Source organism: Iodobacter fluviatilis (assembly GCF_004194535.1).
Lineage (GTDB): Bacteria > Pseudomonadota > Gammaproteobacteria > Burkholderiales > Chitinibacteraceae > Iodobacter > Iodobacter fluviatilis_A.
In genome coordinates this window covers 346,029-403,699 of record NZ_CP025781.1, presented here as the reverse complement: position 1 = coordinate 403,699, position 57,671 = coordinate 346,029, and the positions used below count along the sequence as shown (strand labels likewise).

The 57,671-nt window shown below is 47.6% G+C and carries 31 protein-coding genes, 2 pseudogenes and 2 riboswitches (2 of these 35 cut by a window edge); of the genes and pseudogenes, 21 read left to right on the top strand and 12 right to left on the bottom strand.

Annotated features, from left to right (window positions below; genetic code table 11):
- A protein-coding gene (locus C1H71_RS01705) for a hypothetical protein (RefSeq protein ID WP_130105029.1) crosses the window boundary here: on the top strand, positions 1–546 show its 3' portion. Its footprint begins 258 nt before the window's first position; 546 of the gene's 804 nt are visible here — the last part of the coding sequence; its start codon lies off the left edge, out of view; its stop codon occupies positions 544–546.
- A 110-nt stretch (positions 547–656) separates the two neighbouring features.
- On the opposite strand, the pseudogene C1H71_RS21205 reads toward C1H71_RS01705, so the two are convergent.
- From C1H71_RS21205 to C1H71_RS01645, 12 genes and pseudogenes are all read right to left on the bottom strand, one after another.
- Positions 657–877: pseudogene (locus C1H71_RS21205) on the bottom strand (IS3 family transposase); the annotation flags it as partial.
- Between the two features lie 198 nt (positions 878–1,075).
- The gene (gcvP, locus tag C1H71_RS01695) at positions 1,076–3,946 is read right to left on the bottom strand and encodes an aminomethyl-transferring glycine dehydrogenase (protein WP_130105028.1); all 2,871 of its coding nucleotides are present in this window, start codon (positions 3,944–3,946) and stop codon (positions 1,076–1,078) included.
- Between the two features lie 224 nt (positions 3,947–4,170).
- Positions 4,171–4,548, bottom strand: coding sequence for a glycine cleavage system protein GcvH (gene gcvH, locus C1H71_RS01690; RefSeq protein WP_130105027.1), 378 nt, complete (start codon positions 4,546–4,548; stop codon positions 4,171–4,173).
- A gap of 192 nt (positions 4,549–4,740) precedes the next feature.
- On the bottom strand, positions 4,741–5,832 hold the full coding sequence (gene gcvT, locus C1H71_RS01685; protein ID WP_130105026.1) for a glycine cleavage system aminomethyltransferase GcvT: 1,092 nt from the start codon (positions 5,830–5,832) through the stop codon (positions 4,741–4,743).
- A 53-nt stretch (positions 5,833–5,885) separates the two neighbouring features.
- Positions 5,886–5,983: riboswitch (glycine riboswitch) on the bottom strand.
- A gap of 1 nt (position 5,984) precedes the next feature.
- A riboswitch (glycine riboswitch) is annotated at positions 5,985–6,080 on the bottom strand.
- A gap of 95 nt (positions 6,081–6,175) precedes the next feature.
- Positions 6,176–8,188 carry a BCCT family transporter gene (locus tag C1H71_RS01680; protein WP_262488369.1) on the bottom strand — a complete coding sequence of 671 codons (2,013 nt, stop codon included), beginning with the start codon at positions 8,186–8,188 and terminating at the stop codon, positions 6,176–6,178.
- Positions 8,189–8,362: 174 nt separating this feature from the next.
- Positions 8,363–10,033 (bottom strand): SulP family inorganic anion transporter, encoded by a 1,671-nt coding sequence (locus tag C1H71_RS01675; protein WP_130105025.1) that lies wholly within the window; start codon positions 10,031–10,033, stop codon positions 8,363–8,365.
- A 290-nt stretch (positions 10,034–10,323) separates the two neighbouring features.
- Entirely contained in the window at positions 10,324–11,835 is a 1,512-nt protein-coding gene (locus tag C1H71_RS01670) for a GGDEF domain-containing protein (protein WP_130105024.1), read from the bottom strand.
- Positions 11,836–12,038: 203 nt separating this feature from the next.
- A complete protein-coding gene (clpB, locus tag C1H71_RS01665) occupies positions 12,039–14,621 on the bottom strand; it encodes an ATP-dependent chaperone ClpB (protein WP_130105023.1) in 2,583 nt (860 codons plus the stop codon).
- 238 nt (positions 14,622–14,859) lie between these two features.
- Positions 14,860–15,222, bottom strand: coding sequence for an arsenate reductase/protein-tyrosine-phosphatase family protein (locus C1H71_RS01660; protein ID WP_262488479.1), 363 nt, complete (start codon positions 15,220–15,222; stop codon positions 14,860–14,862).
- A 47-nt stretch (positions 15,223–15,269) separates the two neighbouring features.
- Positions 15,270–28,115, bottom strand: coding sequence for a VCBS domain-containing protein (locus C1H71_RS01655; RefSeq protein ID WP_130105021.1), 12,846 nt, complete (start codon positions 28,113–28,115; stop codon positions 15,270–15,272).
- A 282-nt stretch (positions 28,116–28,397) separates the two neighbouring features.
- Positions 28,398–28,532: pseudogene (locus tag C1H71_RS21855) on the bottom strand (YhcH/YjgK/YiaL family protein); the annotation flags it as partial.
- Between the two features lie 89 nt (positions 28,533–28,621).
- Positions 28,622–29,005, bottom strand: a complete 384-nt coding sequence (locus tag C1H71_RS01645; RefSeq protein WP_130105019.1) for a YhcH/YjgK/YiaL family protein — start codon at positions 29,003–29,005, stop codon at positions 28,622–28,624.
- 586 nt (positions 29,006–29,591) lie between these two features.
- Between C1H71_RS01645 and C1H71_RS01640 the strand changes: the two genes are divergently transcribed.
- The 20 genes from C1H71_RS01640 to C1H71_RS01550 form a co-directional block, all read left to right on the top strand.
- Positions 29,592–30,440 (top strand): PA4780 family RIO1-like protein kinase, encoded by an 849-nt coding sequence (locus tag C1H71_RS01640; protein ID WP_130105018.1) that lies wholly within the window; start codon positions 29,592–29,594, stop codon positions 30,438–30,440.
- 2 nt (positions 30,441–30,442) lie between these two features.
- Positions 30,443–30,919 (top strand): GNAT family N-acetyltransferase, encoded by a 477-nt coding sequence (locus C1H71_RS01635; RefSeq protein WP_262488368.1) that lies wholly within the window; start codon positions 30,443–30,445, stop codon positions 30,917–30,919.
- Positions 30,920–31,004: 85 nt separating this feature from the next.
- Positions 31,005–32,003, top strand: a complete 999-nt coding sequence (locus C1H71_RS01630) for a hypothetical protein (protein WP_130105017.1) — start codon at positions 31,005–31,007, stop codon at positions 32,001–32,003.
- 163 nt (positions 32,004–32,166) lie between these two features.
- A complete protein-coding gene (gene recJ / locus C1H71_RS01625) occupies positions 32,167–33,855 on the top strand; it encodes a single-stranded-DNA-specific exonuclease RecJ (RefSeq protein WP_130105016.1) in 1,689 nt (562 codons plus the stop codon).
- A gap of 166 nt (positions 33,856–34,021) precedes the next feature.
- Positions 34,022–36,049 carry a lamin tail domain-containing protein gene (locus tag C1H71_RS01620; protein ID WP_130105015.1) on the top strand — a complete coding sequence of 676 codons (2,028 nt, stop codon included), beginning with the start codon at positions 34,022–34,024 and terminating at the stop codon, positions 36,047–36,049.
- 240 nt (positions 36,050–36,289) lie between these two features.
- Entirely contained in the window at positions 36,290–36,835 is a 546-nt protein-coding gene (locus tag C1H71_RS01615) for a biotin/lipoyl-binding protein (RefSeq protein ID WP_130105014.1), read from the top strand.
- A complete protein-coding gene (locus C1H71_RS01610) occupies positions 36,832–37,296 on the top strand; it encodes a hypothetical protein (RefSeq protein WP_130105013.1) in 465 nt (154 codons plus the stop codon). Before C1H71_RS01615 ends, C1H71_RS01610 begins: the two co-directional genes overlap by 4 nt.
- Positions 37,297–37,476: 180 nt before the next feature.
- Positions 37,477–37,995: a hypothetical protein gene (locus C1H71_RS01605; protein WP_130105012.1), complete on the top strand. Its 519-nt coding sequence runs from the start codon at positions 37,477–37,479 to the stop codon at positions 37,993–37,995.
- Between the two features lie 288 nt (positions 37,996–38,283).
- Complete coding sequence (locus C1H71_RS01600; protein WP_130105011.1) at positions 38,284–38,703, top strand: hypothetical protein; 420 nt, start codon at positions 38,284–38,286, stop codon at positions 38,701–38,703.
- 109 nt (positions 38,704–38,812) lie between these two features.
- On the top strand, positions 38,813–39,160 hold the full coding sequence (locus C1H71_RS01595) for a hypothetical protein (RefSeq protein WP_130105010.1): 348 nt from the start codon (positions 38,813–38,815) through the stop codon (positions 39,158–39,160).
- A 61-nt stretch (positions 39,161–39,221) separates the two neighbouring features.
- Complete coding sequence (locus C1H71_RS01590) at positions 39,222–39,677, top strand: hypothetical protein (RefSeq protein WP_130105009.1); 456 nt, start codon at positions 39,222–39,224, stop codon at positions 39,675–39,677.
- Positions 39,678–40,194: 517 nt separating this feature from the next.
- The gene (gene ltrA / locus C1H71_RS01585) at positions 40,195–41,523 is read left to right on the top strand and encodes a group II intron reverse transcriptase/maturase (protein ID WP_130104759.1); all 1,329 of its coding nucleotides are present in this window, start codon (positions 40,195–40,197) and stop codon (positions 41,521–41,523) included.
- A gap of 187 nt (positions 41,524–41,710) precedes the next feature.
- Positions 41,711–42,229, top strand: coding sequence for a hypothetical protein (locus C1H71_RS01580; RefSeq protein WP_130105008.1), 519 nt, complete (start codon positions 41,711–41,713; stop codon positions 42,227–42,229).
- A gap of 23 nt (positions 42,230–42,252) precedes the next feature.
- Complete coding sequence (locus C1H71_RS20535) at positions 42,253–42,399, top strand: hypothetical protein (protein ID WP_188053494.1); 147 nt, start codon at positions 42,253–42,255, stop codon at positions 42,397–42,399.
- Between the two features lie 240 nt (positions 42,400–42,639).
- Positions 42,640–44,055: an HlyD family type I secretion periplasmic adaptor subunit gene (locus tag C1H71_RS01575; protein ID WP_130105007.1), complete on the top strand. Its 1,416-nt coding sequence runs from the start codon at positions 42,640–42,642 to the stop codon at positions 44,053–44,055.
- 267 nt (positions 44,056–44,322) lie between these two features.
- Positions 44,323–44,955, top strand: coding sequence for a hypothetical protein (locus C1H71_RS01570; RefSeq protein WP_130105006.1), 633 nt, complete (start codon positions 44,323–44,325; stop codon positions 44,953–44,955).
- Positions 44,956–44,958: 3 nt separating this feature from the next.
- Entirely contained in the window at positions 44,959–52,578 is a 7,620-nt protein-coding gene (locus tag C1H71_RS01565; protein ID WP_130105005.1) for a calcium-binding protein, read from the top strand.
- Positions 52,579–52,837: 259 nt separating this feature from the next.
- Positions 52,838–54,991, top strand: coding sequence for a type I secretion system permease/ATPase (locus tag C1H71_RS01560; protein WP_130105004.1), 2,154 nt, complete (start codon positions 52,838–52,840; stop codon positions 54,989–54,991).
- A gap of 241 nt (positions 54,992–55,232) precedes the next feature.
- A complete protein-coding gene (locus tag C1H71_RS01555; protein WP_188053492.1) occupies positions 55,233–56,960 on the top strand; it encodes a lamin tail domain-containing protein in 1,728 nt (575 codons plus the stop codon).
- Between the two features lie 335 nt (positions 56,961–57,295).
- Positions 57,296–57,671 carry the beginning of a lamin tail domain-containing protein gene (locus C1H71_RS01550; protein WP_130105002.1) on the top strand. The gene runs 1,544 nt beyond the window's last position, so only the first 376 of its 1,920 coding nucleotides appear in the window; it begins with the start codon at positions 57,296–57,298; its stop codon lies off the right edge, out of view.

Below are 57,671 nucleotides of genomic sequence, written 5' to 3'. Positions count from 1 at the left end.
CCCCATTTAAATAGCATCTTAAATACACCAGATAAAGAAATAATTAGCCCTGAAGAAGCTGCACGCCGTAAAAAAATGGAAACTTTGGGTTATATGGTACCCGCGGATTATTTGACTAAAGACTTGCAAAGCTTAAAGAAACTGGCTAAGTCGGGCGATGCCTATGCCATGGTACATTTGGGCGAGAAGTACTATTTCGAATTAAATAAAAACCCAGATAATCCTGATTATGACCCGCAAACAGACTATGCCAATCAGGCTAAATCTACCTTTAAAGATGCTTTAGTGGCGGGCAATATCCGCTCAGCGGGCATTATTGCTGAGCTTTATTTACAAGAAAATAATAGGGTTGATGCCTACGCATGGCATCTTATTTCTGACCGTCTGGGGGACAGCATCAGCGCTGATTGGTTTCGTACAACCAAGGTGTATACCGAAGCTAGTGATCAGTTAAAGCAGGCGGCTAAAGCCAAATTGCCAGTGTTGATTGCGGAGTTGGATAGCCGTAGTAAAGCTGCGAATCGTACGCCTATATTTAAGTCTTGATTAGAGATAAGGTGGCTATTTATTTCAGTAAAGATAACAGAATAGTATTTTATGCAGGAGTAGTTTTAGCTGCAAATGAACCAACCCCAATGAGTTGGGCGGTATAAAAGCTAGGCGTTCAAGGGCTGGGTTCTGTATTGCACAGGACTCAGCCCTTTTATTTTCAACTTGATTCGGTCATGGTTAAGTAATGGGTGTAATCCACGATGCCTTGCCTCAGTTACTCAATGCTGCTGAATTTTTCCGGAGAGAAGCATTCTGACTTCTATGTGCCAAAGAGGCTTTCCATCGCAGCATTATCGTGGCGATTCCATTTTTTGGACAAGCTTTGCCATTTGATACTGCTAATCCTGATCCGAATCATACATCCTAGGATTTTCTTTAGCATTTGACTGACCAGCGCCAATGCTGGGCGGCGCGCCATTTCAATGCGTTGTGTGCTTGGACATAAAAACACCCCAAAAAAATGAACGGGAGTCCAATTTTTGGGGTGCAGTTTAGCGGATGGTCTTTTGCTTGATTTTTTAGCTTATTCGTAATCAGACATCGGTAAGCAAGCGCAGAATAAGTTGCGATCACCGTAAACGTTGTCAGCACGGCCAACTGGTGGCCAGTATTTATTACGTTTTACGCTTTCTAGCGGGAATGCAGCTGTGGCGCGTGTATAGCCGTGTTCCCACGTTTCTGCTGTGAGTACTTCTACGGTATGCGGCGCGTTCACCAGCGGATTATCTGCCAGTGTCCATTCGCCGCTCACTACGCGATCGATTTCGCTGCGGATGGCGATCATGGCGTCGATAAAGCGATCAAGTTCTACTTTTGACTCGCTTTCGGTAGGCTCTACCATTAGCGTTCCCGGTACCGGGAAGCTCATGGTTGGCGCGTGGAAGCCGTAATCCATCAGGCGTTTTGCTACATCTTCATTGCTGATGCCGCTGGCGTCTTTGAGTGGGCGCAGGTCCAGAATACATTCGTGCGCAACCAAACCATCGTGGCCGCTGTAGAGCACTGGGTAAAAAGGAGCTAGGCATTTGGCGATGTAGTTGGCGTTCAGAATCGCCATTTCAGTCGCGCTTTTCAGGCCTTCTGCGCCCATCATGGCGATATACATCCATGAGATAGGCAAAATCGCTGCCGAGCCGTAAGGCGCAGCGCTCACTGCGCCAATACCTTGCTCGCCTCGCACATAGCCGCTGCTTTGCTGATTAGGCAAAAACGGTACTAAGTGTGCTGCTACCGCTACCGGGCCAACACCTGGGCCGCCGCCGCCGTGGGGAATGCAGAATGTTTTGTGCAGGTTTAAGTGGCTGACATCGCCGCCAAACTGGCCAGGTGCGCACAGGCCCACCATAGCATTCATATTTGCACCGTCGATATACACTTGGCCGCCGTGGCCGTGCACGATTTCGCACACTTCTGTAACCGATTCTTCAAACACGCCGTGCGTGCTTGGGTAGGTGATCATAATCGCCGCAATATTCTGGCTGTGCTTATCGGCCTTGGCGCGTAAATCGGCTAGATCGATATTACCTGCTTCATCACAAGCCACCACCACCACGGAGAGGCCTGCCATCTGTGCAGAAGCGGGGTTAGTGCCGTGTGCAGAAGCGGGGATTAACACGATATTGCGCTCCGCATCGTTACGAGAAGCGTGGTAAGCCTTGATAATCAACAGGCCTGCGTATTCGCCTTGGCTGCCTGCGTTTGGCTGCAAGCTCACACCTGCATAACCGGTTGCCGCGCAAAGCATGTCTTCCAGCTGGGCGATCATTTCGCGGTAGCCCGCTGTTTGTGCATTTGGCGCAAACGGGTGAACATTGGCGAATTCTGGCCAAGTGACCGGCATCATTTCGCTGGCCGCGTTCAGCTTCATGGTGCAAGAACCCAGCGGAATCATAGTGCGATCAAGGGCTAAATCTTTATCTGCCAAGCCACGCAGATAGCGCATCATCTCGGTTTCGGAGTGATAGCGGTTAAATGTTGGGTGAGTCAGGAAATCCGTCTGGCGTAATAGTTCGCTCGGTAATGCGCCTGCGATTTCTGCATCTAATGCATCAACCGTTGGCAGGGTTTTACCGCCTGAAAATACATGCCACAACGCAGCGATGTCTTCGCGAGTGCTGGTTTCATCCAGAGAAATGCCGACCGTGCTGGCATCGATATGGCGCAGATTTAGGCCTTGCTCATACGCCAGTGCGTGTACTTGAGTAGCGTCTTTAACGCTAATTGTGAGCGTATCAAACCAGCTGCCGTTGACGACTTTTACATCTAGCTGCTTTAAGCCCGCTGCAAGGATGCTAGTTAAGCGGTGTACGCGATGCGCGATGCGTTTTAAGCCGGCTGGGCCGTGGTAAACGGCGTACATGCTGGCCATCACGGCGAGCAATACTTGTGCGGTACAGATATTGGAAGTGGCTTTTTCGCGGCGGATATGTTGCTCGCGGGTTTGCAGAGCAAGGCGGTAAGCGCTCTTGCCTTGCGCATCAATGGTAATGCCGACCAAGCGGCCTGGCATCGAGCGTTTGAATTCATCGCGAGTGGCTAAAAAGCCAGCGTGCGGGCCACCAAAGCCAAGCGGTACACCAAAGCGTTGGCTATTACCCACCACCACATCTGCACCCCATTCGCCTGGTGCAGCCAGCAGGGTGAGCGCCAGCAAGTCAGCAGCAACAACCACTAAAGTACCCTTGGCGTGTAAATCAGCCACCAGATTGCGGTAATCAGGCACATCGCCGTTTACGCCAGGGTATTGCAATAGCACGCCAAAGCCGTCCCCAGCTTCGCCAAGACCGGTGCGCACTTCAATGCCCAGTGGCGCAGCACGGGTGGTGATCACTTCGCGGGTTTGTGGCAGCACATCGGCGGCGACATAGAAAATGGTCGATTTGCTTTTGCTCATGCGCATTAACAGCGTCATAGCTTCGGCAGCCGCCGTGCCTTCATCTAGCATCGATGCATTGGCAATGGCCATGCCGGTCATATCGCAAATCATTTGCTGGAAGTTAATAATGGCTTCCAAGCGGCCTTGGCTGATTTCTGGCTGGTATGGCGTGTAAGCCGTGTACCAAGCTGGGTTTTCCAAGATGTTGCGCAGAATCACGCTTGGCGTGTGGGTGCCGTAATAGCCCTGACCAATGAAATTCTTCTTTAGGATGTTTTTGCCTGCAATCGCTTTCAGCGTGGCTAAAGCTTCCGCTTCGCTTTTTGCGGTGGTGAATTCACCAAGCGGCAGCGCGTCTGCGCGGGCAATCGCTGTAGGAACGATGTTTTTAATCAGATCGGAGCGTGTTGCATAGCCCAGCGTGGCCAACATTGCGGCTTCTTCCGCAGCGTTAGGGCCGATATGGCGGGCCACAAAAGCGGCGTGATCTTCAAGATGGCTAAGAGATGCAGTGGTCATGGCGGCAACCGTAAGTGTACGTGGGGCAGGTCAAAAGGTAAGTCAAAAAGATCTGTAAACACTGAGAACATAGAGAAGAGCAAAAGCGAGCACAAGGAGGAAGACCTAGCTATAACAGCGCTGTAAGCGATACATTGCTGTTAATTATCTTTTACCTTAAAGGTTTTTTCCGTGTGCTTTGTGTTCTTCCCGATCTCTGTGTCTACAGACGTTTTTATGTTTTATTAGCCGATGGCTTTTTCGTAATCGGCAGCGCTCAGCATAGTGTCGAGGTCGGCTGCGTTGTCTGGGGTGATTTTGAATAACCAGGCATCGTAAGCGTCGGTGTTGACTTGCTCTGGAGCGTTGGTCAAGTCGTCATTGCTTTCAACAATCACACCTGCCAATGGCGCGTAGATATCGCTGGCAGCTTTAACTGACTCAACCACACCACAAGCGTCGTTTTTAGCGTAGCGAGTGCCGGCTGCTGGCAATTCCAAAAACACGATATCGCCCAACGCTTCTTGAGCATGGTTGGTGATGCCGATGGTGATGCTGCCATCCGCTTCAAGACGAAGCCATTCGTGAGTGTCAGTGAATTTCAAATTTGCAGGGATAGACATAATAAAAACTCCGGTATGGGGGTAATTAAATTCAAAAACTTCTGTAGACGCAGAGAAAATATGAGAACTCAGAGAGCACAGAGAAAATCTTTTAAGTAAAAAACTAATGATTCTCTCTATTGTTTTTCTCGGTGTTCTCGTCTTGGTTTTCTCCGTGTTCTCTGTGCCCACAGAATTTAGGTTCTAAGGTTTTTAAAGCTGTGATTTACCGTTGCGCACAAAAGGCATTTTTACGACGCGGGCGGCTAGTTTTTTATCACGAATGGCTACGTGTACGGTGTCGCCAATGGCAACGCCTAGCGGTAAACGCGCCATGGCAATGGATTGTTGCAGGCTAGGCGAGAACGTGCCGCTGGTGATTTCGCCATCTCCCTGTTCGGTATGCACTACCTGGTGGCCACGCAATACACCGCCTTTATCCAGTAGCAACAAGCCCAGGAATTGTTGAGTTTGGCCTTGAGCCAGTAGGGCTTCTTTACCTACGAAATCACGCTCGGAAACGAGGTCAATCGTCCAAGCCAGTGCTGCATTGAGCGGATTCACTGTTTCGTCCATATCTTGGCCGTATAAATTCATACCCGCTTCTAAACGCAGCGTGTCGCGTGCACCAAGGCCACAAGGGCGAACGCCTGCGGCGATCAGTTGATTCCAGAAGTTTTCAATTTGAGTAGCAGGCAGTACCACTTCAAAGCCGTCTTCGCCGGTGTAACCGGTGCGGGCGATCATCACATCGCCAATTTGCGCGGCATTAAAAGGCTTGAGGTCTGAACTGGCAGCTTGGGTTTCTGGCAAAACTTGCCAAACCTTAGCGCGGGCATTCGGGCCTTGTACGGCCAGAATGGCTAAATCATTACGGGAAGTAATGGTGAGGCCGGTATTCCAATCGGTATTAAGCTGCTGCATCCATGCGATGTCTTTGTCTGCGGTGCCTGCATTCACCACAAGGCGGAAGTAATCTTCGGCAAAGTAATAAACGATTAAATCGTCGATCACGGTGGCTTGTGGGTTGAGCAAGCAAGAATAGAGTGCTTTGCCAGAAACTTTAAGCTTAGCCACATTATTGGCAAGGGCGCGGGTCAGAAAGGCACGAACTTGCTCGCCCTTGATATCCACCACACGCATATGGCTGACATCAAACATGCCGGCATCGGTGCGAACAGCGTGGTGTTCTTCGATTTGCGAGCCATAGTTTACTGGCATGTCCCAGCCGCCAAAATCGACCATACGGGCGTTGGCAATACGATGGGCAGCATTGAGTGGGGTAGTGTGGAGTTGGGCGGACATGGCACTCTCGGGCATAGCGCTGCAAGCCGATTAGGCTTTTCAGATGCAGCGGCCCCTCTGTCCTTGGTACCTGAGAGATTCCAAAACGGCTCATGACGATCCGTTTTGTTAGCCCCTTCGGTGGGCGTTTGGCACGCCACTCTCCAGAGTGTTGATGCCAAAGAGTCCTTTTGCCTGAGCGTTCGCGGGCGTTGCGCCTTCGGCGGTAGCTGGGGTTTTCCCTAGCTACTCTCTCCTCTTTGGTCTTCAGAATTTAACCACTTAGTCTGATTTTGTCAATTTTACCTAGCAATAAAAAACGCCCACTTGAAACGGTGGGCGTTTGGCTTTTAGTGTTTAGGCCTTAAGTATGCCCAGGTGCAGAGTTCAGTAGATGGGTGTCTTTATTGTGTACCAAGCTTAGGTAGCGTTCGTATTGTTTTAATACGTCGGCAATGAGCTCTTGCTGAATCATATATTGCACATCGTAGCCTTGGCGGCCGTCTTCAAAGAAGGTGATGGGTACGTAATGATGGGGACGGCTAGACATGGGTAGTGATGCATCACGCAGGGCAAAAGCAGGTACGGGTTGTTTTAATGGCCGCACACCGTATACAAAATTGCGTAGATTGGTTTGTGGCACAATCAAAGAAACAGCTTTATCTTCGCCTATTAGTACAGAGGCTTCTAAGCCTTTCTTTTGCAGCTCGGCGGCTACTTCTTTGAGAGCCGGCTCTACGCTTTTTGCGATAAATTTTTCAACATCGCTTAAGCGAGACTCTTGCAGAATTTGCGCTAGGCGTATGCGCCAGTGTTGGCCAGTCCAAAAGGTTGTGCCAGGTGAAAACTTCTGTGAGAAGTGTTCACGATCAGCAGCTAAGCCTTTACATAGGCTGAAGCAAAGCAGCAGCATAATGGCAGTGAAAGGCAGGGCTGCAATTAAGGTAACGGCCTGCAATGCTTTTAAACCACCTGTTGTGAGTAGGATCGCTGCAGTCACGCCAAGTAAAACGGCCCAAAATAGGCACTGCCAAGCTGGTGATTTCTCTGCACCACGGGTTGCTATGGTATTGAGCACAAAGGCTCCTGAATCGGCCGAAGTGACAAAAAACACTGCAATCAGCAAGATGGCTATTGAAGAAGTCACCTTAGCCAGTGGCAGATATTCAAAGAATTTAAATAGCAAAGCATCTACATGACCCGCAGTTTGCGTTAAAGCGCCCGCAGCAGTATGCATATCCAGCCAGATGGCGGTGTTACCAAAAATAGTCATCCAAACCAGATTAAATAGTGCGGGAATCAGCATCACGCCGATGATAAATTCACGCAAGGTACGGCCACGGGAAATACGCGCAATAAACATCCCCACAAATGGCGACCATGAAATCCACCAAGCCCAATAGAGTAGCGTCCAGCCACTAAACCAGCCTTCTTTTTGCGTTGGTTCATAGGTGTAAGAGCGGAAAGTGAGCTCAACAATGCTGGAAAAATAATGGCCAAGATTGTCACCAAAAGCGCCAAGCAGAAAGAGCGTTGGTCCAGCAAATAATACAAATAGCATCAGGATAATGGCGAGGCTAAGGTTTAGTTCGCTTAAGCGGCGCACGCCTTTATCTAAGCCTGATGCGGCCGAACAGCCAGCTAAACCAATCACGACGGCAATTAAGCCGTACTTAAAGTCAAGCCCAGAGGTGTCCCAGCCGGTAAGGGCGTTAATCCCCGCGCTTATTTGTAAAATGCCAAAGCCTAGGGTGGTGGCGATACCAAAAATGGTGCCACAAAGGGCAAATACATCGACGGCGTGCCCAATTGGGCCGTTGATTCTGTCTCGCAAAATGGGGTAGAGGCCGGAGCGGATCGTCAATGGCAGATTGTAGCGAAAGCCAAAATAAGCCAGTACTAGGCCTACCAAGCAGTAAATCGCCCAAGCATGAAAGCCCCAGTGAAAGAATGTCATATTCATCGCTTCACGGGCGGCAGCCATGGTGCTGCCTTCGGCCAGTGGTGGCGATAAGTAATGCTGCATGGGCTCGCCCACGCCAAAATACATCAGGCCAATTCCCATGCCTGCGGCGAACAGCATGGCGACCCAAGAGGTGAAATTATACTCAGGCTTAGCATCGTCTGGGCCAAGGCGGATATTCCCGTATGGGCTGCAGGCGATAGCGATAAGGGTGATGATGAAAATGGCAACGGATATAATGTAGAACCAGCTGAAATTTTCCGAAATCCAAGCTTGGCCATGCGAGAATATTTGTTCTGCTGCGGTGGGGTTGAGGGTACAAATGGCGAGTAAAACGCCGATTAAAATCATGCTGGGTAGAAATACCGGCATGCTGAGGGTGTGATGAAAACGGGATGGAGTGATGGTACTCATGCGTCTCCTATAATGGCCAAAATCCGTGGCCTTTTATGGTTGAGAAAGCGAATGTACGCAATATGCCCTTGTATTTAATGGGCTATTGTCTTAAAACGTCGACTTTACTCTAGCAATAATTGCGATCTTTGTAATGTTGAATAAGCACAAATACGTGACTAAATCACATATGTCCTAAGTGGGTGTTTCTTTTGAAGCTAGGGGAGTACAAGTGAGGAGTTGCTCCGCTAGAGTCCAAGCACTATTTCTATCGGCAAGAAGAAATTCTTCGCCTAATTGTTGATCAAAACCAGAGCGGTGAATAAGGGAGGTGGGCTGAATTCCCGCTGCGCAAATAATCAATACACCTTGTTGCCGTTTAAGTAAATGTTGCAGGGTTTCTAGCGCTTCAAGCCCTGTGGTGTCCATATTTAGCAGTGGTGATAAATCTAAAACTAAGATTTTTGGCTGAGTTTTATGCGGATTGAGTAGTGCTTCTATTTTAGCAATCGAGCCAAAAAATAAAGAACCTTGAATACTCCACGCTTCAATACTTTGATGGCTTAAAGCCGTGGGTAATTCCAGTTTATTTAAGTGGGTAAGGCTGGACACGCGGGTAATAAAAAACACACAGGCTAACAGTAAGCCTACTTCCATTGCCACGGTTAAATCTACCACAACGGTAAGGGTAAAAGTAGCTAGTAAAATGGTTCGGTAATTCGCCGTAAAATGCTGTAAACGGCGAAACTCTTCCCATTCGCCCATATTCCATGCCACATATAATAAAATGGCCGCCAAAGTACTGAGAGGCACTAATTTAGCAAAAGGCGCGGCAATTGCCATAATGAGAAAAATTGATAAAGCGTGAACCATCCCCGCAATAGGGCTATTGGCACCACTATTAATATTGGTAACGGTGCGTGCAATCGTTCCGGTTGCACAAAATCCCCCAAATAAAGGGGCGACAAAATTGGCAATGCCTTGGGCCATTAATTCTTGATTTGGATTATGCCTATCGTTAATCATGCTATCGGCAATGCGGGCACAAAGCAACGATTCAATCGCACCCAAAACGGCAATGGTTAATGCGGGCTGAATGATGGCTGCAAGCGAATGCCAGGTAAAATTAGGAAAGGTGGGGCTGGGTAGATACGAAGGAATATCACCAAAACGGCTACCTATAGTGGCGATATGCAGCTCTGGCCATTGGGAAAGCAAGGTACCTATGACTAGGGCCAATATACTACCAGGGATGCGCTGAAACCCTGAGGGTAGATATTTATTAAGTATGGGCCATACAATTAAAATGGCTAAAGAAAAAATGCCAATGGAAAGGGTGGCTAAATGGATTGTAGGGAGCGCGTGGGCAATCACATTTGTTTTCGAAAAAAACTCGGCAGGTAAGTCTGTAATAGCTAAGCCTAAAAAATCTTTTAGTTGTGATATGGCAATAAGTACGGCAATACCATTGGTAAAGCCAATCACAATAGAAACGGGGATATGCCTAACCAAGGCGCCAAGGCCAAGTAGCCCTAATAGAAACATAAAAACGCCTGCTAGCATGGTGGCGAGTAATAAATTACCCACGCCATATTGCTGCACGATGGCGTAAACCACCACAATAAATGCACCTGCAGGGCCACCAATTTGTACTTTTGATCCTCCTAATAAAGAAATTAAAAAGCCTGCAATAATTGCAGTACTTAAGCCTGCAGATGGGGGAAGCCCGCTGGCAATCGCAAATGCCATTGCTAAAGGAAGCGCTACAATCCCTACACAAATCCCAGCCGTAATATCGGCTTGTAATCTTTGCCTATCGTAATTTTTAAAGATCTCAAGGGAGCGCGGCTTGAAGTTTATTAGCATGATGATATGGATGCCGAGCTAAAAATTTATTATGGCTGTGATTTAGACAAGGGGCATTAAATTAAAAAATATAAAAATATAGGGGCATTGCAAGCCGTGTGAGCCCTAGCAGCCTGTCGGGCTTAGCATCAGTCAGCTGCAAAATCACCTGATCGGCCTATATTTCACCAGCTTTTTGACCAATAACTCGTTATTGGCGCTGCAAATCCGGCAAAATCTGGTCTCGACCATGCGATTTTCCGCTTCGACCGTCTAAGTCCGACAGGCTGCTAGGATGGGCCGCTCTTTTATTATTGATTAAATGTACTAGAGCTAATTGCACACTGTACTTGATTGCGGCCAGCAGCTTTTGCGGCGTACATCGCTTGATCGGCCCGATTTAATAGATGGTCTAAGCTGCTGTCGTTGTCTTCTAGCATGGCCACACCCACGCTGATGGTAATACGAATTTTATGTCCATGGTATTCCACTAGGGCTTGATTCTCTACCGCGATGCGTAATTTATTGCCCGCTAAAATAGCCTCTGCCTGCGTGGTGCCAGGGAGTAACAGCACAAACTCCTCACCACCCCAGCGGGCAAAACTATCGGATGCACGTAGCTCAGCAGTGCAAACGCGGCATAGCTCTTTTAGGGTTAAATCACCTGTTAAATGCCCATGTTGATCATTAACGTTTTTGAAGTGATCGATATCAATGAGCAAAATAGACAGCGGTTGCTGATAGCGGCGAGCATAAATAATGGCTTCATCACAGCGGCGCTGCCATTCACGCCGATTGGCAACGCCGGTTAGCTCGTCTGTGGTGACTAATTCTTCTAGGCGCTGATTAGCGGCGGCCAAGGCTTCGGTTCTGAGGGTGACTTCTGTTTCTAATTGTAGGTGGCTATGGCTGAGTAGCTCTTGTAATAGCGCTAAGTAATGCAAAGTTAGCCCAATTGAAAATAGGAATAATTGTAAATTAAGAAAAGAAAGTGGGGGGTTGTTGGGGCTAAAAAAAGGCCCGAGGTGATGAGTGGTGCCTGTCATTAAAAAGGTAAAAACAATCAGCAATGCCACTGAGGTTCCTGCCAATCGAAATCGAATTGCAATCAAAAGCAAGATAGGCAGAATAAGCATCAGTAAATAGCTATAGAGCAAAAACCCTAGGGTAACGATCAAGATTAAAGCAAAAAAATAAGGGATGGCGGGGCGGATTCTATATTTGAAGACGTTAGATTTCCAGCTAGCGTAAATCGGAGCGATGATAAATAGCCCCGCGGTGTCCCCCATGATGAGCATCAACATTTGCTGAATATTTTCGAGCCAATCCTGCGTGCTAATAATACTGGCTAGGCTGAGCAAAATATGGGTGAGCGTCATGCTAAATAGGGCAGGGATAAAGCAAATTTTCCCCCAGAAATAGGGGAGGTCGGTGGGGTTTTGTAATGGGGGACGATCATGTTTTGTAACAAAATATTGCCAAGCTTTGGTGGCTATATGCGCCTGCCATACATCGATAAGTGCCGTGCCGATACCCACACTTAGCGATGTGATCAATGGGTAAGCATTGTTTGGGGTGTTGATATAGTAATAGGTTGGGGCGTTGAGGGTGAAGCTTGCAAAAAAAATAAGGATAAATGCGGCAGGGCCAATTTCTAGCGCCATTAATAAGCCTATACCTGCGGGCAGCCAAATAACAGCAAGATGGCCTAGGGATAAATGCGCTTGCTGAATATGAATAAACCCAATGCCCACATAGCTGATAAACAGTATAAAGGCGATAAAATATCGCTCTGGGTTAAGCAATGTAAGTGCCTGCTTCATTACATTTTTTTCAAGGTTTGATCGTTTAGCTTATCGCATAATGAAGATATTTGTGAATAATTTACAAAAATATGAGCGTTGAATAAAAACGCGATGTTTATCGTAAACCGTGTTTTTTATAAAACATTGGATCAGTAATGCTACGGATAAAAACGGCGACCCTCAGGTCGCCGGTTCTGAGCTGCTATATCTGAGCGAATGAGTTACTCGGATTGCTTAAAAAATAGTGCATCATTGTCAACATCAATGGTCAGTACATGCCCCGCGCTCACTTTCCCCTCTAGGATTGCCTTAGAAAGTGGATTTTCAACTTCAGTTTGAATAGCGCGTTTTAAAGGCCGTGCTCCATAAACGGGATCAAACCCTGCTGCCGCAACCAAATCAAGCGCTGCATCGCTCACACTTAGCTCAATTTCCATATGGGCTAAACGTCCTTGCAAGCGATTAAGTTGAATACGGGCAATATTTCTAATTGCCGCTTGATCTAGTGAATGAAATACCACCATTTCATCGATACGGTTTACAAATTCTGGCCTGAAATGGCTTTGAACCTCTGCTAATACTGCCATTTTAATGAGCTGATAATCCATGCCGGCCATGGCTTGAATTTGCGTGCTACCTAGATTACTGGTCATCACAATCACGGTATTTCTAAAATCAACCGTTCGTCCTTGTCCATCAGTGAGGCGGCCATCGTCCAGCACTTGCAGCAGGATATTAAATACATCCGGATGCGCTTTTTCGACTTCATCCAGCAAAATCACGCTATAGGGTTTGCGGCGCACGGCCTCGGTTAAGTAGCCGCCTTCCTCATAGCCTACATAGCCTGGAGGCGCACCCACTAAACGGGATACGCTGTGTTTTTCCATAAACTCGCTCATATCGAGGCGAATTAAATGATCCGGCGAGTCGAATAAGAATTCCGCCAATGCCTTGGTCAGCTCAGTTTTACCCACGCCAGTTGGGCCAAGAAATAAGAAGCTGCCGTAAGGGCGGTTAGGGTCTGAAAGCCCTGCGCGGGAGCGGCGAATGGCATCGGATACCAAACGCACGGCTTCTGATTGCCCCACTACTTTTTGATGCAGGGCGTTTTCCATGGTGAGCAATTTTTCGCGCTCGCCTTGCAGCATGCGGCTGACTGGGATGCCCGTTGCGCGGCTCACGACTTCGGCAATTTCTTCTGCGCCCACTTGGGTACGTAGCAATTTGAGCTTGCCGCCGGTGGCCTCGGACGCTTCGGCGGCTTTGAGTTTGGCCTCAAGCTGCGGTAATTGGCCGTATTGCAATTCGCTGGCTTTGTCCCACTCACCACGGCGTTGGGCGGCATCCATCGCGGTTTTAACGCGCTCAATTTCTTCCCGAATCGCTTGGCTGCCGAGTACGCTGGCTTTTTCTGCTTTCCAGATTTCTTCTAAGTCTGAGTATTCTTTCTCTAAACGTGCACTTTCTTCTTCGATTAAGGTGAGGCGTTTTTTAGATGCTTCATCTTTCTCGCGTTTCACGGCTTCGCGCTCAATCTTGAGCTGAATAATCCGTCGATCTAGCTTGTCCATGACTTCGGGTTTGGAATCGATTTCCATCTTGATACGGGCTGCGGCTTCGTCGATTAAGTCGATGGCTTTATCGGGCAGGAAACGGTCGGTGATATAGCGATGGCTTAGCTCAGCAGCGGCCACAATCGCAGGATCGGTGATTTCTACCCCGTGATGGATTTCGTATTTTTCTTGTAAGCCGCGCAAGATGGCGATGGTGGCCTCCACGCTAGGCTCGTTCACCAGTACTTTTTGGAAGCGGCGTTCTAGCGCGGGGTCTTTTTCAACGTATTTGCGGTATTCATCCAGCGTAGTTGCGCCGATGCAATGCAACTCGCCCCGCGCCAGTGCGGGTTTGAGCATATTGCCCGCATCCATCGAGCCCTCGGTTTTACCCGCACCCACCAAGGTATGCAGCTCGTCGATAAAGATAATGGTATTGCCTTCGTCTTTGGCTAGCTCGTTCAGCACGGCTTTTAGGCGCTCTTCAAATTCGCCACGGTATTTGGTGCCCGCCAGCAAAGACGCCAGATCGAGTACCAATACGCGCTTGGATTTGAGCGATTCTGGCACTTCACCATTCACAATCCGTTGGGCGAGGCCTTCTACAATCGCAGTTTTACCCACGCCCGGCTCGCCAATCAATACAGGGTTGTTTTTGGTGCGGCGTTGCAGCACCTGCATGGCGCGGCGGATTTCATCGTCGCGGCCAATGACGGGGTCTAGCTTGCCTGCTTTGGCTCGCTCAGTCAGATCCATGCAGTATTTATCTAGCGCTTCACGGTTTTGATCCGCTTCAGAGCTATCTACACTCTGCCCGCCACGCACCGCCTCAATCGCAGCAGTAACAGCCTCTTTATTCGCGCCGTTTTCTCTTAATAGGCGGCCTGTTTCGCCTTTGTCGGCGCTTAAAACCAGTAAGAACAAATCGCTGGAGATAAACTGGTCATCACGTTTTAGCGCGGCTTTATCGGTTAGATTGAGTAAATTACTTAGCTCTTTAGAAACGCTGATATCACCATCGTTGCCGGACACTTTGGGTAGGCGTTCAATGGCGGCGGTGAGGGCGTTTTTGAGTGGGTTGACATTCACCCCCGCCCGCGCCAGCAGGGCAGGCGTGCCAGAATCGACATCGGCGAGCAGAGCTGCCAAAACATGCTGGGGTTCGATATAAGGATTGTCATGAGCATTGGCACTGCTTTGCGCATCACCAATCGCCTGTTGAAATTTTGTGGTCAGCTTATCGAAACGCATCTTGAACACCTCCTCGTATTAGTTCTTACTTTAGAGATGGGGGTGGGGCAGGGGGATTTCAAGTGCTAAAAGATGATTTGAATCATCTTACGAGCAAATGTAGTTGGCCGAGGGGGCGCTAAAAAGCGATAGCGGTTCGTGCTTGGCAAATTTGTAGATGTTTCAGAAGAGCAGCCGTGTTGGCGGATATAGCAAACAAGGCAGCTGCTCCTTTGTATTTTCTCGTTTAAATGACGCTTTATCCGATTTCTTTTACGGTGTCATTTAGGGATAAATGTTGTGGTTTTTCTGATGACAAGCTGACGAGTAGATCAATTCTGCGTTTGATTTGGGTGAATATTTTACTATATGAGGCGCGCTTTTCCTCTTCGGTATCGCCGTGTGGGTCTTCGTAGCCCCATTGTGCGCTGATGGGGTGGCCTGGCCGTGTGGGGCAAGCTTCACCGTGGGCTTTATCGCAAACGGTAATGATAATGTCCATATGTGGCGCGTTGCTATGCTCAAACGCTTGCCAAAATTTTGAGTGCAGCTGGCTGGTTTCATAACCCATTTTTTGCAGTAATTCTATGGTGTAAGCATTAAAGCGGCCTTGGCCTAGAATGTTGAGCAGACAATAAAAAACGGCTCCTTAAGGAGCCGTTTTGGGGTTTAATCAACAATGAGCTTGTTGTTTTGTAGTAGGTTTTTGACGATATCTGCATCTGTTGCACCGGTTAAGTCAACGCCCTGCAAAATAATGGTTTGGTCTTCTTTACCGGCGCTGTAGCCAGTATTAAATTCCCCTGCGGTGCTGACGTGAATCACCGTGCTACCCCTGGTTTTTTCAACGTGCAGATAGTTGAGTAAGTTACCAATATCGTTGCTGCCATGCGTTTCACCAATCAGCAGGTCACGCATGTCGAGCTTATCGTTATTGCCCGCTGTAACATTTTGATTAAAGTCCATTACCACATCGGTAGCGGCTTTTACCACGTTGACATTGGCACCCACTCCAAACTCGTTGCCTGTGCCAGCGGCTGTAGCGCCTCGTGCAACGGCTTGGTCGCCTGGCATCCAGAGGAAGACATCATCACCGGCATCGCCTCTGAGGACATCGTTGCCCGAGCCGCCACGCAGTACATCGTTACCAAGCCCACCGCGTAAGGCATCGTTTTCGTTGCCGCCATCAAGGTAATCATTGCCGGTATGGCCATAGAGCAGATCCACACCTGATTGACCAAAGATGGCGTCATGCCCGCTCCCACCGTTCACCACGTCGGCCTTAGGATTGCTTACTCCTGCAGTGGCGCTAAACAGCTGAGTGCTGGAGTCTATTAAAGAGCCTAAATCCAGCGTCATTAGCTTCTGGCCCAGAATATCTGCAAACTTGTAGCCTGCAGAATCGCTGTCCCCAGCATAAATCACATCATCGCCGCGGCCTGATTCAACGTAATCGTTGCCGCCACCTGCATCAATGACCTGATCAATTGACTGGGTGTACTGGAAGCGCTGGCTAGGGTTTGGATTAGGTGCACCTGCAACAGAGCCGCCGCCCAATTGCAGATCAATCACCGTGCCTTCTGTTTTCTCATTCGTCCACAGATTGTTTGATTCACCAAACAGATCGCCAATCTGGTCATTAAATCTGGAGCCCATAATCACCACCGGATCGGTATGGCCCTGAATATTAATCGTGAGTGTGGCTGTAGATGTGCCGCCTTTACCATCAGATACGGTGTAGGTGAATTTTTCGCTTAAGGAGTCGCTGTCGTTAAGTGCATTTACACGCGGGTTGTTATTGTCCAGTGTGTAGCGATAGTTGCCGTCCAGATCGATCGTGAGCTGGCCAAATTGGCCGCTGATGGCTTTACCTACATTGGCGGCGATGTTGTTGATGGCCTGAACCACCAGCTTATCGCCATCTACATCGCTATCGTTGCTCAGCACATTACCGGTAATTGGGTTCGGTGTGCTGTCTTCGCGGATGCTTGCGCTATCGTCGCTGGTCGTAGGCGTATCGTTGGTATTGGCGACTTGAATCGATACAAAGGCGTTGTTGGTTGCTGTTTCACCCGTGCTGTTTTCTACGCTCACCGCTTGCAGGCCAACCTTGTATTCGCCAAAGAAGTTACGGGGCGGTCTGATTTGCAGATTGTTTAAATCCCAACCTTTTAGATTGAGAGCCGAACTATCGCTAGGCGCGTTATAGGTATGCACACCATCAAAAACGGTGCTGCCGGCTTTAAGCTCGGTGAGTGAAAGGCTTTGCAGGGTTTCAGAGTCATCGGTATCGCTGAGTTTTGCCGCCAAGCCAAACAGCTTGATAAAGCTGTCTTCCTGCCCGCTAATGCCTTGTGGGTAGTAGCCGCCATCGCCTGTAGCCACCATATTACTGTGCAAGCCGCCGGTGCTTTCTAGCTGAGCTAAATTGCTAAAGAGCGGGAAGTTGCTGGTATTAAAATCGATGGCTTTTGCGCCATTGACGCTTACATTTAGATCCATCGCACCTACGTTGGATGCGTTGTAAACGAGAAACTCAACGGTGTAGTAGCCTGATTTACTAGGGACAAATGGCGTAGCGGTAAATGTGCCATAGCCATCGTAAGGGCGATTCATTAGCTCTACGCCGCCAATTTTAAGTAGGGAAGTATCGTCAACATAGCCGCTGAACGTATAGTTTTTGCCTTCTTCTAAGAAAACTAAACCGCTGACTCTGTAGGCAGAATCAGTAGCGATGCCGCTTGGTGCAGATGCGCCATTATTTATATACACATCGGCTGAGCTCACCAGTGTGGTGCTGGTTGGCGTTTTGCCTTCAAGTGCTGTTTCGATCAGCGTTGGCGTTCTGGCCGTGGTGGTGTTTAGATTGTCATTTGTGTTGGGTGCGTAGTACTGCTGGATTAAACCATTGCCTTTTGGTGGTGTAACGGTGGTTGTGGTGCCATCAACTATGCTGATCCCACCAATCGAAATGACCGGCATATCGGCTACAGGCTTGATGTCTACCACCATGCTGACTTTGTCGCTGCTGGCGCTGCCATCATTCACTTGATAATCAAATTTCGCATAGTCCGATTTCTGATCACCAGTGCCAGCCGTGTTAAAGCTATTGTTCCCCGATTCATTAGCATCTGGCACAAAGGTCAGCTTACCCGCATCAATATCGGCCTTGCTGATGGTGAATTGGGCTGGGTTAGTAATGGTGAGCCCATTAAATTGCAATATTCCGTCCGCAGGAAGCGAGCTTAATTTGATCGAAAGGCTGCTTGCCGCTGTATCGCTATCGACGGCATTAAAGTCATTCCATTTAAAGGCGTAAACCGTATCTTCGGAGCCGGTTACCGCGCCACCCGTGCTGCTTGGTGCATCATTCGTGCCGATCACGGTGATGCTGACCTTGCCTGCCGTGCCATCCAAGCTCGTTACGGGTAGATCAAACTTAGCCTGCTCGCCTTCTTTCAGTGCTTGAACCGTAGTGCTGCTGTTGTCGATATCGAACTTCCAATCGCCATTGGTTTGCAGGGTGAAGGTACCGTAAGCGTTCTTCACGCTTTGTGGCGTGAAGCTGGCTTCGCTGGCGTCTTTGTCAGTAACAGTCAGATGGCCGCTTGCGGTGGTTTGCGCTGGTGTGTCTTCTTTGACGATACCTGCGCCGACATCACCTTGGCCTTGACCAATGATGGCCGCATCGTTGGTGCCGATGACAGTAATGCTCACTTTACCAGTGGTGCCATCCAAGCTCGTTACGGGTAGATCAAACTTGATCTGTTCGCCTTCTTTCAATGCTTGAACCGTGGTGCTGGTATTGTCGATATCGAACTTCCAATTACCATTGGCTTGCAGGGTGAATGTGCCGTAAGCGTTCTTCACGCTTTGTGGCGTGAAGCTGGCTTCACTGGCGTCTTTGTCAGTAACCGTCAGATGGCCGCTTGTGGTGGTTTGCGCTGGTGTGTCTTCTTTGACTGTACCTGCGCCGACATCACCTTGGCCTTGACCAATGATGGCCTTGTCATTCAGACCCTGCACATCGATGGTGATGGTGGTTTTGGTGCCGTCGCTCAGCGTTACGTCGAAGGATTCGGTTTTGGATTCGCCAGTTTTAAGGGCTTGAACATTGTCAGCGTCGTTATTGAGTATGTACGTCCACTTGCCATCGCTGCTCAGCGTCAACTTGCCGTAAGTGCCTGCGGCATCGGTTTGCGGCATAAAGGTCGCGCCACCGGTGGCAGTCAGCGTGCCTGTGCTGCTTTGAACAGTGTCTTCTTGTACTGCGCCGTGGCCGACGCTGGCGGATTCATTGCTTCCGTTGACCGTCACGGTAATCGTGCTTGTTGTGCCGTCTGCCGATTTAACGGTGAAGGTTTCAGTCTTTACATCGCCGTCTTTTAGCGCCTGAACGATAGGATCGTTATTGTTCAGCGCATAAGTCCACTTGCCATTTGCATCAATACTGAATTTGCCGTAAGTGCCAGCCGCATCAGTTTGTGCTTGGAAGCTAGATTGGCCTGCATCTTTGTCGTTAACGAGCAAGGTTCCGCTGGTCGTCAGCGTTGTATCTTCTTTGACAGAACCTGTGTCATCACCCAGCTTGCTTGGTGTGATGATGGCTGCATCATTGGTGCCGATAATTGTCACAACCACATTGGAAGTCGTGCCATCAGCAGACTTAACGGCAAAGGTTTCGGTCTCGGTTTCGCCTTCTTTTAACTCTTGAACATTGGTGGCTGAATTATTCAGCGCATAAGTCCACTTGCCATTTACATCAACACTGAACTTGCCGTAAGTGCCAGCCACATCAGCTTGTTCTTGGAAGCTGGATTGGCCTGCGTCTTTGTCGTTTACGAGCAAGGTTCCGCTGGTAGTCAGCGTTGTATCTTCTTTGACAGAACCCGTGTCATCACCCAGCTTGCTTGGGGTGATGATCGCTGCATCATTGGTGCCGACAATTGTCACAACCACATTGGAAGTCGTGCCATCCGCTGACTTCACCGCAAAGGTTTCAGTCTTGGTTTCACCTTCTTTCAACTCCTGAACATTGGTGGCTGAATTATTCAGTGCATAAATCCACTTGCCATTTGCATCAATACTGAATTTGCCGTAAGTGCCAGCCAGATCAGTTTGTGCTTGGAAGCTGGATTGACCGGCGTCTTTGTCGTTAACAAGCAAGGTTCCGCTGGTAGTCAGTGTTGTATCTTCTTTGACAGAGCCTGTGTCATCACCCAGCTTGCTTGGGGTGATGATCGCTGCATCATTGGTACCAACAATTGTCACAACCACGCTTGATGTGGTGCCATCGGCAGACTTCACCGCAAAGGTTTCAGTCTTGGTTTCGCCTTCTTTTAACTCTTGAATATTGGTGGCTGAATTATTCAGCGCATAAGTCCACTTGCCATTTACATCAATACTGAATTTGCCGTAAGTACCCGTCACATCAGTTTGTGCTTGGAAGCTAGATTGGCCTGCATCTTTGTCGTTAACGAGCAAAGTGCCACTAGTCGTCAGCGTTACGTCTTCCTTCACTTGGCCAGCGTCATCACCTGGTTTATTTGGCGTAATGATCGCTGTATCGTTCGTGCCTATGATCGTCACAACCACATTGGAAGTTGTGCCATCCGCTGACTTCACCGCAAAGGTTTCGGTCTTGGCTTCGCCTTCATTCAGTGCCTGAACGTTAGCCGCAGCGTTGTTTAGCGCATAAGTCCACTTGCCATTTACATCAATACTGAACTTGCCGTAAGTACCAGCCACATCAGTCTGCGCTTGGAAGCTGGATTGACCGGCGTCTTTGTCGTTAACGAGCAAAGTACCGCTGGTAGTCAGCGTTACGTCTTCCTTTGCTTGGCCAGCGTCATCACCTGGTTTATTTTGCGTGATGATCGCTGCATCATTGGTGCCAACAATTGTCACAACCACGCTTGAAGTCGTGCCATCAGCAGACTTAACGACGAAAGTTTCGGTCTTGGTTTCGCCCTCTGCCAGAGCCTGAACGTTAGCCGCAGCATTGTTCAGCACGTAAGTCCACTTGCCATCCGTACCGATGCTGAATTTACCGTAAGTACCGTCGGTGTCAGTCTGCGCTTGGAAGCTAGATTGGCCTGCATCTTTGTCGTTAACGAGCAAAGTGCCACTAGTCGTCAGCGTTACGTCTTCCTTCACTTGGCCAGCGTCATCACCTGGTTTATTTGGCGTAATGATCGCTGTATCGTTCGTGCCGACAATTGTCACAACCACATTGGAAGTCGTGCCATCAGCAGACTTAACGACGAAAGTTTCGGTCTTGGTTTCGCCTTCTTTTAACTCTTGAACATTGGATGCAGCATTGTTCAGCACGTAAGTCCACTTGCCATTTGCATCAATACTGAACTTGCCGTAAGTACCAGCCACATCAGTTTGTGCTTGGAAGCTAGATTGACCTGCGTCTTTGTCGTTAACGAGCAAAGTGCCACTAGTCGTCAGCGTTACGTCTTCCTTTACTTGGCCAGCATCGTCGCTCGGCTTGCTTGGGGTGATGATCGCTGCATCATTGGTGCCGACAATTGTCACAACCACATTGGAAGTTGTGCCATCAGCAGACTTAACGGCAAAGGTTTCGGTCTTGATTTCGCCCTCTGCCAGAGCCTGAACGTTAGCTGCTGCATTGTTCAGCGCATAAGTCCATTTGCCATTTACATCAATACTGAACTTGCCGTAAGTACCAGCCACATCAGTTTGTGCTTGGAAGCTAGATTGACCTGCGTCTTTGTCGTTAACGAGCAAAGTGCCACTAGTCGTCAGCGTTACGTCTTCCTTTACTTGGCCAGCATCGTCGCTCGGCTTGCTTGGGGTGATGATCGCTGCATCATTGGTGCCGACAATTGTCACAACCACATTGGAAGTTGTGCCATCAGCAGACTTAACGGCAAAGGTTTCGGTCTTGATTTCGCCCTCTGCCAGAGCCTGAACGTTAGCTGCTGCATTGTTCAGCGCATAAGTCCATTTGCCATTTACATCAATACTGAACTTGCCGTAAGTGCCAGCCAGATCAGTTTGTGCTTGGAAGCTGGATTGACCTGCGTCTTTGTCGTTAACGAGCAAAGTGCCACTAGTCGTCAGCGTTACGTCTTCCTTCACTTGGCCAGCGTCATCACCTGGTTTATTTGGCGTAATGATCGCTGTATCATTGGTGCCGACAATTGTCACAACCACATTGGAAGTCGTGCCATCAGCAGACTTAACGACGAAAGTTTCAGTCTTGGTTTCGCCTTCTTTTAACTCCTGAACATTGGTGGCTGAATTATTCAGCGCATAAGTCCACTTGCCATTTGCATCAATACTGAACTTGCCGTAAGTACCATCGGTGTCAGTCTGCGCTTGGAAGCTGGATTGACCGGCGTCCTTATCATTCACTAGCAAGGTTCCGCTGGTAGTCAGCGTTGTATCTTCTTTGACAGAGCCTGCGTCATCACCCGGTTGGCTCGGGGTGATCACAGCCTTGTCGTCTAGACCTTGCACGTCGATGGTGATGGTGGTTTTTGTGCCGTCGCTCAGCGTTACATCGAAGGATTCGGTTTTGGATTCGCCAGTTTTAAGGGCTTGAACATTGTCAGCGTCGTTATTGAGTATGTACGTCCACTTGCCATCACTGCCTACAGTTAACTTGCCGTAAGTTCCCGCCGTATTGGTTTGCGTCACAAAGGTCGCGCCGCCAGTGGCGGTGAGCGTGCCGCTGCTGCTTTGAACGGTGTCTTCTTGTACTGCGCCGTGGCCGACGCTGGCGGATTCATTGCTTCCGTTGACCGTCACGGTAATCGTGCTTGTTGTGCCGTCTGCTGATTTAACGGTGAAAGTTTCAGTCTTCACATCGCCGTCTTTTAGCGCCTGAACGATGGGATCGTTATTGTTCAGCGCATAAGTCCATTTGCCATCCGTACCGATGCTGAATTTACCGTAAGTACCAGCCAGATCAGTTTGTGCTTGGAAGCTGGATTGACCTGCGTCTTTGTCGTTTACGAGCAAGGTTCCGCTGGTAGTTAGAGTTACGTCTTCCTTCACTTGGCCAACGTCATCACCTGGTTTATTTGGTGTGATGATCGCTGCATCATTGGTGCCAACAATTGTCACAACCACGCTTGAAGTGGTGCCATCAGCAGACTTAACGGCAAAGGTTTCGGTCTTGGTTTCGCCTTCATCCAGTGCCTGAACATTGGTGGCTGAATTATTCAGCGCATAAATCCACTTGCCATTTGCATCAATACTGAACTTGCCGTAAGTACCATCGGTGTCAGTCTGCGCTTGGAAGCTGGATTGGCCGGTATCCTTGTCATTCACCAGCAAGGTTCCGCTGGTAGTTAGAGTTACGTCTTCCTTCACTTGGTCAGCGTCATCACCTGGTTTATTTGGCGTAATGATCGCTGTATCGTTCGTGCCTATGATCGTCACAACCACATTGGAAGTTGTGCCATCCGCTGACTTCACCGCAAAGGTTTCGGTCTTGGCTTCGCCTTCATTCAGTGCCTGAACGTTAGCCGCAGCGTTGTTTAGCGCATAAGTCCACTTGCCATTTGCATTAATGCTGAATTTACCGTAAGTGCCAGCCAGATCAGTCTGCGCTTGGAAGCTGGATTGGCCTGCATCTTTGTCGTTAACGAGTAAGGTTCCGCTGGTAGTTAGAGTTACGTCTTCCTTAACCTGGCCAGCATCGTCACCCAGTTTGCTAGGGGTGATCACGGCTGCATCGTTGGTACCGACAATTGTTACAACCACGCTTGATGTGGTGCCATCCGCAGACTTAACGATGAAAGTTTCAGTCTTGGTTTCGCTTTCTTTTAACTCTTGAACATTAGTGGCTGAATTATTCAGCGCATAAGTCCACTTGCCATCCGTGCCGATGCTGAATTTACCGTAAGTGCCAGCCAGATCAGTCTGCGCTTGGAAGCTGGATTGGCCGGTATCCTTGTCATTCACCAGCAAGGTTCCGCTGGTAGTCAGCGTTACGTCTTCCTTCACTTGGCCAGCGTCATCACCTGGTTTATTTGGCGTAATGATCGCTGCATCATTGGTGCCGACAATTGTCACAACCACGCTTGAAGTGGTGCCATCAGCAGACTTAACGGCAAAGGTTTCGGTCTTGGTTTCGCCTTCATTCAGTGCCTGAACGTTAGCCGCAGCGTTGTTTAGCGCATAAGTCCACTTGCCATTTGCATTAATGCTGAATTTACCGTAAGTACCAGCCAGATCAGTTTGTGCTTGGAAGCTGGATTGGCCGGTATCTTTGTCATTCACCAGCAAGGTTCCGCTGGTAGTCAGCGTTGTATCTTCTTTGACAGCGCCTGTGTCATCACCCAGCTTGCTTGGGGTGATGATGGCCTTGTCGTCTAGACCTTGAACATCGATGGTGATGGTGGTCTTTGTGCCATCACTTAGCACAACATCGAATGATTCGGTTTTTGTTTCGCCGGTTTTAAGGGCTTGCACATTATCCGCATCGTTGTTCAGCGTGTAAGTCCACTTGCCATCGCTGCCCAGTGTCAATTTGCCGTAAGTGCCTGCGGCATCGGTTTGCGGCACAAAGGTCGCGCCGCCGGTAGCAGTCAGCGTGCCAGTGCTGCTTTGAACGGTATCTTCTTGTACTGCGCCGTGGCCGACGGTGGCGGTTTCATTTGTGCCGTTTACGGTGACGGTAATCGTGCTTGTTGTGCCGTCTGCTGATTTAACGGTGAAGGTTTCAGTTTTTACTTCGCCGTCTTTCAGGGCTTGAACTATCGGGTCATTATTATTCAGCGCATAAGTCCACTTGCCATCCATGCCGATGCTGAATTTACCGTAAGTGCCAGCCACATCAGTTTGTGCTTGGAAGCTAGATTGGCCTGCATCTTTGTCGTTAACGAGCAAGGTTCCGCTGGTAGTCAGCGTTGTATCTTCTTTGACAGAGCCAGCATCGTCGCTCGGCTTGCTTGGGGTGATGATCGCTGCATCGTTGGTGCCGACAATTGTCACAACCACATTGGAAGTCGTGCCATCAGCAGACTTAACCACGAAAGTTTCGGTCTTGGTTTCGCCTTCTTTTAACTCTTGAACATTGGTGGATGAATTATTCAGCACGTAAGTCCACGTGCCATTTGCATCAATACTGAATTTACCGTAAGTACCATCGGTGCCAATCTGCGCTTGGAAGTTGGATTGACCTGCGTCTTTGTCGTTAACGAGCAAAGTGCCACTAGTCGTCAGCGTTACGTCTTCTTTCACTTGGCCAGCGTCATCACCTGGTTTATTTGGCGTAATGATCGCTGCATCGTTCGTGCCGAAAATTGTTACAACCACGCTTGATGTGGAGCCATCGGCAGACTTAACGGCAAAGGTTTCGGTCTTGATTTCGCCCTCTGCCAGAGCCTGAACGTTAGCTGCTGCATTGTTCAGCGCGTAAGTCCACTTGCCATCCGTGCCGATGCTGAATTTACCGTAAGTGCCATCGGCGTCAGTCTGCGCTTGGAAGCTGGATTGACCTGCGTCTTTGTCGTTAACGAGCAAAGTGCCGCTGGTAGTCGGCGTTACGTCTTCCTTCACTTGCCCAGCATCATCACCTGGTTTATTTGGGGTGATGATCGCTGCATCATTGGTACCGACAATTGTTACAACCACGCTTGATGTGGAGCCATCGGCAGACTTAACGGCAAAGGTTTCGGTCTTGATTTCGCCCTCTGCCAGAGCCTGAACGTTAGCTGCTGCATTGTTCAGCGCATAAGTCCATTTGCCATCCGTGCCGATGCTGAATTTACCGTAAGTGCCAGCCACATTAGTTTGTGCTTGGAAGCTAGATTGGCCTGCATCTTTGTCGTTAACGAGCAAAGTGCCGCTGGTAGTCAGCGTTACGTCTTCCTTCACTTGGCCAGCATCATCACCTGGTTTATTTGGGGTGATGATCGCAGCATCGTTGGTACCGACAATTGTTACAACCACGCTTGATGTGGAGCCATCGGCAGACTTAACGGCAAAGGTTTCGGTCTTGATTTCGCCCTCTGCCAGAGCCTGAACGTTAGCTGCAGCATTGTTCAGCGCATAAGTCCACTTGCCATTTTCATCAATGCTGAATTTACCGTAAGTGCCAGCCACATCAGTTTGTGCTTGGAAGCTAGATTGACCGGCGTCTTTGTCATTAACCAGCAGCGTGCCACTAGTCGTCAGCGTTACGTCTTCTTTCACTTGGCCAGCGTCATCACCTGGTTTATTTGGTGTGATGATCGCTGCATCATTGGTGCCGACAATTGTCACAACCACATTGGAAGTCGTGCCATCAGCAGACTTAACGGTAAAGGTTTCAGTCTTGGTTTCGCCTTCTTTTAACTCTTGAACATTGGATGCAGCATTGTTCAGCACGTAAGTCCACTTGCCATTTGCATCAATACTGAATTTACCGTAAGTACCCATCACATCCGTTTGTGCTTGGAAGCTGGATTGGCCTGCATCTTTGTCGTTAACGAGCAAGGTGCCGCTGGTAGTCAGCGTTACATCTTCTTTCACTTGGCCAGCGTCATCACCTGGTTTATTTGGCGTGATGATCGCTGCATCGTTTGTGCCTATGATCGCCACAACCACATTGGAAGTCGTGCCATCAGCAGACTTAACGGTGAAGGTTTCAGTCTTTACCTCGCCGTCTTTCAGGGCTTGAACATTGGATGCAGCATTGTTCAGCACGTAAATCCACTTGCCATCTGCATCAATACTGAACTTGCCGTAAGTACCATCGGTGTCAGTCTGCGCTTGGAAGCTGGATTGACCGGCGTCCTTATCATTTACTAGCAAGGTTCCGCTGGTAGTCAGAACGGTGTCTTCCTTCACTTGCCCAGCGTCATCACCTGGTTTGTTTGGCGTGATTTTAGCGGCGTCATCTTGGCCTTTGATTGTTACCACTACATCATGTGTTGTGCCATCGAGTGATTGCACGGTAAATGTCTTGTCAAAGCTGTCTTGGCTGGTGAGGGCTTGTACTTCTTTGGCGTTGTTATCCAGCGTAAACGACCACTTGCCGTCTTTATCTATTGCAAAGGTGCCGAATTCGTTTTGGATGAAGGCTGGTTGCATTTCAGACTGACCGGCATCTTTGTCTGACACATTCAGCTTGCCTTCTGCAATCAGCACGCCATCTTCTTGAACAATGCCAAGATCTGTGCCGCTGATATTGGTTGGGTCTTCAACTGGTGTGATGCCTACATCAATAGTAATAATGGCCGTGCCGCCTTTGCCATCGCCCACAGTTACCGTAAAGCTATCTTTGCCGTTGTAATCAGGAGCAGGGGTGTAAACGTAGCTGCCATCCGGCTTAACGGTGACCGTGCCGTGTGTTGGCTGATCTTTGGCTACAAAAGTCAGTGGATCGCCGTCTTTATCACTTGCGATTAGCTTGCCGGTGATTGGGGTGTCTTCTGGCGTAGTAACGCTCTGGTTGTTGCCTACTGGCGCGTCATTAACGGGGTCAACGGTGACATCCACAACGATGATGGCCGTGCCGCCTTTGCCATCGCCCACAGTTACCGTAAAGCTATCTTTGCCGTTGTAATCAGGGGCAGGGGTGTAAACGTAGCTGCCGTCAGGGTTGACGGTTACGCTGCCGTGTGTGGGTTGATCTTTAGGGGTGAAGGTGAGTGTATCGCCATCAGGATCTTTGGCGTTTACTTTGCCAGCAATAGGGGTGTCTTCTTTGGTACTGATTTGTACGGGGGTGCTCGTTGGATTGCCGTTGTTGTCAACTTGAGTAGGCAGATCATTCACGGGGGTAACGGTAACCGCAACCGTGGCGCTGCTGACAGCACCATTTGCATCGGTAATGGTGTAGGTGATTTGGTCGGGGCCGTTGTAGTTTGCGTTGGGTTTATACGTGATTGTGCCGTCAGTATTGATTACAACCGTGCCGTTGCTTGCGCTTGCGCTACTTACTGTGATGTTGTTGCCGCTGTCGTTACCTAGCACATTAATGCGGCTTTGGCCGTCTTCTTCTAAGGTAACTGCGTCATTAACGGCCAGAATGCCTTGCTCTGCAACGATGATTGCTTGAGTAGGGGGGGCATCGTTAGGTGTGGTTTCAAAGTTTGTGGCGAAATTAAAAGCGAGGGGGTTAACACCTTCGGCCACGCGCAAGAGTTGCACAAAGGAATGGCCTTCACCTTGCCCAGTGCCGCCCAATCCCGCTGCCGTGGCTTCTAATTCGGTGCTTAAGTCTTGCCCATTATTGATTGCAGTGGCAATTTTAGCGGTGGAGGCCGCTAAATCGTTAATCGCTGCGGTCGCGGCATCAAAGGTGGCGCTGCCCAGCATCTGTGCATCGATTTGCACTGTGCGTGTTGGGCCAATATCGATGAGCTGGCCATTTGGTATTTGTAATTGCACATACCCATCGGCATCAGTTACTAAGATTTGTGCTTCATTTAATTCTTGGCCCTTTTGGAGGGGAACAGTTTTTCCACTTGCATCACGCAAATATACCTTGCCATCGATTTGAACGATTGTTGCATGCGCTTGAGTGGTCTTGATCTGTTCGGCCATGAGGTATTAACCAGAGTTAAATGAGGATGACGCGGATTGTAAGCAGGTTTAGTAAATTCTAATACTGTACTGAAGTACAGGTAAGCTAGCGAGGCTGGGCGTAGATTGGGTTTAAGAGCTGAAGCGGGGTGATTGAAAGGGGGGTGAAAGGCGAGCTACTTAGCATTTAGCTTAGTTAGTATTGTCATCGCCTGTTAGGAAGTGATTTGGGTGTGTGGTGCAGGTTTTTGCAATTGCTAGCAGGGGGCATTATTTAATTACCAGCACTTGTATTAACTGCCTTTAAGCGTCGTTTGCGACTAAATCTTTAGAAATTTTAATGACCACTTTTTTAATTAATAGTGGCTCCTTCACCGCTCGGCATGGCTTATGCAGCTCACCTGGGTAAAAAATGGCAAACATCCCTAGTGTTAGCCTTAGCCTAGCAGCCTGTCGGACTTAGCATCAGTCAGCTGCAAAATCACCTGATCGGCCTATATTTCACCAGATTTTTGACCAATAACTCGTTATTGGCGCTGCAAATCCGGCAAAATCTGGTCTCGACCATGCGATTTTTCGCTTCGACCGTCTAAGTCCGACAGGCTGCTAGATTCGTGTTCAATGGGGGCGACAAAAGCAATATCTCTTTCAGCGAGCTGATCGTATTTTTTGCTGAGTGTATGATCGCTAATGGCATAGCCAATGAGCTCTTCGCCCTCTAATAAATATTGAATATCAATATAGCGGGAGTGAAATTCTGGCTTTCCGGCATCCCAGCCCTGAGTGATCGGGCTCTGAACGAGGGCAAACATCTGCTCGCCATCAATGGGGTAGCGGCCGACGGCCATGTGCGAAAAATCGGTGTTACGCAGGTAATGAAGTGCGGCTTCTATCGCAGGGGGGAGTGGCAGATTAGGAAGGTCTAAATGGTAGGGTCTGTTGACGTTTCATTCGCCATTGCGCTGAGCCGGAAAACGGCCAAGCACAAGGCGTGCGACGAAGGCAATAACGGGTTATTGTCGAGGAGCATCACGCAGTGAATGGCCATTTTCCGGCTCAGTCCTTCGGGTTTAGCCCACTTTTGGGGCGGAACGAAAGTTAAAAATCGCTGATAGTACTCGTGCCATGTCGCCATTTTCTCCTTGTTCAGCCCCAAAACTGGGCCAAACGCAGCCGTGAATGAAACGTCAACAGACCCCAGAAACATACTGATCTCAAATGTTTAATATCGCTACAGTATAGAGCTTGTGGGCTTTGGGTTCACTGCAATGGGGGGGATGGGTTGCCCCTTTATTGCTCGGGTGCGTGGTATTTTGTTGGGCACTGTAGCTGCGTGAATGTTTTACATTGGCAAATCTTGTGTATGTTGCATGTTTGGTGTCAGTATTGTGTTGGGTATGTGCTGCAAGAAAAATCCTTTTTACTCTAGAGCTTTGCGCTAAAAGCGAATTTATGGCATAAGGCAGCTTGCTGTTTGCTAATACCGGACTTTGGAAAATGAAAACCCCGAAAAGATTAGAACCTCTTGTTCAGAATGGACTTGTTGATGAAGTACTCCGCCAGCTGATGAGTGGCAAAGAAGCCGTGGTTTACGTAGTGCGCTGTGGCGACGATGTGCGCTGCGCCAAGGTTTATAAAGAAGCGAACCAGCGCAGCTTTAAGCAAAATGCCGCGTATCAAGAAGGCCGCAAGGTTCGAGGCTCACGCGATGCCCGTGCCATGGAAAAAGGCAGCCGCTATGGCCGCAAAATGGCCGAAGAAGTCTGGCAAACCGCCGAAGTAGATGCTTTGCACCGCTTAGCTGCTGCCGGCGTGCGCGTGCCTCAGCCATATAATTGCTTTGAAGGCGTGCTCTTGATGGAGCTGGTTACTGATGCCGCTGGCCATGCTGCACCACGCTTAAATGACGTTGTATTAAGCGCCGAGGTGGCACTGGCGTATCACGCGATGCTGATCAAGCAAGTGGTATTAATGCTGTGCGCGGGTGTGATTCATGGCGACTTATCTGAATACAATATTTTGGTTGATGCTGATGGTCCTGTGATTATTGACCTGCCCCAAGCGGTAGATGCGGCCGGTAATAATAGCGCTTTTAGTATGTTGGAACGTGATGTGGGTAATTTGGCCGCGTACTTCGGGCAATTTGCCCCTGAGTTACTGAATACGGATTACGCCTTTGAGATTTGGAGCCATTACGAGAAAGGCGAGTTGCATCCAGAAGTGGTGCTCACTGGCCGCGCAAGACGCAGCGAGAAAAAAGCGGATGTACGTGGCTTAATGCGTGAAATCGATAGCGTAAAAGAAGAAGAGCTCAGCCGTCGCCGCTTTCAAATGGAAGAAGATTAATCTTGAACACCTTGCTTTTGAATACTCGCCCTGCGGTTCCATCTGATATTGCAGAGTGCATTGTCATTAGAGGCAAAACGCGAGAAAACGCGATTTCTAAAACCCGTTTAGCCGAGCTTGGTATTACCGAGGCTTCATGGGCGGCTCAAGTCGAATCGGGCGAGCTGTTAGGTTACGTTTATCACGTTGGTGGGCAAATGGCGGCGTATTGCTTTGGCTCAGTGAGTACTGGCGAAATTGTGGTTTTAGCGCTGTTGCCAGAGCATGAGAACCAAGGCATAGGCAAAACGCTGTTGCAAAATGTGATGTCAGATTTGAAATCATTAGGCCACGGTCGGCTTTTTCTTGGCTGTGCGGCTGATCCCAAGGTGAGGTCCTTTGGCTTTTACAGGCATCTGGGCTGGCGCGCCACGGGGCAGCGTGATAGGTATGGTGATGAAGTGCTTGAGTATGTTTTTGTAGCGAGCGCTCAGGCCTGATTACTTAATCTGGTGTTTATATCTTTAGGGCGGGCGGAGCGGAGCTCTTATCGCTGCTTGCCCGCATCTTGTTGTAAAATCCCCTATGCCACTTCATCTAGTTATTCCTTATGCCGACTGGCCCGATGCGGATCAGTGCCGGTTTATTACTACGGGCTTAGAGCTACCTGCGCTGGCCATGTTATGTGGGCGTGGCCAGCGGTTGCCTTCCCAAAAGCAAAGCGTTGAAGAATGGCTGGCTGGCTTGGTTGGCCTACCGTCGTTGCCCGCTGCTGCTTTAAGCCTTGGCCTAGATCATCCCACCGCTAGCCCCGGCTTTTGGCTGCGCGCTGATCCCGTGCATCTTAAGATTGAGCGAGATGGTCTGCTGCTGTTTGATGCGCACCAGTTTCGGCTAGGCCAGGCTGAGGCCGATTCCTTGGTGGCGGGGCTTAATAGTGTGTTTGGAGAAGACGGCATCTTATTTGTGGCGGCCACGCCGACACGCTGGTATTTGCGCTTGCCGCTAGACCCAAAGCTAACCTGGACCCCACTAGATGCTGCGATTGGCCGCGATATTGATACCTTGCTACCCAAGGGGGTTGATGCGTTGAAATGGCATCGCCTGCTCAATGAAATTCAGATGTACCTTTATACCCATAGCGTGAACGAATACCGCGAGCAATCGCAAACCATTAACAGCCTGTGGCTTTGGGGTGGATCGGCATATCCAATCGTGGAAACGCCGGTATTGCCTGCTATTAACGTGTATAGCAATGAGCAGATGTTGGCGGGCTTGATGCATTTGGGGGGCGAGAGCGTACAGCGCCTGCCGCCAAGTGCAGAGTCTATGCCGGTGGGAGATGGGCTGGTGATGCTCGATCAGCTGCGCCTTGGCGCATGCTACGGCAATGCTTATGACTGGCGCGAGGGCTGGCTAAGCTTAGAAAAAGACTGGTTTGCGCCGCTACTGGCTGATTTAAAATCTGGTAAAAGAAGCTCGCTGGCGATGACTTTTCCAGATCTTGGCCTCGCCTTACAGATTGATCGCTCCTTACGCTGGAAAATCTGGCAAAAGCCGAAATTCCCTTGGGCATTCATGTAGGGTGATGTGCCCACGCGTGCAAGAGACTTATCGCGGCTTGTGCAAGTGGCATATCTCTATGCGTAGCAAAGTTAGAGATTTCCGCGTGGGCGCACCCCCTACAACTGTCTTACTCGGTGGCGACAGAACTTTTAGCCCCATTGCACTTTTTCATTGAGCCAAAATGACCACCATCTCTCCCCGCATCGTCCCTTCCGCTGCCGAATCTCTTCTTTGCCAGCAGGGCTACACGGCGCTTGAAGCGCGTTTATATGCAGCGCGTGGTATTCATAGCCGCAGCGAGCTGGAGCACGAGCTAGCGCATCTTTTACCCTTTCATGGTTTAAAAAACATCACCGAGGCAGGTAAGCGCCTTGCCGATGCGATAGCCGCCAAAGAGCGGATTCTGATCGTGGCCGATTACGATGCCGATGGCGCAACGGCGTGCGCGGTGGGGATGCGGGGCCTTGCCATGCTGGGCGCTGTGGTCGATTTTGTGGTGCCGAACCGTTTTGAATATGGCTACGGCCTTACGCCAGAAATTGTTGAACTGGCAGCGCAAAAATCGCCTGATTTAATTGTAACGGTAGATAACGGTATCGCCAGCGTGGCCGGTGTGGCGGCGGCGCAAGCGCGTGGCATTGATGTGCTGATTACTGATCACCACTTGCCTGGGGACGAGCTGCCCGCCACGCTGATCGTGAATCCTAATCAACCGGGCTGCACTTTTGCCAGTAAGAATCTGGCCGGTGTAGGGGTGATGTTTTATGTGCTGATGGCGCTGCGGGCCGAGCTGCGCGAGCGGCAAGTTTTTGCAGGGATCAAAGAGCCTAATTTGGCGACGCTGCTGGATTTAGTAGCGCTGGGCACGGTAGCCGATGTGGTGAGGCTGGATGGCAATAATCGCATCTTGGTGGAGCAAGGCTTAAAGCGCATGAGGGCAGGGCGGGCCAGTGCCGGTGTGCTGGCTTTATTTGCCGCCGCAGGGCGTTTCCCTTTTAAGGCATCGTGCTTTGATCTGGGCTTTACGCTGGGGCCACGGCTCAATGCCGCAGGCCGCTTGGACGATATGAGCTTAGGCATCGCTTGTCTTCTGGCCGATTCAGAAGCCGCCGCTACGCCGCTTGCTAAAGAGCTGGATGGTATGAACCGCGAGCGGCGTGAGATTGAAGTGGGCATGCGTGCCGAGGCGGAAGCCATTTTGGCAGGCATCGCTGTGACAGACGCTTACAGCATCAGCCTTTATCAGGGCGATTGGCATCAGGGCGTGGTGGGGATTATTGCCTCCAGAATGAAAGATCGCTTTCACCGCCCAACCATCGTGTTTGCTGATGGCAACGATGATGAAATCAAAGGCTCGGGCCGCTCTATCCCTGGTTTGCATCTACGCGATGCGCTGGATTTGGTCTCCAAACGTCACCCTGATTTAATCCTGAAATTTGGCGGCCACGCAATGGCTGCGGGTTTAAGCCTGCGTCAAGCTGACTTTGCGCGTTTTAAAACCGCGTTCGAGGTCGTGTGCCATGAGTTGATGGATGCCGACACGCTGGAGCGAAAAATTGAAACCGATGGCGAGCTGGCCACCGAATCTTTTGCGCTAGACGTGGCTGAAACGCTGGACAAACAAGTCTGGGGACAAGGCTTCCCCGCGCCGATGTTTCAGGGCGAATTCACCGTGGTTGAGCAGCGTTTGGTGGGCGAGCGGCACTTAAAGCTCAAACTCGCCAATCCGCACGGCTTAGTGCTGGATGCCATGCGTTTTGGCCATGCCGACCCGCTGCCGTCCAAAATCATGGCCGTGTATCGCATCGGCGTAAACGAATTTCGCGGCAACCGCGTGGTGCAGCTGCAAATTGAACATGTGAGTGAGTAATGGTTTGTCGTTGAGGTGCTAGTGTAAGGTGGGCAAGCCTTCATGCCCAATCCCCCTTTTTGATCCGCCAATGATTCCCTGCTGAGCAATCGTCTGTTTGCTATGGTAAAGAGGGGGCGCAGCTTTGCGCTAGGGCGTGTTTGGGTGGGAATAAGGGGCTGGCTGAATGAAACCAACTTTGCGGTATTTATGGTTGTTGGTCTTGATCGGTTTAACGGCCTGTGGAGGGGGAGGGGGCGGCTCTGCAGAGAGTGTTTCGCCAACGCCCGTTTCGCCAGTCGTGACGGTGACGCCTATCCCCACTGTTTTACCCACCGCCATTCCTACCGCAGCGCCTCAGCCCAGTGCTGTCCCTACCTTTTTACCCAGCTCCAGCCCTAGCCCCACGCTAACCCCTACTTTGGCCCCTATCCCCACTTCGCAGCCCAGCCCCGTTCCTACGCCTGCGCCCGTTACGGCGGCCAATGCGGGCCTATTAATCAGCGAAGTGTCTAGCAATGATTGGACCAACGCCGGTGCGTGGCTAGAAATTCATAATCCAAGCGCCAGTGTGGTGTCACTTAGTGGTGTAAGCCTGCGCACCCGCTCTGGCCTGCGCTCATCGCCATTTACCGTTTCCACATCGCCAGTCAACTTTAGCCTGCCTGCCGTTACGCTAGCAGCGGGCGGCTATTTTGTGCTGATTGCCAAAATCGACGATAGCGTGAGCGATAATAGCCAAGTGGCCTATATCAAAAATGGCGAAGCCGTGCCTTTTTGGGATGCCAATGGCGCTGTGGAGCTGACTTTTGCTGGGGCCACTTTAGATTTTGTGCGCTTTGGCAACAGCAGCCATGCACCCTTAAGCAGTAGCACATGGGCAGGAGCCAATGTGGCCTCCATGCCCGCCACCGCACAAGATTATGGTAAATCGCTAGTCAGGCCGCTTCCGCTGCAAGCCAATAGCCATAGCGCGGCAGACTGGCTGCAGGTTGCCTTTGCCACGCCCGGCGGCAGAAACGATGTGCCCGCCACGGCGGTCGATAGTGATAACGATGGCATCCCCGATAGTGCAGAAGTTGCGGGCGGCACATTTGGCGGCCTAGATTTGTTCGCGATGGGGGCGAGAGCCAATCAGCGCGATATCTTTGTGCAAGTCGATCATATGGTTTCTAGCGATGCAGGCATTACCCCGCGTAAAGAAGCATTGCAAAAAGTAGCCGATGTTTTTGCCGCCAGAGGCTTTAGCATTCATTTTGATACCGGCAGCCTGTATGCCGCCAGCTTTAACCCCGCCTTATTTAACCTAGGTGGCGGCTTGGCAGGCGGAGCAAATGCGCTGAGCTATGCCAAATGTTTAAGTTTAGATAGCCAAGCAGGCTGCGCTTCTTTATATAGCTATAAATCTGCGAGCTTAGATATTCGGCGTAAAACCATCTTTCATTATCTGATTATGGCCAATTCGCAAGAATTAGACGGCTCGGCAGGCTCATCTGGCATTGCTGAAGTGAATGGCAATGATTCAATGGTGACATTGGGTAGTTGGGGGTTATCAACTGGCTCAGGCAGTAATATTAATTTATTGCTTAATTATCAGGCCAGCACAATTATGCATGAATTGGGTCACAATTTTGGCTTAGAGCATGGCGGTAATGAAGCTAATAATTACAAACCTAATTACTACAGCGTCATGAATTACCTCTACCAATTACCGGGCCTAGGCTCTGATCCTAAAACAAACAGCGCAGTGCAGCGCTATTATTTAAATAATAACGCGCTAGGTTTTAGCTGGGGAAACATTTGCAATATTGACGCCAGCCCCTGTGGTACAGATTATAGAATGGATTACTCCGATGGCAGCGGCATCAGTTTAAATGAAAATAGCCTACTTGAATCCGCCATCATTGGTCGTGGAAATAATGGCGGGTTTTATGCCGATTGGAATACCAATGGCACACAAAATGCTAGTGCCTATTCAAGAGATATTAATCAAGATTCTAGTTTTTCAGTATTAAGCGATTATAACGATTGGGGGAACCTCAATATCGCCTTTGCACGGCAGAGCACGGGCAATAGCGGTGCCAGCTTATTATCTAGGCGTGTATTGATCCCCCTGCGAGTGCTTAGCCAAGACAGGCAAACCGCAGCAATTGAGCAGCGCCCTGCTTTAGAATTGATTCGAATGATGAATAGTCTTAAACCGAGGGCTAAGTAATCGGCGGGCTGGGTATTTGCTTTCAATTGTGTAAGTTATTTAATGGTGTGATTGAAGCGAAGTGCATATATAAAAATGACAATAAGATATTTATTAGTATTGTTCGGGTTTTGCATTACTTATAATTACATACTAATTTCAAATTTATTGATTTTATTCTTTGCTTTTGTTTGTTTTAAATTGACCATTTTATTTTAAATACTTACTATTTGCTTTTGAAATGCATATAGTGAAGTAAAGATGAAATATCAAGTTGTCGGCGAATTACTTACAAAGTACCGGCAAATTTTTGCTGCAGCGTGGCAAATCCGCAAGCAGCAAGATCTACCCCCTAAAAGCGCTGACGAGCTTGCCTTTTTACCCGCAGCGCTAGAGCTGCAAGAAAATCCCCCTCACCCCGCCGCCCGCATCACCCTTTGGGCCTTGCTCGCTTTCATTCTGATTGCGCTTGCATGGGCCTGCCTTGGCAAGATTGATATTGTGGCCGTGGCACCCGGCAGGTTGATTGTTTCTGATCGCAGTAAAACCATTCAGCCCTTAGAGGCAGGGGTGGTGAAATCCATTCATGTGCAAGACGGGCAAATGGTACAGGCGGGGCAGCTGTTGATCGAGCTGGATGCCACCGTTTCTGGCGCAGAAAACACCAAGCAGCAAACCAATCTGCACGATGCAGAATTAAACGCGCTGCGCGCCAAAGCCTTGCTTGCCGCTTTAGAGAGTGGGCAATTGCCTGTATACAGCCATGTATATTGTGTTCTTGATAATTATCTAGTTGGTGTTACATGATTTTTTTATATAAAAACCGTTACGATATTAAGTTGATTTTAATTGATTTAATTATGGTCTCTTTTTTTATTTTTTTCCCAAATGTAATTGTTATTTTATTTAGCAAGGTGTTTGGTTATCTAAGTGGGCCAGTATGTGATGTTGGATTGATAATGTTTATATATTTTATTTTTGTGTTTTTGTTTTTTACTTTTGTAAATATATTTAGGATGAAAAACCATCAATCTAGTTGCAGTATTATGGATCTTGTATTTGTTGCTGTTTTTATTTTTGCTGCAGCAAATGAAACATGGTTTGCTAGTAAATACTTAAATATTTCTTGTCATTCGTATGTGGAATCATTGCGTTTGATGGCGTTGAATATAAATGCAAAATCTACTTTGTTTGTAATTTGGTCTTACTCTTGCTCTTGGATTTCTGCTTCATTTTTTTTAATTTTATTAAGGTGGCGTTATGTGTAGTTATTCTATAATTTTTGACTGGCTTGTTAAAGCGAACCTAAATGAATAAAGAAATAACTGGGGTCAGATTTAACTGTACTCTGACCCCAGTTATTTTAAGCGTGTTAGGCTTTGCAAGCTTAGTCACAAACTACATAATCCAACGTACGTGCTCAGAACTTTGCAAGAGGATCTATTGCTATGGTTAATTTTTCGTTTTATTGTAAAAAGTACTTTGAAGTGACGTTGTTTTTTCTAGTTTTTTTCTTTTGGTTTTTTACAATTTTATTAGGAAATAATGATTTTTTCTCTTTTCTATCACGATTAATTGATTCGAAAAAATGTGGATTTGGTTTTAGATATGACTATGCTAGTGCCTCGTCTTTATGGGTGTCATTTGTAGGGTTTATTCTATGTTTTGTTTTTTATTTTAGACATCGAAGTGGATGGATAAAAACTATTGGTTTTTATGAAAGATCTAGAGGTCAGCTAGGATACTTTTTCGGCTCAAGTTGTATATTCACTATTTTATTTTCATATAGCATTATTTCTCAGTGGCTTGGGGCTTGCTATGTCGGAAAACTTGGTGTTGGACTAGTTGATCAACTGCATTCTGTACTTGCGGTTTTAGCTTTTGTGTGTTTTTTATTTTCTTTACTTTTAGTGTTGTTGGCTATGAGTGAACGCCTAAATGAAATGGAGAGTAGTGATAATGAGTAATTTAAACAATAGCAACCAAAATAAAGAAGTCGCAGGTAAATCTGAGGTTATATCTGCGGTAGACTCATACGAATAACTGAGGTCAGAACAAAATTAAATCTTACTATGCTTAATGCTCTTAGAGCCAAAGAAAGCGGATTTAACTGTACTCTGACCCCAGTTATTCTCTGACCCCAGTTATTTTTTAGGGAGAGATGATTTTATAAGAATATTCTTGGTGACTTATTTAATAAAAAATAAATTAAAAAATAATGGATCAGAATTTTATTTATTTTTTAAGGAGGCTGTATGAGTGGGCTTATTGTTTTTCCTATTCTTTTTGTTTGGATTTATATCTCCGTACGGCTGAGCCTGTTAATTACCCATTGGCTGCCAGATGTATGGTGGCGAGGTGTTATTTCAACTGTATTGTTTTTTGTATTATTACCTATGCCACTAATGGATGAAATAATTGCAAAAAAACAATTTGAAAAGCTTTGTAAAGAGAATGAATCAACTTATTTTGATAAAGAAGCGGTTGGAAAAACGGTGTATTTAGATTCTAAGCCAGAGATTAAAGTTCAAGGCACCGCAGTGCCTATTGCGTTACACCCGTGGCGATTTATAGATGCAAGCACAAAAGAGCTGCTTGTTAGTTACAACACTTTGCGTGCAGATGGGGGATTTTACTACGGGTGCTGGGTGTTCCTCCTAGTGATGGGCCAGTGACATTTAAATCAACATGTAGACCTAAAGAGCACGCATCTTCAATTGAAGCATTTAAAGAATTAGGCATTAATTTAATAGATCCGCCAATTAAACAAATCGGAGAACAGAAATGACCATCATTCATGACGCATATATCAACGCATTATTGGCAGACGCAGCTTATGTCAGTGACCTTGATAAAAATGATACGGGCCCTCAGCTAGCAGGAAAACTCAAACCCCGCATGACGACTACCCTTGCAAAATACATTGGTGATCATTTTACCGTTGTCACGCCAGCCAGCAGCCCTAATTCCAGCTTTAATGTCACAGTGTGGAAAAACAATGCCAGCAGCCAGCTCACCGTTTCTATGCTTGGAACACAGCAAGGGACAGACTTTGTGGTTGATGGTGATTTGGTATTAACAGGTAATGGGCGTGCGTCAATAGATAATACGATTATTAGGTGTGCTCTATGATTGGGTTGTTTTTTTTTTACTTTTATTTGTTTGGATGTGTATTGCAATAGGGGTAAGTTTATTGAGTATGCGTTGGATTAAAATAGAATGGTGGAGATGGGTGGGTGCAAGCTTTTTATTTTTATTTTTATTGCCTTTGCCGTTAATTGATGAAATTGTTGCATCAGGAAGATTTGAAAATCTTTGTAAAGAGAATGAATTTATTTTTTTTGATAAAAAAAATGCAGTAGGGAAGACGGTGTATTTAGATTCAGTTGCTAATCATAGTACTGAAACAAAAATTGCATTTATCCCTATTAGATTGCAAACCTTTCGGTATGTTGATGTTAAAACAGGGGGGGTGATCATTAGTTATAATATTTTACATGCAGATGGGGGATTGTTAGTTCGTGTTTTTGGTGTTTCTAGTCATGGGCCAATTACCTTTAAATCATTTTGTGAGCCCAAAAATGCGCCATATTCCATTGAAACGTTTAAAAAATTAGGCATCTATTACATAGAGCCTCCTGTTAATTAAATCAGAGAAAATAAAAAATAACTGGGGTCAGAAGTTCGCAGTAACAGTAATTTAGCTAGCGGGTTAAAGTCCCGTCCGAGGAATTGTCCATACGCCTCGGTAGTACGAAAGAGCGGCGTTTGAGTAATCAAGGGTCGTGAGTTCTTTACGACAAAGAGGCAGACCGTAACGAAAGTGAACCTAGAAGTAGCCTCGTTAACATTGCAGTTGCCGACCTCGTTTCTGTATAGGGAAGGCCGTTGTGCTGATGTGTTGGCAATGGAAGCCACATCCGCGAGCTGTCGGGGTAGCAGGGGCGGTATGTTTTGGAAGTTAAATTACCCAGTGCTGGAGATCCATCACGGTGGCAGGGAGACTGCCAAGCGCAAGGTATAAGGAAACGAAATCAGTGCGTATCGTGATGGAAGTCGGAGGGGTTCATAGTACCGTTTGAGATTGAGGGACAACATAACCCCAGTCGAGGGAAGGGACCCTGCTTTGTTCATGCAACTGAAGAGCTGAGGATCAGGAGATTGCCATGTTGCTAATCACTCCGAATGAGATCAGGACGCTACAGAGGAAGCTGTACATCAAAGCCAAGCAGGAACCAAACTATCGTTTCTACGCACTCTACGACAAGATTTACTGTGCTGACATCCTCAAGTTAGCGTGGCGACTGGTCAAGGCAAACAAGGGCAGTCCTGGGGTTGATGGGATTGACTTTGCTGCCATAGAAAGCGGCGAAGGGGTAGATTGCTACTTGTCGGTAATTAGTCAGGAACTGCAAGATAAAAGCTACCGGACTGGGGCAATCAAGCGCGTCATGATTCCCAAAGCGGATGGCAGTTTGCGTCCACTCGGGATTCCGACGATACGAGATCGCGTGGTTCAGATGGCGACCAAGCTGGTGATGGAGCCTATCTTTGAGGCGGATTTTTGCGAGCACTCCTATGGGTTTCGCCCAAGGAAATCAGCACATCAAGCAATAGACGCCATTGCAGAAGCTTTGTGGCAAGGTAAAACGCAGGTCATCGATGCTGATTTGTCGAAGTATTTCGACAGCATTCCTCACGCTAAACTGATGGCCACGGTAGCTGAGCGCATTGTGGATGGGGCTGTACTGGCCTTGATTCAACAATGGCTTAAAGCGCCGGTTATTGGAAAAAGTGAGAATGGAAAAGCGGCAACGGTCAGTGGAGGAAAAGGGCAGCGCAAGGGCACGCCGCAAGGTGGGGTGATTTCTCCGTTGCTATCGAACCTTTACTTACATCTACTGGATAGAATCTGGCATCGCCACAATATAGGGAAGAAACTACAAGCGAGCTTGGTGCGGTATGCCGATGACTTTGTAGTGCTCTGCCGTGGCGAGACCCAAAGCCCGCTGGCGCATATGAAGTGGATATTGGATCGGCTGGAATTGACGCTTAACGAAAGCAAGACAAAAATTGTTGATGCTAAAGCCGCGTCATTTCTATTTCTGGGATTTGATTTGCGCACGAACCTATCCGCTAAAGGCACTCGCTATCCCTATATTGAGGCCTCAGCTAAATCGGTAGAGAAAATCAAGACGCGACTAAATGAAATTACTGGAAGAACCCAAACATGGCGACCAATTGAAGAGGTGGTGCGAGATTTAAATCAAGCATTACGCGGTTGGTCGAGTTACTTCCATTACCGGAATTCATCCAAGCAATTTTATAAAGTGAAGCGTCATTCAGAAGAACGGCTAAGGATACATCTTCGCAAACGGCACAAAGTCAGCGATTGGAAAACGAGCATGCTCCGTTATCCAAGGCGGGTGCTAAATGAGCGATACGGTTTGTATTCATTACCGACAGCAGCAGGTTGGAAATCAGCGCATGCTTGATGTGAAGAACATCGGAAAGCCGTGTGCGGGAAAATCGCATGCACGGTTTGATGAGGGAGGGCAGGTGAAAACCTGCTCTCTACTCTACCAAAATTAAATCCTACTATGCTTAATGCTCTTAGAGCCAAAGAAAGCGGATTTAACTGTACTCTTACCCCAGTTATTCCTTACTTTCTGTGGAGCTGTCATGTTTAGGCTGTTATTTATATCTGCCTTTTTGTGTGTTACGTCTGTTTTTTTTATAAAACATTTTTTAGCGGGTAATGCGCCTGATTTGAATGAAGAATCAATAAATGCTGCATATATTGTAGCAATACAGAAGGTTTTAAATGGTTATCCACAGGCAATTTCCGTTAGTCATGGAAGTCACAGGGGGTTTAAATCAAATAACGAGAGTTGGCGTACAGATTGGTTTTGGCCGGAGAAGCCGATTTATTATTTAAATGTGAATGATTTTATAATGATAAATGCGAATTGTTGTCATGTGACTGGGTACATGCCTTTTGATTACCCCAGTGAATTTATCGTTTATTTTTATAAAAAATCAATTGATTTTGTTGAAGTTAAAAAGTGCCGTAGGATTAATGTGGTTGTTGAGTTTTATATTAATTATTTTGGTGTTGATGGTTTGTCTTATTCAGGGGTTGGGGACGATGAGTTAATGTTAAGTAATTGTGGTGAAGGTTGGGTTGTTGAGGAAGTTTAATTTTACATTGATGAGGGTTTTATATGCGCACTACTTTACCTGACCCCATGCTTTGCGTATTGATCCCCCTGCGAGTGCTTAGCCAAGACAGGCAAACCGCAGCAATTGAGCAGCGCCCTGCTTTAGAGTTGATTCGAATGATGAATAGTCTTAAGCCGAGGGCTAAGTAATCTGCGTGCTGGGTATTTGCTTTCAATTGTGTAAGTTATTTAATGGTGTGATTGAAGCGAAGTACATATATAAAAATGACAATAAAATATTTATTTGTATTGTTCGGGTTTTACATTACTTATAATTACCTACTTCTTTCATATTTATTGATTTTAGTCCTTATTTTTGTTTGTTTTAAATTGACCATTTTATTTTAAATACTTACTATATGCTTTTGAAATGCATATAGTGAAGTAAAGATGAAATATCAAGTTGTCGGCGAATTACTTACAAAGTACCGACAAATTTTTGCTGCAGCGTGGCAAATCCGCAAGCAGCAAGATCTACCCCCTAAAAGCGCTGACGAGCTTGCCTTTTTACCCGCAGCGCTAGAGCTGCAAGAAAATCCCCCTCACCCCGCCGCCCGCATCACCCTTTGGGCCTTGCTCGCTTTTATTTTGATTGCGCTTGCATGGGCCTGCCTTGGCAAGATTGATATTGTGGCCGTGGCACCCGGCAGGTTGATTGTGTCTGATCGCAGTAAAACCATTCAGCCCTTAGAGGCAGGGGTGGTGAAATCCATTCATGTGCAAGACGGGCAAATGGTGCAGGCGGGGCAGCTATTGATCGAGCTGGATGCCACCGTTTCTGGCGCAGAAAACACCAAGCAGCAAACCAATCTGCACGATGCAGAATTAAACGCGCTGCGGGCCAAAGCCTTGCTTGCCGCTTTAGATAGTGGGCAATTGCCTGTAGTTAATCATGTGGCGGCAGGTAAGGAGCTGCAATCTCTGCAAGCCAGCCGTTTGGCGCTCAGCCAGTGGCAAGAATTGCAAGCCAAGCTATCTACCCTAGATAGTGATACTTCACGTAAGCAAGCCGAGCGGGCTGGGGTGCAAGATCAGATCGCCAAATTTGAGCAAACCTTACCGATTATTAAGCAGCGCGAAAAAGATTTTCAGGATTTGGCGCGGCAAAACTTTGTTTCCAAGCACGGCGTGCTAGAGAAGCAGCAGGCCAGAATAGAGGCCGAGCAAGATTTAGCCAACCAGCGGCATAAAAAATCAGAGCTGGATGCGGCTATTCGCGGTAATGCCCAGCAAAGAATCGCCATACAGGCAGAGTTTCGCCGTACCCAGCACGATTTGCTTAGCCAAGCCAGCGAGCAAGCCCGCTCGTTTACCCAAGACGTGGTTAAAGCAGGCCAATTACAAAAACAAACCCGCCTAACCGCGCCCGTAGCCGGAATTGTGCAGCAACTGGCCGTTCACACCGTAGGCGGCGTAGTCACCCCCGCGCAAGCCCTGCTGGTGATCGTGCCAAAAGATGAAGCCGTAGAGGCCGAAGTGGTACTAGAAAACAAAGACATTGGCTTTGTCAATGCCGGGCAGGCCGCCGCCATTAAAATTGAAACCTTTAATTACACCAAATACGGCTTAATTGAAGGATTGGTGAGAAACGTTTCATTTGATGCCGTACCAGATGAAAAATTAGGGTTGATATATCAGGCCAGAATTAAATTACACAAAAATAAAATGAATGTTGATGGTAAATGGCTAAAGCTGGCACCGGGAATGGCGGTAACGGTAGAGATTAAAACGGGGCAGCGTAGAGTAATTGAGTATTTCTTATCGCCACTGATGGCGCATGTTTCAGAAAGTGCACGGGAGAGGTGAATGCTTAATAGCATGAGTTGGGCAATTTCACTAAAAAATTTTTTAAGTGATCACTCAATAAGCTGGATTTAGGTACCCACAGCAATTCTTATGAAGCCTTTGGCAGGAAAAATTATAAATGCAATTACACCTATATCTCTTTATAATGCCGCATTTCGTTAAGACAATTCATCATGCAATAAGTGCAGAATGGCTTTTAAGTGGATGAAATTGTGAATATGGGGAGCAGGCCATGTATATGTTTTTGTTGATAAAGAAGGGCGATACATGATCACGATAAAAAAATGTTTTTATTTTATTTTGTTTGTTTTTGAACCACTGTTTTTCAAGGGACGCTGGATTATGTGGTTTTTTGCGTTTCTACTGTTGATGATGATGGGAAACACTATTACAGCGATTCGGATGGAAATTCCAAATATTGAAAAAGTTAATCGTATTTCTGGGAAATTTATCAACACCGGCAAAGGTTATCACAAAGGTGTGTTATTTAATATCGGCATTGAAGATGCATATGGAATAACCCATATGTGTGGTTGCGAACCATTGGAATTCTCTAATTGTTTAGGGCGGAAGCCATCCGATCACAGGGAAATACTGGATCAACTTGATGCTGAAATATTAAAGAAATACGTGGCGCAAATGGCAATCGTTAAGTGGCTGGCGGGTCAAGATGGAGAAGTGTGGATGTATCCTAATCGGGGTTTATTTAGCTCTCTAAATTCTTGCTACCAAATATCAACTAATGCCCACACTCTCAGGTCATTTGAGCAGTCTGTTCAGGAATACTCAAAGGTAAAAAACGGGGTCAACGTTTATTCGTTTTGGATCATCATGTTATCTGGAGCAGTGGCTTTACTGATTTTTTTTATTATTCGGATCAATGCATATTTTAAGGAGTAAGACATGGCTAATCGAGGAATTGAGACTCTAAGTACAGTTCTCGCAACGTACCAAAACGGAGGAAATGTCACTCAGACAGTAGTGGCGGCAACAACAGCAGCTCAAAGTGATAAACCTCAGGATGTGGTTAACGCCTCTCTGGCAGCGGGGCAATTGGTTGACAGTGTTGTTAGCTCCATTGGAAAGAATTTGCCAGTGGTAATCCGCACTGTTGACGGAAAAATACCTGTTGCTGGCGTTATTCTATCAACAATCTCCGCATTGAATAATGCGCAGCAAGTGATTAAAGCGATACCTTCAGGGAAAATCCCTCAGTCCCAAGTGTTTGGGGTGCTTGGTGATACGGCAGGTGTAATTGGTGGGGCCGCTTTAGCTTTGGCTGCGGTTGGTGCAGGGACTGTTGGAGCTATTCCACTCGTCGCGACACTTGGTGCTGCGCTAACTGTGGCAAGCATTGGTCTGGCGATTGCTAGCGTTGCCGTTGGCACTGACACTCTTGATGTGCCGGATGCACTCAAAGGTGCAATCGATGGATTGGATAAACTCCGCGACACGGTGGGAGGCGCTTTTGACTCTGCCTATGAATCTATCAAAGACACCGTTGCCAAATCCTTAACGGAGTTAGGGGATTTTGCCGATAATTTGAAGAATCACTTTGATGATCTCCTTAAAGATGTCGCCAACTTCTGGCTTCCTGAGAATACCCTTCCCGATGATATCCGCGATTTTTTCAACAATGCCGTACGCTGGCAACCGCGCCGTGATCCGCTCACCCTCGACCTCGATAATGATGGATTAGAAACAGTCGGCACTAAGGATGGGGTGTTTTTTGATCATGATGGGGATGGTCTTAAAAATAAATCAGGCTGGGTGAAGCCCGATGATGGCTTTTTGGTGCGTGATATAAATGGCAATGGCAAGATTGATAATGGTAGTGAGTTGTTTGGTGATGCTACCCGCAAGCTAGACGGTAGTTTGGCCAAAAATGGCTTTGATGCGCTGGCAGATTTGGATAGTAATAAAGATGGCAAGGTGGATATCAATGATGCCGCATTTGCATCGCTCAAAGTGTGGCGGGATATCAATGGTGATGGCCTCACGGATAGTGGCGAATTGTTCACCTTGCAAGAGGTGGGTGTTGCCAGTTTTAATACGGCTGAAAAAGAACATAGCCAGATTCTGGAAAATGGTAATCGCTTAGCGAATACCGGTAGCTTTACCCGCACAGATGGCCAGACCAGTACGCTGGGTGAAGTGGGCGATATGGGGGATATTGATTTAGCCGAAGATAAATTTCATACCAAATTTGCCGACTCAATTACCATTGCTGACGATGTGAAAGCTTTGCCTGATATGCAGGGCTCTGGCTTGGTACGCAGTCTGCGAGAGGCGGCCAGTTTGGATAATGAAGCTGGAAAAACATTGAAGGCGAAGTTGGCACAATATGGCCAGCTAACAAGCCGTGAAGCACGTTTGGCTGCCATTGATGGCTTGATTGAAGCTTGGGGTGCGACGAGCACGATGGCCACTTCAATTAAAAATAATCATTTAGAAACACAAATTTCTACAAGCTTCAGCCCATCTCACTCGGGAGTAGGGGCTATAGAATCATTTGCAAGTAGTGCTTCAGATTCTTATAAGAAGATCACTGCACTTGAGCAATTTAATGGGCAGACCTTTATTGATCGTTTTGTTGTTCCTGTTATGGGAAGTTATTACGATAAACAAAAGCACCGGTATTCCTCATATATTGTTGGCTATACGGTAAGCATTTCATCTGACCAAATTGCTTTTTTAAATGAATCATTTTCCTCTTTAAAAGAAGCTGTTTATGGTTCTTTGGCAGTACAAACAAATTTAAAACCTTATCTTGATCTTATTGCTGTGAAAACTAACAGCGAGCTAGGCACTATTAACTTTGATTGCTCAGGAATATATAGTTTATTTGCGAAACAAATGAAGGAAAGTCCAAAACAAGCCTTAATAAATTTGATTGAAATTAATCAATTTGCATCAAAAACACTTATGTTTACAAGGTTTGATGGTTTACATTTGTTAGATTCTTATCTAAACAGCCCTGAATATAGCTCTGTAGTAACGGAAGTAATTGCATTATCAGGAATACATAAAGTTGATGGGGTATGGGAAGGCAGCCGTAGGTCGGATGTTGTTTTTGGTGGTAATGCGAGTGATCGGTTATCTGGTAAAGAGGGTGATGATTTTATAGTGGGTGGCGCAGGGGAGGATGAATTATATGGCGGTGAAGGTAATGACATTCTGGGTGGGGGAAACGGTAACGATTATATGGTGGGCGGGGATGGCAATGATGAGCTAGATGGGGGGAGTGGTAACGATATAATGGAAGGTGGTGCAGGTGTAGATACTTTCTTGTTTGATAGAGGGTCTGGCCAAGATGTTATTCGACTTAGTAGAAGCGAGTTAGATAATAGTGGCGATTCTATTGTGCTTGGGGCTGGTATTACTCTTGCGGATGTATCCCTGACACGGAGTAGGGGAGGCTACTTTGGAGGTGGGAGAGATAGAGCGTATGAGTATGGATATTGGGATGATCGTCTTGTACTCAAAGTTAACGGTAGCAGCGATCAATTAGATGTGCATTCTTATTTTGATAACGATGGCAAGGCCGCTGCAAATTTTGGAGTTATTCAATTTGCAGATGGCTCAATCTTGGACGTGGATACGGTTAAGAAGATGGTACTCACTGCCACGTCGGGGAATGATGAGCTAACGGGATACATGACGAATGACATCATTAGTGGTGGAGCTGGTAATGATGTCATTTATGGTGAAGCGGGCGATGATGTGCTCGATGGTGGCTCTGGTGATAATACTATTCACGGTGGGGATGGCAGCGACACCATAATTACTGGCAATGGCAAGGATTATTTGCTTGGTGGACGTGGTGACGACATTTTAATGGCTGGTGATGGCGACAATGTTCTTGATGCTGGTGATGGTAACGACCGGCTCGAAAGTGGCAGTGGAAATGATTCTCTGAAGGGCGGATTAGGCAATGATATTTTGGTTGCGGGTTCTGGCAATGATGAATTGATTGCTGGTAGTGGGAACGACATTTTGGATGGTGGTGCTGGGCGCGATAAACTCAAAGGAGGCGATGGCGCAGATACTTATTTGTTTAATAAAGGGTCAGAGTGGGGTGTTATTGATAACTTTGATGATGATGCTTTGGGAGTGAATGCAGATAGTATTTTACTGGGTGAGGGGATTCGCCCTCAGGATGTCACGCTGACACGATTGGAAGAGTCGCTCATTCTTAGTATTAACGGTACTAATGATCGTATGGAAGTACTGAAATACTTTAGCCAAGATGGCTTATCTAGTTACAGTATTGAGCATATTAAATTTGCTGATAACACGGTATGGGATCAGTCTGTGGTGATGGAAAAGGTGCTTATTGCTACGAGCGGAGATGATTTTTTGCATGGTGATGATAAGAATGATGTGATTAATGGTGGAGATGGTAATGATCGCATCTTTGGTGCTTCGGGAAACGATGTACTGGATGGGGGAAATGGTGCTGACACTCTTTTAGGAGGCGATGGGGATGATCTACTCAAGGGGGGGGAGCAGAACGATACGCTTGTGGGAGGTAGCGGTAATGACATACTTGATGGGGGAGGCGGAAATGATCTGTTAGGCGGAGGAGATGGCGCTGATACGTATTTGTTTGGAAGGGGAGCTGGTCAAGATGTTGTTTCAAATGGGGATTCTGATGTTGCTGGTAGCAATCCTGATGTGATTCAACTTACAGGCGGGATTACCGCAAGCGATATTGTACTGACGCGATTAAATAATAATTTGATTCTGAGTATTTCCGGCGCTGAGGATCGTATGGAAATGATTAATTTCTTTGATTTAAGCCGTGGATATAACGTTGCATTAGATGGAATTAAGTTTGCGGATGGCAGTAGTTGGGGGCGTGCAGAGATTGATGCCAATCTAAACCAAAGTACGGATGGGGACGATCACTTATTTGCCGGTGCAAAAGATGATGGCATTGATGGGAAAGGTGGCAATGATGTCATTGATGGTGGTTTTGGTAATGATGGTTTGAATGGTGGTGAGGGTAATGACGTTATTTATGGTGGTTTTGGTAATGATGGTTTGAATGGTGGTGAGGGTAATGACACTTTGGATGGTGGTGATGGTAATGACGTTATTTATGGTGGTGATGGCAATGACACTTTGGATGGTGGTGCAGGGCATGACAAGATGCAGGGCGGGCTGGGTAACGATATTTACTATGTGGATACAGCCAGAGATATAAATGCAAACTCAATAGATGAAGCAGGGGATATTGTTGATGAAAAAGCTGACGAAGGTAACGACACAGTTCTGAGCAGCATTAGCTATTTCTTAGGCGATAACGTAGAAAACCTGACTTTAATTGGCTCGGCTGCAATTAATGGAGTAGGTAATCGGCTTGATAATTTACTCACAGGCAATGCTGCTGCAAATTACCTCTATGGTGGAGGCGGTGCCGACATCTTAAAGGGTATGGAGGGAGACGACGAATTGAGCGGTGACGGTGATGATGTTCTGAGTGGTGGTTCAGGGAATGACACTTACATGCTGTTTAAAGATTCAGGTAAAAACGTTATTGATGACCAAGACACGACACTGGGCAAAGTTGATGTTATCCAATTTGGCTCGGATGTCCTTTCAAAAGAAGTTGCATTGAGCCGTGTTGGCGATTCACTTTTGATATCCTTTAAGGGCTCGACCAGTAGTTTGACAGTTAATAATTATTTTATAAATGATGCAGCTGGCGGGTATCAGGTGGAGCAAATAAAGTTTGCGGACGGCACAGCGTGGGATGTGGCTGCAGTGAAAAGTAAGGTGATCGCGGCATCTAATCTTGCTTTGCTTGGCTACGACGAGATGTTGGAGGGGGACCTTGCTGCTAATAAATTAATTGGCACTGAGGCCCGTGAATTAATGCGTGGTTTTGCTGGGAATGATCAATTGTTCGGTAATGCAGGCAATGACCTACTGCAAGGTGGCGAAGGCGATGATTATCTGGATGGTGGCGCAGGTAACGATCAATTAGAAGGGGGCGTTGGTAAAGATCAGCTTAGTGGCGGTGCTGGCGATGATTTATTGCTGGCTGGTGCTGGCGATGATAAATACGTCTTTAACGGTCAGTGGGGAAATGATGTAGTTGATAACACCGGTGGTGGCTCTGATTGGTTGTTCTTTTCTGAATTAGAGCGCAGTCAATTGAGCTTTAAGCAAGAGGGTAAAGATCTATTGATTGGCGTAGTGGGCGATGCTGGCCGTAGTGTGCGGGTATTGAATCACTTTAATGGCGGTGATGCGGCGATTGCTTATGTACAGCCTAAGTCTGGTTACGCTTTATCTGCGGTGGATATTGCCAAGCTCTTGGGCGGTGGTGGCAGTAGTACGGGTACGAGTACTCTGAATGGCACGAGCGGCAATGACAATTTATCTGGCACTGCTCAAGTTGATTTAATCACGGGTGCTGCAGGTAATGACACCCTGTTTGGCCTGGCGGGTAATGACACGCTGCGCGGTGATGAAGGCGATGATTATCTGGATGGTGGCGCTGGCAATGACCTGCTTGAAGGTGGTGCAGGTAAGGATCAGCTGATTGGGGGTGAAGGCGATGATCGCTTAATTGCAGGTGCTGGCGATGATAAATACGTCTTTACCGGTCAGTGGGGTAATGACGTGATTGATAACATCGGCGGCGGCTCTGATTGGTTGTTCTTATCTGAATTAGAGCGCAATCAGCTGAGTTTTAAGCAAGAGGGTAATGATTTATTGATTGGCGTAGTGGGCGATGCTGGCCGTAGTGTGCGGGTATTGAATCACTTTAATGGCGGTGATGCAGCCATTGCGTATCTGCAGCCTAAATCGGGGAATGCGTTGTCGGCGGCAGATATTGCTGAGCTCTTACCAAATACCGGTGGTAATACCGGTGGTAATACCGGAGGTAATGACGGTGGGAGTGGTACGGCTAATACGGCTGATTTTGATCAGGTTGTAGATGGTGATGCCGCTAATAATCAGCTTCAGGGTGATTCTGGTCATGATTTAATCCGCGGAATGGCAGGTAATGATCAGCTATTTGGCGGCGAGGGGAATGATCGCTTAGAAGGGGGGGATGGGGATGATTACCTCTCCGGTGGTTTTGGTAGTGGCAATAGCGGCGATGATCTGCTGATGGGCGGTGCTGGCAACGATACCCTGAATGGCGAAGACGGTAATGATCGCCTAGAAGGCGGTACAGGCAACGATAGCTATGTTTTTGATGGTGCATCACAGGATGTGATTGATAACACGGGCGGTGGCCGTGATGGTATTTTCCTTGCCGATGGGATTGGCGCAAGCCGGATTAGCTTTAGCCGCGATGGTGATGATTTATTGCTGATGGTGGATAAAAGCGCAGCAACTTCTGTGCGTGTGCTTAAGCATTTCCTTGGCGGTGATATGGCGATCAGCTATGTGCAGCCTAGTGGTGGCAATATGATTTCTGCTCAGAAAATTGCTCAGATGATCGGTGCGCAATCCATTCCTGGCGGGTATGAAGCGTTGGTGGATGGGGATGCGGGCAATAATAAATTAACCGGCACAGCGGCAAAAGATCTGTTGCGCGGTTTTGCGGGCAATGATCAGTTGTTTGGCGGTTTAGGCAATGATCGTTTAGAAGGTGGCGATGGCGATGATTACCTCGCCGGTGGCTACGGTAATGTGGCCAATACGGGCGATGATGTGCTGATCGGTGGCGCGGGCAATGATCAGCTTTCGGGCGAGGATGGTAACGATCGTCTGGAAGGCGGTATTGGCAATGATAAATACATCTTTGATGGCAAATCACAGGATGTGATTGATAACACCGGTGGCGGTTTCGATGGCGTGTTCTTTAGCGGTACGGTGACTAAAGATCAGCTGGGCTTCTCACGCTCAGGCGATGATTTATTGATTACCGTAGGTGCTAATGCCCAGCAAAGTGTGCGCGTGCTCAATCATTTCCTTGGTGGCGATTGGGCGATTGATTATGTGCAGCCTGGTGGTGGCGTGCCGTATTTAACCACGGCAGCCATTAACGCCAGTGTTGCCGCTGCTGGCCAGCAATTAGTTGGGACTGCAGCTAACGATACTTTAGTGGGTGATCGAGGCAATGACACTTTAAGCGGTGGTGCAGGTGCTGATGCCTTGATCGGTGGTGCAGGCAACGATACTTATGTATTGGCGCGTGGCGATGGCAGCGATACGGTTACCGAGAACGATGCCACAGCCAAAAATACCGACGTTGCTCAGTTTCAGGCGGATATTGCAAGTGATCAGCTTTGGTTCCGTAAGGTGAGCAATCATCTGGAAGTCAGCGTCAGCGTCATTGGCACTGGCGATCAGCTGACCATGCAAAATTGGTATTCAGGCAATGCTTACCATGTAGAGCAATTTAAAACGTCAGATGGCAAGGTGTTGCTGGATACGCAAGTCGATGCCTTGGTATCAGCCATGGCCGCCTTTAATCCACCTGCTGCAGGCCAGCTGACACTCAATCAGCAACAGCAAGATGCTTTGCAGCCGGTATTGGCGGCTAACTGGCATTAAGGCCCCTTGCTAGGTTTTTTATCCGCACTCAAAAACTGTCATTCCCGAGTGGTTTTGTCGGAAATTCAGTGGCATTGCTGCTGAACCCCCGACAAAATCACTCGGGGGTGACGATGCTAAAAGTTCGGACTAGCGATATGGCGCGATATATTTTGATGTAATCAAAAGGCCCAGCCTTGTAGGCAGCCTGTTGGACTGAAGCTAAGTCCAACTGCTAGCAAGGTTGGGTTTCTTCTTTTTTTCTGAAGTAGAAAATGCAATGAAACTCCTAGACTCACCTGAATCTTCTGCAGAAGCACCTGCTTTTGATTCTGCTTTAGCGTGCCTGATTATGCTGGCGCGTTTTCATCAAGTGGCGATTGAGCCGGAACAAATTAAACATCAGTTTGCGGGTGCATCAGGCCTGTTAAGTGAATCCGATGTATTGCGTGCGGCCAAACAATCAGCATTAAAAGCCAAGGCAGTGGATACCCATTTTGATCGCTTGGATCGCACCCCTTTGCCTGCGATGGCGCAGCGCTTAGATGGCAGCTGGGTGATTTTGGCCAAGGTGGATGCCAATAGCGATCCTGCCGTGTTATTTCATGATCCGCAAAGCGGCCGGCCACAGTCTTGCTCTCAGCAAGAGTGGCAGGCTTTATGGTCCGGTCGGCTGATTTTGTTTACATCCCGCGCTAGTTTGGCAGGCGATTTGGCCCGTTTTGATTTCTCATGGTTTATCCCTGCCGTGGTGAAGTATCGAAAATTACTCGGCGAAGTGCTGTTGGTGTCATTTTTCTTACAGCTCTTGGCCTTGGCGACGCCGCTGTTTTTTCAGGTAGTGATGGATAAGGTGCTGGTGCACCATGGCGTTACCACGCTGGACGTGATTGCCATTGGCCTATTGGTGATTTCTTTGTTTGAAGTGGGGATGACTGGGCTGCGTACCTATGTTTTTAGCCACACCACCAATCGGATTGATGTGGAGTTAGGCGCTAAGCTGTTTCGCCATTTGCTGGCCTTGCCTTTGGCCTATTTTCAGGCGCGGCGGGTTGGGGATTCGGTGGCGCGGGTACGCGAGCTAGAAAACATCCGTAATTTCTTGACTGGCCAGGCGCTGACTTCGGTGCTGGATCTGTTTTTCTCGGTGGTGTTTCTGGCGGTGATGGCTTACTACAGCTGGTGGCTCACCTTAATTGTGCTGATATCTTTACCCTGCTATATCGGCCTATCAGTCTTAATTACCCCGATATTAAAAGCCCGCTTAGATGAGAAGTTTTCCCGTGGTGCAGAAAATCAATCCTTCCTTGTAGAAATGGTCAGTGGGATTGAAACCGTTAAATCAATGGCGGTAGAACCACAAGTCACTCGCCGCTGGGATCAGCAGTTGGCGGCTTATGTGGCGGCGGGTTTTAAAGTTGCTAATCTGGCGAATATCGGCAGCCAAGGTGTCAATCTTATTCAAAAAATCGTCACCGTAGCCACTATGTGGATGGGGGCGAAGCTGGTGATTGAAGGGAAATTGACAGTGGGCCAGCTCATTGCCTTCAATATGCTAGCAGGCCGAGTGGCGAGCCCCGTGATGCGTTTAGCGCAGCTGTGGCAGGATTTTCAGCAGGTGGGTATCTCGATGCAGCGCTTGGGGGACATCTTAAATACTCGCAGTGAAATTAATCAGAGCCGGGCGCAATTGCCCGCCATTATTGGCCAGATTGAATTTGATCAAGTGCATTTTCGCTACCGCGCCGATGGCCCGGAAATCTTGCGTGGTATTAATTTAAGCATCAAAGCCGGTGAAGTCATTGGCATTGTGGGGCGTTCTGGCTCCGGCAAAAGCACGCTGACTAAACTCTTGCAAAGGCTGTATGTGCCAGAACGTGGCCGAGTACTGATTGATGGCATTGATTTAGGCTTGGCCGATCCGGCATGGCTACGCCGCCAGATTGGCGTGGTTTTACAAGAGAATCTGCTGTTTAACCGCAGCATTCGCGACAATATCGCCTTGGTTGATCCGGGTATGGGCATGGATAGAGTGATTCATGCCGCCAAGCTTGCTGGCGCGCACGATTTTATCGTTGAGCTGCCAGAGGGCTACGATACCGTGGTTGGCGAGCATGGCAGTGGCTTATCTGGCGGGCAAAAACAACGCGTCGCCATTGCCCGTGCCTTAGTCAGTAATCCACGAATCTTGATTTTTGATGAAGCCACCAGTGCGCTGGATTATGAATCAGAGCGGATTATCCAAAACAATATGAAAGCCATATGCCAAGGGCGCACGGTACTGATTATTGCCCATCGTTTATCGTCGGTGCGGGATGCGCATCGGATTGTGGCAATGGATAGAGGGCAGATTGTGGAGGAAGGGCCACATCAGGAGCTGGTGAAAAAGCCGGATGGTTATTATGCGCGGCTTCATGCGATGCAGGCCGGTTAACTATTTTTGATTTAAAGGTGTTGCCTCTCATTATTCTTTACTTAGGGTAATGAGAGCTAAGGAGAGGGGGATATTGCAATGTGAGTTGATAGTTTGTGATCTGTAGAAAGGTTGAAAGATTTTTGTTGTAAGATCCGATAAGCTGCCACGTTGAATTGCGGCTTTCGTGATTTTAGGATTTAAAATGAGAAATTGTTGTTTGCAGCAAGGCTGTTATCTTTTCATATCTTTAGGTTTATGTTTGATTTTATCTGCATGTGGTGGTGGGGGCACTTCGTCGTCCTCCAGCCTATCCTCTTCCTCTGGTGACTTACCTCGCCCAGGCTCTGTTTTTATTTCTGAAATATCATCTGACCATGCGGATGGTTTAGGGACGTGGGTTGAACTTTACAATAGTGGCCCCTTGGATGTTTCTTTGAATGGTTTTAATGTGCGCGCAACTGGCTTTTCTACGGTTCAATATGATTTTCCTAGAGATATACGGCTTAAAGCGGGGCGCTATTTAGTGCTTGCAGAAAAAAATCATCGTTCTCAAGTCAATACAGATCAAATTGTGTATCTCGATGATTTTAGCAATATATCTTTATCGGGGGGTGATGCTGCTCTTGAATTGATCAAAGACGGTGTTACCCAGGATTTTATTCGTTTTGGGAATAGTAAAGCAATTCCTCTAAGCGCTGGAGCTTCATGGGGCAATCATGTATTGATTCAGCCTTCTTATGGACAATCTTTAGTACGTGAGGCGGGAAATTGGGTTCTTATTCCTTTTTCTACACCTGGCGGCCCTAATGATGTTGCGGTAACGGCCATTGATAACGATAAGGACGGCATTCCAGATAGCGCAGAAGTAGCGGGCGGCACCTATGCGGGGATTGATTATTATGCAATGGGCGCAAGGGTCGCTCAGCCAGATATCTTTATCCAAATTGATCATATGAAATCCACTGATCAAGGGATTTTGCCAGCGAAAGAGTCAATGCAAAAAGTGGTTGATGCGTTTAAAGCACGTAATATTGCTGTGCATTTTGATTCGGGCACTTTATATAGCCATGATTTTAATCCAGCGCTATTTAATTTGGGCGGAAGCCGTATTAGTAAAAATAATAAAGTGGATTACCATCAGTGCTTAGGGATGGGGGATCAATTGAATTGTGCCTCGATCTATGATTATAAAGATAAGAGCATGGATATTTGCCGTAAGCAGGTGTTTCATTATTTACTGATGGCAAATTCCCAAGAAGAGGATGGTAAATCTAGCTCTTCTGGTTATGCTGAGATTGTGGGTAATGATCTTGCCGTCACCCTCGGTGATTGGGGTTTAAATACGTCGAGTGAAAATGAGCTCAATAAATTAGTTAATTTTCAAGCGGCAACCATCATGCACGAGCTAGGTCACAATCTAGGCTTGGATCATGGTGGTCGTGATGCGCTAAATAATAAGCCCAATTACTATAGTACGATGAATTACCTTTATCAATTAATGGGTTTAGGGAGTAATCCTAGAACATTATCAGTGGTAGAGCGTTATTTTTTTGATAAAAAAGCCAATGGGTTTGATTGGAATGACGTATGCAAATTAGAAGCAGGCCCATGCAGCCGAGATTTTCGAATTGATTATTCGGATGGATCGGGTCACCCGTTGAATGAATACAGTCTTAATGAATCAGAGATGATAGGCAGAGGCTCGCTGGGCACTTATGCGGATTGGAATTTAGATGGGCAATTGAATCACTTAAGTTATGCCTTAGACCTGAATGATGATGGCAATAAAACATATTTATATGACTACAATGATTGGGATAATCTTATTTTAGCCTTTGCGCGTGCGCCAAGTGGCAATAGCGGGGCGTCGATGAAGCGTAGTGCAAGCGTAATGGCAATTAATCCTATTTTAAACGACAAGCAGCGCTGGTCGGTAGAAATAGCGCCTTCAGCAGGCTTTATGGCGGCGGTGCGTCGTGTGCATTAAGTGGCTAGCAGGTGTGCCTTGTCTAAAGGCACACCTAGCAGGCTGATGCACTGATTTATTCTTTTTCCTGCTCCAGAAACATTCTTTTGGCGCGTAACTTTCGCCATTCCCATTACATATAAAAATATAGGCAATGTTGTGTTTTTTCTATTTTAAAATATAAAAATAACACTTTATTGTTTTTTCACAAAAAATAAGTATTTATATATTGATGATATGAATAATAATTTGGTTTTGCGATAATTTTTATGTAATCTGATCGTGCATTAGTGAATGCTTAATTTCCTACAACGAGGCTGGTTTTTTTGATCAGCCATTCTCCAGGAGAAGAGTAAATGAATCACGATCGTCTTCAGTGCTATGGTATTTATTTATCCAGTTTATGTTTAATTTTGAGTGCATGTGGCGGTGGCTCGGACGGAGAATCTGTCAGTGCTGTGTCAGTAGTCAGTGCGCCCCCCTCTGTCATTGTCCCAACGCGAACACCTGTGCTTTTACCTGGAAGTATCCCCGAGGTGCTTTCAGGCGCAGCAACGCCTAATCCTGCTGCGGGCCCTCCCTCGCTTGGAGATTTGCTGATTTCTGAGGTTTCTAGTAATTATCAAGATGGGAAGGGCGCATGGCTTGAGATTTACAACAGCAGTACTCAGGATATTTCTTTAGATGGGGTAAGTGTACGGGCGGCAGGGGCTTCTTGGCAGGTCACGATGG

Bases quoted from the DNA above. Each gene is read 5' to 3' on its own strand.
- gcvP (WP_130105028.1), bottom strand. From the start codon at position 3,946: ATGACCACTGCATCTCTTAGCCATCTTGAAGATCACGCCGCTTTTGTG.
- gcvH (WP_130105027.1), bottom strand. From the start codon at position 4,548: ATGTCTATCCCTGCAAATTTGAAATTCACTGACACTCACGAATGGCTT.
- gcvT (WP_130105026.1), bottom strand. From the start codon at position 5,832: ATGTCCGCCCAACTCCACACTACCCCACTCAATGCTGCCCATCGTATT.
- C1H71_RS01680 (WP_262488369.1), bottom strand. From the start codon at position 8,188: ATGAGTACCATCACTCCATCCCGTTTTCATCACACCCTCAGCATGCCG.
- C1H71_RS01675 (WP_130105025.1), bottom strand. From the start codon at position 10,033: ATGCTAATAAACTTCAAGCCGCGCTCCCTTGAGATCTTTAAAAATTAC.
- C1H71_RS01670 (WP_130105024.1), bottom strand. From the start codon at position 11,835: ATGAAGCAGGCACTTACATTGCTTAACCCAGAGCGATATTTTATCGCC.
- clpB (WP_130105023.1), bottom strand. From the start codon at position 14,621: ATGCGTTTCGATAAGCTGACCACAAAATTTCAACAGGCGATTGGTGAT.
- C1H71_RS01655 (WP_130105021.1), bottom strand. From the start codon at position 28,115: ATGGCCGAACAGATCAAGACCACTCAAGCGCATGCAACAATCGTTCAA.
- C1H71_RS01640 (WP_130105018.1), top strand. From the start codon at position 29,592: ATGAAAACCCCGAAAAGATTAGAACCTCTTGTTCAGAATGGACTTGTT.
- C1H71_RS01630 (WP_130105017.1), top strand. From the start codon at position 31,005: ATGCCACTTCATCTAGTTATTCCTTATGCCGACTGGCCCGATGCGGAT.
- recJ (WP_130105016.1), top strand. From the start codon at position 32,167: ATGACCACCATCTCTCCCCGCATCGTCCCTTCCGCTGCCGAATCTCTT.
- C1H71_RS01620 (WP_130105015.1), top strand. From the start codon at position 34,022: ATGAAACCAACTTTGCGGTATTTATGGTTGTTGGTCTTGATCGGTTTA.
- C1H71_RS01615 (WP_130105014.1), top strand. From the start codon at position 36,290: ATGAAATATCAAGTTGTCGGCGAATTACTTACAAAGTACCGGCAAATT.
- C1H71_RS01610 (WP_130105013.1), top strand. From the start codon at position 36,832: ATGATTTTTTTATATAAAAACCGTTACGATATTAAGTTGATTTTAATT.
- C1H71_RS01605 (WP_130105012.1), top strand. From the start codon at position 37,477: ATGGTTAATTTTTCGTTTTATTGTAAAAAGTACTTTGAAGTGACGTTG.
- C1H71_RS01600 (WP_130105011.1), top strand. From the start codon at position 38,284: ATGAGTGGGCTTATTGTTTTTCCTATTCTTTTTGTTTGGATTTATATC.
- C1H71_RS01595 (WP_130105010.1), top strand. From the start codon at position 38,813: ATGACCATCATTCATGACGCATATATCAACGCATTATTGGCAGACGCA.
- ltrA (WP_130104759.1), top strand. From the start codon at position 40,195: ATGTTGCTAATCACTCCGAATGAGATCAGGACGCTACAGAGGAAGCTG.
- C1H71_RS01580 (WP_130105008.1), top strand. From the start codon at position 41,711: ATGTTTAGGCTGTTATTTATATCTGCCTTTTTGTGTGTTACGTCTGTT.
- C1H71_RS20535 (WP_188053494.1), top strand. From the start codon at position 42,253: ATGCGCACTACTTTACCTGACCCCATGCTTTGCGTATTGATCCCCCTG.
- C1H71_RS01575 (WP_130105007.1), top strand. From the start codon at position 42,640: ATGAAATATCAAGTTGTCGGCGAATTACTTACAAAGTACCGACAAATT.
- C1H71_RS01570 (WP_130105006.1), top strand. From the start codon at position 44,323: ATGATCACGATAAAAAAATGTTTTTATTTTATTTTGTTTGTTTTTGAA.
- C1H71_RS01565 (WP_130105005.1), top strand. From the start codon at position 44,959: ATGGCTAATCGAGGAATTGAGACTCTAAGTACAGTTCTCGCAACGTAC.
- C1H71_RS01560 (WP_130105004.1), top strand. From the start codon at position 52,838: ATGAAACTCCTAGACTCACCTGAATCTTCTGCAGAAGCACCTGCTTTT.